Here is a 51,906-nt window from a genome sequence, read left to right as displayed (position 1 = left end):
CTCGACCCGCCAGCGCGAAGGAGACCGTCATGTCGACCTTCTCAGCCCGCATTGATGTCCATCACCACCTGATTCCGCCAGCCTTTGTCGCGGCGATGGCCGCACGCGGGCTGACCGAGGTCGCAGATGCTCCTGTCGATTTGCACTTCATGATGAGGCTCGGCGATTTGGACGGCAGTTTGTGCGCTTCATGTGAGACTGAGGAGGCTAGCAGCCCCACATTCGATCCCACATGAAGTGCAAACAAACGGTCGCGCCATCTCAGTGATCCGCCCAGGAGCGGCCTCCAGCCAAGGGAGGCTTCCGAGCCTGCCATGGGAGTTTCGTCATCCAGCGTGAACCGGTTGGCCAGTCTCAAATGAAATGTGAAAAGTCTCACCTGAAAGACAAGGACACGAGTGAAAAGTGGCTCCCTTAATGGCAGCAAGCTCAATGGGCCATCAGCACCGGGACCGTCATCGACTGGAGGATGGTACGGGTCGTGCCACCAAGCACAATCTCCCGTAGGCGCGAATGGCCATAGGCGCCCATCACGATCAGATCTGCGCTGACATCCGCGGCATACGAAACAAGGGTGTTGCCAATATCAACGGTCCCCCTGGCAAGGGTCTTCACATCGGCGTTGATCCCGTGCTGAGCCAGGTGCTGTGCCATCGTGTCGGCTGACGCATGCCTGACGCCCATCGGGTCGGTGTCTAATACGGTCACAACTTCCACCCGATCAGCCATCTGGAGGAGCGGCAAGGCGTCCGCGATGGCGCGGGCGGCCGGACGCCCCTCGTTCCATGCGACGAGCACTGTTCTGAGCTGTGGGGGAACATGGAGCATGTGGATATAGGGGACGATCAATACCGGCCGCCCTGACCCGAAGAGCACAGCTTCGATAACCTCAGACGTATCAGGGCCCTCAGGATTCGGTTGCTCGAGAACGACGGCATCGAAATACCGCGCGAGACGACCGACCTCTCTGCCCAGGTCTCCACTCGAGGCTTCGAGCGTCAGCGTTTCCACGGTGACATCCGTCTGCTTCGCCCTCTCCAAAAAAGCCTCAAGTGCACCGCGCGCATCCTTCTTAATCTCTTCCTGCATCCGGGAGAGGAGGTTACCTGGCATCTCCACCGAGACCATGGGAGGCAGAGCGGGACTGATCGCCGGCGAGGTCACGGTCAATCTCGCGCCACACATGTCCGCCAGCCACAGTGCATAGCGGTTGCCGGCTTCCGTGCCCTGGCGGGTCAGAAGCAACAAGTCTTTAAAGGCTGAGGCTTTGAAGGCCATACCCGCCTCCTCGATCCTAGGTGCAGCGTCGGGGCCTTTGCAGGTCCCGCTCGTACGGGATTATAGCAAGAACATTGAGGGAAGACCTATCCTCGGCTGCGGCCAAGCTAGAACTTTGACTCCGACGTGGAGTCTTGCTCGATACGATGACAGCATCGCACGTTCTCGGGCCTTGGGTCTTATATCTTTGCGAGAGCTGCACCACAGGTCTCCTTGACCGGCTCAACCTCGATCCCGTTCAGGCTGATCCCCAACGGGGCATTTCCGGGAGAGTTCATAAACCGACATGGAACGGTATTATGGGGGCAGGCAAAGGAATGGACATGACCCGTGACCCTACTGAACTCCTCTCGTCCCTGAACGCCTCAGTGCACCAATCCTTTGCGCACGAGGCGGAGTGCAATGCCAGGAATGAAAATCCAGCGGGCTGGGTATTCGTGCGCTTAGTGGACCAGATCAAAGCCTTTGAGGATCGACTGAATCCGAATGAGGAGATAGGCGGCTATCTCCCGACCGGGGTTGGAGCCGACGCCTTTCATATTCTCGCCGTGGCCTACTCGAACCCTGACCTTTTGATTTTCTCAGGCTTGAACCAGCATGGACGCCCCGTTCATCTGATCCAGCACTATACACAGTTGAGCCTTCTCCTCACGGCCCTTCCCAAGCTGAAGGAAGAGGATGAGCCGCGCCGCATCGGCTTCCTCTTGGAACAGAACCTGGGACAGGCGAAAAAATCACAGGCTCAAAGCGCATCCAAAGCCTGAAGCGTCGCGCCCATGCCGTCTCAACGGCCCGCGCTCCTGTGAGGGCACAATGAGTTCTGGCTGTTTCCCGGAGAGACAGGATCGTTCAAGACGCCGAGCATGTTCAGCGAGCAGATCACCAATGCTGTCGAGAAAGCGACGGGCCTGAGAATGCGCACTGACCAATTCCGCCATGCCGCCGCTGCCCTGATCCTGAAGCGCGAGACGGGCAATTATGAGTTCGTGCGCGGGATCCTTGGACACAAGAGCCTGAAGACCACCATGAACTTCTACATCGGCCTTGAGAGCTTCACGGCAACCCAGCGCTTTGGAGAGATCGTCGACTCCTATCTTAGTGACGAGGAGGAGAAGTGAGCATGATCACCTCCTTGCCCCTTGGCGGATGTCCCTGGACATACCTGAAAACGATCATGAAGGCCGCCGTCGCAGGCGTTGGCGAGACAGGATTGTGGATGGATCGCAATGGACGTGTCAAAGACAAACTAGGCCGTTCGGGCCGATCACCTCTCCTCGGGCGGTTTGATGGCCGAGAACTGCTGCAGCAGAGCCAGATCGTACGCCGCCTTCAGGACACCCGCGAGAACGAGCGGCCAGCCAAACGGTGATGCGGTCAGCAGCCAGCCGGATAGGAGTGGGGCAACGGCCGACGCCAAGCTCCGGGGCACGGCCGTCACGCTCGCGGCGGCCAAGCGCTCGTCCGGTCGGACCACCGCCATGACGTAGGAGGACCGGGTCGGCACGTCCATCTGAGACAGCAGGCCCCGGAGGATCAGGAGTCCGAACGCGATCCAGATCGTCGGGGCAAAGGCGGTCAGGACCAGGAACAGGCTCGACGGCAGGTGCGTGAACACCATCGTGTTGATCAGCCCAAACCGTTTGGCCAGCGGCACCGCCGCGAAGTACGAGACCGCCGAGCACAGGCTGGTCACGAAGAAGATCGCCCCGATGGTGGCGACGCCGATGCCGAACCGTTCGCTGAGCCAGATCGTCAGCAAGGAGTTGATGACGAGCCCGCCGCCAAAGGCGTCGACCGAGAACAGGGCAGCCAGACGGTAAACGATCCCGCGCGATGGTCCGAGTGGTGCGGGTGGGTTGTCAGTGCTAGCTTCCACCCGGGGCGACAGATGGCGGTAGAGAAAGATCGTAAGCAGCCCCATGCCGCCATACAGACCGAACAGGGCCGTCACTATGATCGATGGCGAAATGATCGGAGCCAGCCAATCCACCACGCCGACCGAGAGCGCTCCCAGAGCGCCAAAGAACGCTCCAACGAAGCTGTAGCGCGCGAACACCGCCGTTCGCTCCTCATCTGCCGCCACATGAGCCACCACGGTATGCTCGAGCGGCAGGAAGATGCTGACGTCGCCGCCGGAGGGGTTCAACGTCCCGACAAAGGCAATCAGAAGCAATGGCCAGAAGCCTTCAAGCCTAGCAAACCCCAGCCCCGTCATGGCCATCAAGAGGCCTGCGGCGAGCAAGCCACGGCGGCGGGGGATCCGGTAAGCAATAAGCCCGATGGCAAGAGTCAGCAGCGCGGAACCAAGCAGGGTCGCGGTCGAGATGACCCCGACGCCAAAGGCGTCGTAGCCGAGGCGCGCCAGATGGAGCGGCAGCAGGATCGCGACATAGCCATCTCCGAACGCCCGCAGGGAGCGCGCCCAGAGAACCCGCTTAATGTCCGGCGGCAGACCCTGGTTCGAATGGATTCGGACGCTCGCCTCGGAGCGGGGTTCGGCTTCGATGGTGCTGAATGATGGCATGCGGCGTCCCCTTCCGAAAACAGGACGCGATACTTAGGCATGCCGCCTCGTGGGGAGATCGCGATCCCCATGGGCTCAGTAAATGTCCGCTACCTATCCCTGTCAACCACGCGAGCATCCCTGCGTTCTTTGGGTCGCCTTCGGGTCAGATTTTCACGTTCCGATCGCTGAACAGACGTCCGCTCTTAAGCGCCGAAGCGGACCAAGCGCAGCGCTTCCACCCCCTCCCCTTGACGCTGCGCTGATCTGTTACTGAACAGAACAGAATACTTTGGTTCAGACGATATTCAGCGTGAAGGTGATGTAATCATTGCCAATTGGTGTGTTGCGTTCTCAGACTCGGAACTCTTCTGGAGACTTCAGATGCGTAAGGTCGCAATTCTTGCCGCAGCAGGCGTCCTGGCCCTTGGTAGCTTCTCGGCATCCGATGCCGAGGCTCGTTCCAGGCGTGGGGCTGGAGCTGCAGTCGCGGCCGGTGTCGTGGGTTTGGCCGCCGGCGCCATCATCGCTGGGGCTGCGTCGCAAGCCTATGCCGCTCCAGCTCCCTATTATGGGTACGCTGCGCCAGTCACGGCGTACCGCTATGGCTATGACGACGGATACTACGCCAGACCGGTTTATCGGGAGCGGCGTGTGGTGCGCTATTATGACGAGCCACGCCCGGTTTATCGCCCACGTCGGGTCGTCAGAACCTATGATTACGGCTATGATCGATCCTATTATGGGCCAGGCTATTACGGCGGCTGGTAATAGCTCCGTCAGCCATCAGGCAGAGTAAAAGGGCGGTCCTGTTGACCGCCCTTTTTGTCTTTTCCGCTGCTTCCGCGACGAGTGCCATCTCGATGGCGTTTTGTCGGAAGGCAGCCTGCTTTGCTCAGTCAGCCTCAGAGCAACCGTTCACTGACCAGCCTAAAACAAATAGTCGCACCAGAGGCATCAAAGCGCTTCCGTGCCCATGCAGTTTCATTGGCCGCAACGGGAACCAAGACCTCCCACCCAGCCTGAGGTTTGACGATCAGTGTCCAGTGCTCAAACCTTTCGAGGGTACTGCAGATGTCTAATGGACCCGCGTAATGTCGGCCGAATGAACTTTGCCTCCGGGAGGCTCGTGATTCCCTACCTTGCGCGGAAGCGCTGATAATTTCGGAAGAAACGGCATTCTGGTGACTATGAGAGGACCAACTATCCCGGCTAGGCTGGGGTTGGACCTCAGAACGGAGGGGCGGATGCTGGATCTGGTGATTGCCGCGAGGCGAAAGGATCTCGGCGGCTTCGAAGTTGGCCGAGTGCTGCCCTTCATGAGGCGGCGCATGGTCGGACCGTTCATCTTCGACCATATGGGACCGGTGGACCTGCCACCGCACATACCTCGAACAACCGACGTGCGCCCCCATCCTCACATCGGGCTCTCGACCGTCACCTACCTGTTCGCTGGCGCGATCACGCACCGGGACAGCACCGGGGCGCAGCAGGCTATCCGGCCTGGGGCGGTGAACTGGATGACCGCCGGCAGGGGCATCAGCCATTCCGAGCGGTTCGACGGCCCTATCCGGCAGAGCGGCGGGCGGGTGCATGGCATCCAAGCCTGGGTGGCTCTCCCGGAAGCCCAGGAGGAGATGGCGCCGAGCTTTGTCCATCATGCCGCTGAGGACCTGCCGGTGTTCGGGGAACCGGGTGTCTCGGCCCGACTCATTGCGGGACAAGCCTTCGGGCTGACCAATCCGGTCAGGACGCAATCACCCCTGTTCTACATCCATGCCGAGCTGCAGCCCGGCGGCCGGATCGGCCTGCCCAGCGAGTATCCGGAGCGGGCCGCTTAGTGGTGACGGGCCGGCTGGAGGCGGATAGTCAGGAATATGGCCCAGGGCAGATGCTGGTCTTCGCTGGCAGCTCGGATCCCGTCCTGACCGCCCTTGAAGCCTCGACGGTCATGCTGCTGGGCGGGGAACCTCTGGGGCCACGGCACATCTGGTGGAATTTCGTGTCATCGCGCAAGGAGAGAATCGAGCAGGCCAAAGCGGACTGGCAGAACGGGCGCATTCATCTGCCGCTGGGCGATGACCAGGAGTTCATCCCCCTGCCCGAAGACCCGAGACCTGCTCCAGAACCGATGTCCTGAGCCAGACCCGCTCTGTGATAGGCGACGTGAGAGCATGCCTCAAAGCGGTCGAGGAGGCGGCGGGCCGCCTCCTGCGCCATCACGTGCCAGTAGCGCTCGACATCCTGCTCGATGCGCGTGTCTCGCTCCGCACCGGAGAGGATGGGATACCAGCCAGAGCGCTCAATCGCTTCCTTGAGCAGCGCCCGCGCTTCCCGTTCCACCTGATCTGGTCCGATGCTCACCATTCAAGTCACGCCCTGATGCGGTGGACGGTAAAGAAAAGACCGCTGTTCCCAGCGGCCTTGAGTTGAGAGGGGCCGCCCTCTTTCCAGAGAACCGTTGCGTCCATCGTCGAGAACGCGCGAATGCGAAAGATAGTGACGTCAGGCCGGTTGATTGTGGACTCCCATGTCGTCAATGCACCCATGCGCGCAATTCAATGCACGTACCGCCTGCCAGTCGCCCATCAGGTTACAGCAGGCGCTTGTGACGAATCTCTGTCTCGACGATGAGCTTGTCGCCGAAGCGACGCTCGATATCGGATATGGCCTGAGGCGATGCCTCGACTGCGACGCGGCTTGGATTGCCTGCAGCCTTAACGAGCACGCCAGGCACTTGGCGGACCCAGTCCTCGGCCATCGCCCCTTCCGACCGGACCTCACGCCTGATGGCGACTACATAGGTGGCCAAGGCTAACCCTCCGCGTGTCGGGGCTCACTATAGACCAACTTGCACAGCAAATGGGATCCCGCAGCCGTGAGAAGGATAGAGTTTGACCTCACGCAGGATCGCCCGCAGGATCCCTCGAGCAGCCTGTGACCGGTCAATGTTTCGGAGATCCTTTTCGTGGATATCGCTCGCGGAAGACTCGGTGACGACGTCCGCCGGTCAGGCCGCTTTGGCTGCATTGTTGAGAGCCGTTGGCAATGTCCGTAACCCTACTTATCGGACATTGGTGTAGTGCTCTGCTGCATGGATCGGATTGTGCACGCATTGAATGCATCCGGAGCCCGACTTCAAGCGATGCGGACGGACTTCGGGCGACCAAGCTCAAGCATGCGGTTCAGCGCATGAATGGCGAGGGTAACTTCGGTGGGCGACGCCGATCCGCTCGCGAGCGCAGGGCAGCGCCGATCACTCGTTTGAAGCGAATGATGGGGTCTCCACCAGAGCCCGGCGAGTGTACCCAGACCTTTTCTGCCAGCGTACACGTCCATGCTCAGCGATGCTTTTGAGATGCCGAGCGCTGGGTCGGGATGCTCTCCGCCATGTCGCTCGGCACTGCTGTTGAGCGTGGAGGAACGATCACGTCAGCATCAGGATGGTGCTTGGCGACGGTGGCATAGATGCCGGCCTGATCGTAGACTCCGTCGCCGGTGAGAGACGCCAGAGGACTTGTATCTGGTCGAGCAAGGGCGCGACCTGCGAGCCATCGTCGACATCACTGGTCGTCAGCTCTGAGGCGAAGATCTTTCCGGTATCAGCATCGACGCCGATATGCAGCTTGCGCCAGGACCGACGTTTCTGGGTGCCGTGCTTCCCGACCAGCCACTCGCCGGATCCACCCATCTGCAGGCCTATGCTGTCCACCAGCAAATGAATGGGCCCGGTGCATGACTGTGGCCGTGGAACTTTCAGGGTTTCAGTTTCGGCACGCCGGCTCAGGGTCAAGTGGTCTGGGACAGCCAGATCCAAGCCAAGGAGCTGGAGAATAGAATCGGTCAAGCCCTCCGTCCGGTGCAGTGCCAACCGGAACCCCGCCCGCAGCGTCAGGGCTGTCTTGATTGCCAGAGCCGAGTAGCGTGGTTGACCACCCCGTTTCCTTCGGGGCTCAGCCCGCCAGACGGTGATCCCCTCGTCAGAGAACCAGACCGTGAGGCTGCCCCGCTGATGCAGGGCCGCGTCGTACTCCGCCCAATTCGTCATCCGATACCACTGCTTGGGTATACGGTGCCGACGAGTGGCATTGGCTTCGAACGGCACGAGAGACATCTGGCGGGAAGGGCACAGTCCTCCTATGTGATCCGGTTCCAGTTACCAACCCGCCTATTCGTGCAACAAAGCGGGCCCAACTCATAATTATACGGTACGCTGCCATCAAGCCTTTAGTCTCCTTTAGCAGGCGCCCTATGAGGTGCTATTTTTCAGCAGCCATCGTCTCTTATCTGGACTGGATCTCATGCCATATCGTCAAGCTCCACCGGGAGCGACTGCCGAAGAGCCGATCATATTTATCGTTGAAGACGATGAAGCTCTGCGCGAAGCGCTCAGAAGCCTGTTTCGGTCAGTGGGGCTCAGGACTGAGATGTTTGGTTCGGCAGCGGAATTGCTACAAAGCAACCTAGTCAATGTAGCCAGTTGCCTGGTGCTCGACGTCAGACTTCCGGGACTGAGCGGTCTCGACTTCCAGGCCGAATTAGCCAAGGCGAACATTCATATTCCTATCATTTTCATGACGGGCCATGGCGATATCCCAATGTCGGTGAAAGCTATGAAGGCTGGAGCCGTCGATTTCCTAGCTAAGCCGTTTCGCGACCAGGATATGCTGGATTCAGTTGCCATAGCGCTTGAGCGCGATCGTCAGCGGCGGCAGGTTCAAAAGCAATTGTCGGACGTGCGGGCGCGCTTTGACACCCTGACCCAGCGCGAACAAGAGGTGATGGGCTGGGTTACTACCGGAATGATGAACAAGCAAATTGCGAATGAATTGGGACTCAGCGAGATTACCGTCAAGATTCACCGCGGCCAAGTCATGCGGAAAATGGGCGCACGTTCGCTGGCCGATCTGGTGAGAATGGCCGAGTTGTTGGGAGTCCACTCGCCGGTCTCGCGGTAGTTCCCCGAGGCCTCTACCGCGGCGGCGGGATTCGACCTGCCGCCGCTTCCTGCCACATGGTGCGCCTTCTGCTGCAGGCTGATGAGAAATGAAAAGCGGTGGAAAGTGTCCTCCAGCCGTAGTGGGAAAAAGATACAGAATCAAATTGTAAGAGAGCTCGGTTATTTCGGTCAAAGGACCCACGCGCATTCTGAACGAGGCAGGTAAGATCTGCTGCTCGAGAGATGTTTGATCCCAGGATTTAATGGTGCATTCATGTCTTCTGAATGGAGGAATATGCTGAACATGTAAAGGATCGGAGTGCAATCGCCTGATGCTCAGAGCCACAGCGCCTAAAACCTAAGTATGGTTTCATCCGAAAATATTCTGATCATACTCGGTCCAGTTACGATGGTTTCCTAGTCGCAGGGCGTTCTATCCTCGAAGGTAGGAGGGCGGACCGTTGTCCAACGTTCCGGTCATTTCAGTCATTGACGATGATGAGTCCCTTCGCGCTGCGATGAAGAGCCTTGTGAGTTCGCTCGGATTGATTATTCACACGTTCCAATCCGCCGAAGAGTTTCTGCGTTCCTCCCACATCGACGAAACCTCCTGTCTGATTACAGACATTCAAATGCCGGGCATAAGTGGTATCGAGCTGCAAAGCCTCTTGAATGCCCAAGGCCAGCATACTCCGATTATCTTCATTACAGCTTTTCCTGAAGAGAGACTTCGGACGCGGTTGCTTGAGGCTGGAGCCATTTGCTTTCTGGGCAAGCCGTTTGACGAGCGGACCTTGATCCAATGCCTCAATATGGCTCTGAATCGGGATGGTGATGGCGGGATCATGTGACAGTTTCAGGCATAGTTCGCCTCCCGAGGGTTAACGCGAAGAGCTGGAAACACCATTGGGCCGATGGCTGACTCGTCATGGCACCAAGTAATGGAACCAGCACACGCAGCCCAGCTCCTACGCTCGTCATCCGTTTCCGTTCAGTCTCATCCGGTATACTATCCGGCTGAATCTAAGCTGCACATTCGGCTACGGTGGCAATGAGACCGAAAGCGTCTATGAAGGATTGTGCGCTCCTTCCAAACCAAAGTATAGTGTATCTAATCTCAATCGACTGTCATTCTTTCCGCAAGGACAATCGAGCTATGACAGTGGGACGTGCTACCTTCACATCATTCTTTACTTGAACTTCGTCGTCGTTGAGCGGCCGTTAGGCGAATTGGCAGAGACTTCTATAGGTGTGATCAAAGGGGAACTACACTGGCCACCGTACTAGAAACGGTGCCACACGGGATTGGCAGAGCATAGCCTGCCTAGCAGGGCGCTCATATCCGCATCGGGAAGCAGAGACGGGCTACGCAAAATGCGACTGTAGGGCGTCCATGGTTCTCAGGTAAGCAGTCGATACAAAGTGATTTCACACGGAGTACTGGGCGGTCTGCACACCGGCGCGATAACTGCTTGGTGCAGCGTCCAGTTATTGAGCGGTAATTTCATCCCAACGCGAAAAGCATTCATCAGTTTGGAGAACCGCATGTCCTGGCACAGTGCAACGCATCCAGTTGGCCTACTCTCATCTGATCTCTGCCCCGACGAAATTGAGCAAAAGATAATCCGTGCTTATGTTAAGCTTGTGTTTAGTGCCAGAGATGTGACTGGATCTCGAACGACTCTAGTTGCACGGTTCGGCTCTCTTGATGTACGCCTAACCGAGTTTCCTCAAGAAAATCTCTCAGATGGCCGGCCGCTGTTCTGGCTAGAGATCTACTCTCGTGCGACCCGCTCAACGGTCGACAGTTGTGGCTGCTCTGAATTTGATGAGTCCGAGTTAGCTACTGCCGTAAACCTTGTGTTGAAGGCAAAGCAACGTCACGAGGTCTATCATTAAGTGGTCGGGACGAACTCAACCTGTCAGTCAGGTATAGGGATTCAGTGTCGCACTACGTCGTCCGAAGAGGAAGTCGGGACGGTCCCACGACGCGCATTGGCGAATACATTTTGACTGTATATTTTGACGTGCGGAACGTTTTGGATGAGTTTGGGAAGACGTGCTTTCATCAGCGCATATGAGCGCCAAGCCGCCTCTCTCCGTGAAACGAGCCGGTTGCCGTGACTCCAAGTCAATACACTATCGACTGTGCTAGATCGGCGCCTGGCCGGGCGGACTGCCCAGCATCATTGCGTCACAGATTTCAATGCGATGGGTTCCGAGTTTGCCGGAAGTCAATGCCTGTATTTACGGTGTGTCGTGGACTATGAAACGGCTGTTTCGCTCCTCAATCCGCCAACACTTACTGGCATTCAACATTGCTCTCATACTCCCTGTTCTAGTGTTTGCAGCTGTGCTTGTCTGGTTCACCGAGGCCGAAAGCCGCTGCTATGAACGCGATGCGCCTGACGCAGCGCAGCGGATCATCATTGCCGTCGACCGTGAGCTTACGGAGGTGCCTGCGACGGCTCAAGCACTTGCTGCAGCAGCGTCCTTCGACAGCGAGTACGAAGCTTTCCATCGACGAACTCATACTATTTTGCGCTCAATGCTTCCTGAGGAATCCGGGATCTACGCTCTTGTCGTCAGAGACACCACCGGTCAACAAGCAGTGAATACCCGCCTTCCCTGGGATACATCTCTTCCGAAGGACGTGAATCTTCGGATCGACCAAGAGGTGATCAACACAAAGAGCCCCTTCATTCAGGACTTGTTCGTTAGTCAAATCTCTGGGGGCTTCGTTGTAGATGTTCGGGTGCCGGTGCTGAGGGACGGTCAGGGCACTCATGTCCTCTCCGTTGTCTTGGAACCGAAGCGCTTTGCCAAATTCCTTCAAACGCAAAGCATTCCAGCCGACTGTATGGTCGTCCTGGTCGATCGCGCTGATCGGATTATCGCCCACTCTTGGCAGTATGACGACTTTGTCGGCAGGCTTGCCACGGAAGACCTGCATAACAATGCGATTGCAGATGAAGGTGCCTGGGAAGGGGAGATTCAGGAGGGCTCCACAGTCTTGGCAGCCTATACTCGATCCAGACTGTCGGGCTGGAGAGCGGTCATCGGGGTAAGAAGCGAGGTTACCGAACAGCCGCTGAAGAGATCTTTGTGGGCCGCTGCGACACTAGGTCTAGCACTTACTGGCCTCTCCTGCCTGTTTGCGTTGGGATTCGGGCAGCGTATTACCGCTCCCATTCAAGTGCTCGCCGATCAGGCGCGGATGCTTGGAATAGGCGCCCCAGTGGTGCCGCTGGATACCGGCTTGTACGAGGTCGACAATGTTAGCCGTGCACTCTCGGCGGCATCCTCGAAGCTGCGACAGCGGGAGGCGTCTTTGCGCCAAAGCGAAGGTCGCCTATGGGCGACGCAAGAAAACGCAGCTGTCGGGATTGCCGAGGTGGATCGAGAGGGGCGCTTTGTCTACGTGAACGAGGCGCGGTGCAAATTGACCGGTCATACCCGGGAGGAGCTGCTGGGGTTGCACTTTACCCATGCGAATATTGGCGCTGAGCTGGAGGCCGATCGCGACTTATTCTTCCGACACATCGCGGGTAAGCTTGATGTCTATACCATCGAAAAACGGCACGTCCGCAAAGACGGAGCAAAGGGATGGACCCGCGTATCAAGCAGCGCGGTACGGGATGACTCAGGCCACTTTCTCTATGCGGTTCGGATCGTGGAGGACATCACCGAGCGTAAGCGAGCCGAGGAGCGACAAAAATTCCTTGTCGATGAACTGAACCACCGAGTAAAGAACACGCTCGCCACCGTCCAGTCGCTTGCCTGGCAATCGCTCCGCCAAGGGTTGCCTCCGGAAATCGCCCGTGATCGGTTTGAGGCTCGTCTACTGGCATTGTCCCGCGCTCATAACCTTCTCAATGAGACCGGTTGGGAGGCAGCCTCACTGTGCAAGATCCTCAATGCCGAGCTTGGAGCCTTTGGGATTCAACAGCAGTATACCTTAACTGGGTCGGACGTGGATTTGCCCCCGAGAGCGGCCGTCGCTCTCGCTATGACATTTCATGAACTTGCGACAAATGCTCTCAAGCATGGTGCTTTATCGGTGCCAACTGGGCGCATTTTGGTAGAGTGGAGGTCCGAGATTGACGACGGCGGAACGACACTTGACATTACTTGGCTGGAAGTGAGCGGCCCCAGAGTTGGAGAGCCGACCGTCGCTGGCTTTGGCACGCGCCTGCTTAAACGGACCGTCCAGCGGGAATTGGCGGGAAGCCTCGACATGCAGTATCGGCCTGAGGGTCTGGCCTGCCAAATGCGCCTCTTGCTCGGGGAGCTTACGAATGCTGCAGCTGAGGCGACAGGGCACAGCCAGCCTAACCCAGGAGCGACGGAGCACTCGCATAGCTGAGGGATGAACCCCTCCAATCACCCCACTGCTCCCATCGCCGCTTCCGGCTGAGGGAGCTATGCCGTCCAGTTGTAGACCTGCGTTCCCTTGAGCCTGCGGATGGCCGAGGAGATGCTTGCGGTCCGGGCATCCTGGTCAGCCACGAGACGGTCTGGCAATGCACGCTGAAGTTCGGCCAGAGTTTCGCCAATCAGATCCGGCATGTCTTCCAGCGGCCGGAGACAAGCGGCACCGGATGAGGTGGTAATCAGTATCTCTGGCCGGAGACCCAGAAACAGATTGGCACGGTCGTGGGGGAGGTCAAGGTGCGCCCAGACATTGCGGAACTGGCGAAAGCGATCGGATGCTCGATGGCGCAGACAAAGGCCAGCACAGAGGAAGCACCAATCCCGGCACGCTCATCAGAAGGTGGCATTCTGCATGCCGTGATGAACGGAGCCCCAGGGCGGCTCCCTTGGTTGCCATCATCTCCTCCCTCAACATTTATGCCAGGGTACCGTCTACTCAGAAAATCATATCTTGGCCCAGCGCCGAGCCCTCGGCTCTGACATTCGGGCTCAGGTTCTATCGAAGTCAGCTCAGGCCACCACCCTCAACCAAGAACCTAAGCGTCCATATATTTTCGCCTGCCTCATCAGTGACGTGCAACCGCCACTCCGTGCCGCTCCAGAACTTTTTACCAGCGTCCCTGAGGAGTTCGCCTGCAATGATAATTGCATGGGCGCGGGCTTCCTCTCGATTGGCAAGGACAGTGCCGTGCTCGTCGTTAAGTTCTTCGTTATCGAAGATGTGGAAGAAATATCGACGCATTCTACGGTTCCTTACATCGAGCTAGGAACGAGCCCACCTAATCTGATCAATCTCATTTCTGAAGCGGGACGCTGCGGAGCGATCAAGCTACAGCGCCAGTTCATCAGCGCCCTCTTTCTAAATCTTAGATTTGCCCGCGCGGGTGGAAATGGCTGTGCTTTGGAGTGGAGTATTCGTCGTTCTTGAATAATATCATTGCTCGCCTAACAGTGTTATATACGCATATGGCATATTTTGCATCTTTGTCCGCCCGAATCCTCAGATCATATCTAGAAAATGTTGCAATTAACATTGAAATTTCTTCGATGAATGTCTTTCTGTGATCTCAAGTTAGTATATCCCGATGACATACCTCAATTATCTTTGCGGAAACTGTAGTCAGAAGAAGGGATTAGGTATCTATACTTTGGTTTGTGTATATTGCATCGTTGCACGAACCTCGACGGTATAATCCAGAAGGTCCTGATAGGACTCCCCTACCCTTTAACAAGCCGGTTCTGAGCTCGAGTTTGGCCATTTCCGGCGGCTCTATAGGCCACCGGCAGGTCAGTCCGGATCGGCAAATCTTACAGGCTCATGAGCGCGTCCATCACGGCAATCCGATAGATTGCGGTAGCAAACCGGCGATCATTGGCAATCGCGTCGGCATCGCCATGCACGCGCTCCAGCATGGTGTCGAGTACCTCCTCCATCATCTCCACATCCACAGGCACGACAACCCCGCACGTCATCGCAAAAGCTTCCGGTGTGCTCAGCCGCATCGCGAGCGAGGTGCCAGGATGAGCCGTCTGCTCCAGATGCTCGTCGACCAGCCAAACCTCGTCCTGGCGCATGAGATCCAGCACCACCAAGCCGGCCGTCTCATGCCGGCGCTCAACCCGCCAGACTGAGAAGCGGGCCCGGAGCAGGGCCTGCAGCATCACGTCCTCATCCGAGCCGGGCGCCGCGGCAGCGTGGCGGACATAGCGGTCCATCCCGCGCGAGCGGCCCGGCGGCGCGGTGTAGAGGGCCAGGTCGTACGCCAACGTCACCTCGTCCAGGCTCTCGGCCACCAGCATCTTGCCGACCGTGAGCCCCAGCCGGCGCGCCTGCTCCATCAGAGCCGAATCCGGCACAAAGCGAAGAGCCTCGTTGTGATGGTGGGTGCTGATCGCGCGCAGATGACGGTAGCGCGTCAGGATCTCGGTCCGACCCATTTCGGCCATGGCGACCTCCCAGGCTCTTGAGCCTGATTGTGGGAGATCGTGGCCATGCCCGTCCAGCCCCATGTTCCTGACCTCCTGTCCACCTGGCTGGCTCCGTTCCGGTCCGGCCTGACCGGGCCAACCCTCCGCCATGCCCTCGTGCTCGTTCTGGGCGCCCTTCTCACTCCGGGGTGCCGCACTGTCACGGCCATGCTCACCGTTGTCGGCCTCGCCCGCACCCGCAGCTTCACGAACTATCACCGCGTGCTCAACCGCAACCAGTGCTCCAGCCGCGAGGTGGCGCGTCGCCTGCTCGGCCTGCGGGTGGCGAGCTTCGTGCCGGCCGGGCCCGTCATTATCGCGCTGGATGACACTCTCGAACGCCGCTGGGGTGGCCGGATCAAGGCGCGAGGCATTTACCGGGATCCGGTCCGCTCCTGTCAGTTGACATTTTGATGTGAGACGTCGGCGTGAGCGTTTCCAAGCACTTAGCTTTGAGCATCTAATTTGAGAATGTGCATTTAAATTGAGAATATGAGGTGCTTTGGACATTTCTTTTGAGACAATCGCCGCCCAACGTTGGCTGCCGATCTAAAAGGGGGCAGCTCGCGATACCAGAGTGCGCACCGCTTGGAACTGGCACGTAGAGTGAGATAATGGGCCGCCCATTTGTCTCACTATTGATGTCCAAACCCACCAGAAACCCGATTTTCTCATCCCAAGATGTCGGCTGACACCTTCCTGCTCTGCTCGCGCGGTCGGCTCCGCCAGTTGGCTGTCGATGGTGTGATGCTCAGCCTGCTGGTCGGAGGAGACCCGGGCGTAGAGGGCGACCTGCGGGGTCTGCGGGGCCGAGACGGCTCTCAGATGCTGAGTTCTCATGGCATGCTCCCTCGGAAATGGTTGTCAGCGGGCTTGATGGTCGGAGTTGGGTGCGCAGGGGCAGGAGACGCTCGAAGGCCCGTTCCAAGACGTCCCGACTGCCCCGTCTGACCTCGGAGCCGACCTCAAGGCGCAGGGGGTTGCGCCTTTTGCAAAGCTTGGCCATTGCGGTCCTTGTCCTTCGCCGTTCTGGTCCGTCCAGAACTAGCTGAAGGCGTTAACGTCAGTCCTGTCGTGCAATGGCGCAGCGTGGCGCGAGTAATCGTATGGACAAAGCTGATCGCAAACTTTGCACCATTGTCTAACACGTCACGGTGCCGCTGGGGGCCAAGATACTCAAAGTCACTCCTAAGGCGGTGGACGTGATGCTGCTGCAACTGGGGGGAGCGCTGCCGAGGGAATTGACCGGCCGGCGACGCTATCGGGCTTGGGGGATTGTGTAGAGTGGGCAGCTATTGGGCTCTTCAGATCGATGACTTTCAGCTCGCCTCAGGCAAAGGCGAGGCTCCCGATGATATCCTCTGCCTCTTCCAGGAGCGAGATCGGCGGGTCCGAAATAGTAACCGCCACGGATCGGAAGACGAAACCCGATATGAATATGCCGTGCCTGTAGGTGTCATGCGCGAGCGACTGGACGTGCTAGGCTTTACCGCCGAGCGCTCCGAGCGTGACTTCCATGAAGAGCTCACCATGCAAATCGAGCGCATGGCGGAAGAACCTGCTGTCTATGACAGCGATCTCCGCGTGTTGTGTGGACTTACCCTCGCAGGCTGGAAAGATGCCCTTTCGACCATGGCTCGGGCTGGGGTGAACTACTGGGACGATGCTGAGCCCTGGACGGACCATCCGATCATTCACCACATCCTTGACCAGGATGACTACACCCTGATGCACTTCAGGTCAGACAGACGGTTTTTTATCCGGGCAGCTCTCGATGCTCTCCCAGACGCAGGCGAGATCATTCTGGATCTCACCGACGTCACGCACGCTGGGTACTATGACGAGGATCAGCCGGTTGCAGCGGATGCGCATGAGGCCATGCTCGCCGCGCACCCTGTCGTTGAGCCGATCGTTATTCTGACCGAAGGAAGCAGCGATACACGGATCATCAAGTCCTCACTCGATGTGATGTACCCGCACCTGGCGGAGCCCTACACATTCCTCGACTTCGAGGAGGTTCGGGCGGAAGGAGGAGCCGAGCATCTCTGCAAGATTGTTCGGGCCTTCGCTGGGGCTCGCCTCCGCACACGGATGGTAGGCCTGTTTGACCATGATACGGCCGGGCACGCTGCTTTGGCCTCCCTCGGCAACATCACTTTGCCGTCGAATATCCGCTTGCTGACTTTGCCAGATGCCGAGGTAGCGCTGGACTACCCCACGGTCGGCCCACAGGGCCTGCAGAGGATGGACGTCAATGGAATGGCAGGCGGGATTGAGCTTTATCTCGGTCCCAGTGCTCTCCACGATGGATCGGGCGAATTCCGCCCCGTCCGATGGACCGGATACAACCGAAAACTCAGCCGCTATCAGGGTGAGGTCGAAGGCAAGCGGGAAATCGTTGAGACCTACATCGAGCATCTTGCCACGTGTGCTTCACCTGAAGACGCGAGGGCGCAGTTTCCGGATATGAATAAGTTGCTGCAGAAGATATTTGCGGTGTTCACTCGCGATTGAACGCAACTGCCGGGGACTCTGGCCGGTGGCGGTATCGGGCCTGGGGAATTGTCTGACCTCTTACTGCGGATTTCAGAGCGCGAGCATGGTGTTTGGCGTCAGCAACACAATCCGCCCGTCCTCCTTGGCGCGCTCTTGGACACCTGTCTTGAAATCGGTGCGCGCGTACAGGATGAAGTAGCGATCTTCTACGCCACGACCGTAGCCGGTTCGTCCAGCATGCTCGATCAGTGTTGCGAGCACATCCGCCCCAACCGCTCCGCGGCGCCACTTGCACTCGCCATATAGCATTGATCCGTCCAGCAAGCGTCCGGCCACGTCGATGTCGTAGTCGGCACCCCAGATTTGACCGATCTCTTGGGCCGGAGAAGGAAGGGACTCTTGCGCGTGGCGGCGGGCGTACCCTCGGCAGATTTCCTCGAACGCGCCGCCCATATACTCGTCCAGCCGCGGTGCCACCTGGTGCCGCCAGATCTCGGGGCCGAAGCCCTGCATCACACTAGACATGTTCGGTCGAACGAACCGGTGCCAAAAGGCAACAAGCGGATCGTCCACGAAGTAACGTGTGTCCCGTGACTTCGGGCTAGCATCGAGGGAGTGCACGGCCCGAACCAGGCGCATGCGCTCGAGCCGCTTCATATAAGGGCTAAGCGAAACGGAATCCTTGATGTCCCTGACACGGCCGCCGATTTCACCGAGTTTGGTGCAGCCGTCTGCAATGGCCGCGAGGATGCTGGCATAGCGTTGCGTCTCCCGAAGTTCCGATTGGAGCAGGACATTCGGTTCGTCTACCAACGCTCCGGCATCGGCGAGCAGTAAGTTGGTGACGTTCTCCTCGAGACTTGCGCTCGAATCGCACAGCCTTAGGTAGAAAGGGATCCCCCCGAAGATGGCATAGGCGAGGATACGATCCTCGGCAGGATAATCCGGGAAGAACCCTGCCGCATCCCGCAGCGGCAACGCCTTGACCTCCAGAGGTAGGGTTTGACGCCCATAGAGTGGGTTCCTCTCGGCCAACAGGTCCTCCATCTGAGCGATCATCGACCCGCAGAGTACCAAGTTCAGCTTGCCCTCGTTGGCGACGACCGCGTCCCAGAACTTTTGGATGATCGATGGCAACGCCTGGTCGCCCTCGACAAGGTAGGGGAATTCGTCCAGGACGACGATCAATCCGGGCATGTCCTCGGCCTTGCGCGCGAGATATGTCAGCATGCCCAGCCAATCGCCGAGACCGTCCAACAGGGGGTCGGCGCCAAGCGAGCGGGCGATTTCGGTCTTAAACCCCTCCAGATTCAGAGTGGGGGTGACCCGCGTCGCCTGATATAGAACGTGCGGACGGTCCGTGGCAGCTTCCTTGAGCAGCGCGGACTTCCCGATCCGGCGCCGTCCATAGACCACCACCAAAGAAGGCCTGGCGAGGGAAAATTCCTTGCGGAGACGGGTTAGCTCTTGGGCGCGACCCACGAACATTAGTGTAATCCAGATTACGGTAAACCAGATTACACTAACTCCGATTGACAAAGCAAGGGGGGACGGACTCAATCCGCGTCAATTCTGGTGGCGTTAGCCGACGGTGAGTATCGTATCACGGACGACGGCCTGAAACTGGTAAAGGGCTCGCCGCCCGGTGGAAGTAAGGAGGTAAGGTGAAGAGGAAAACCCTCAATATAGACGCCTTAGTCGCGGTCATGTTGAGGGTTTTCGCGGTAGGGCGTCAGTCAGCAACTATGCCGTAAGCCCCATTAAGGGGCAGCGATAGCCCGCACGGACGGTTGTCGTCTTGCTCACGACAAGATCGTGATTTCGGTTGACGACGATCTCAATCGGTTGGCCGTCATCGAGATTGCCCACCAGGCGCGTGCCCTGCCGATTCAACGTTCCCTTGATTTTGCAAAGCTGGGTGTTCGTGGACCAAGTCTCGGCCTCGAACTCAACAGAGTACGTCTTGCCGCCCTTGTTGGGCTCGATCAACCACGAGCAATTGACCTGCTTTGGGCAGGCCCCCAGTTTGCTGGCATAGTCGCCAACAAAATAATCTCGCGCTAGAGCCGGCGAGGCGGCAAGGGTGAAGGCGGCCAGAGCGAGGCCAATCTTCAATGTCATGTTCGGTGTATCCTTCGTGCGTTCTTGCTCGGCCACTTGGACTGCAAGGAGCCTGAGGCAGGACACCCCTTGAGCCTAAACTTGGCTTGATGTGAAGACGACAAAGACCGAAACTTGCAAGGGCTCCACAGCCTAGGAACCGGAGGCAGGAGGAGGGATGATGGTTGAGGACGTGATTATCTCGGACCCCGAAATCCTGTGGGGCATGCCGGTCATCAAGGGAACCCGCGTCCCGGTCTATGATCTGGCCGCGTCTGTGAAGGCAGGGATCCCGCGCGATCGCATATTGGCGGCTTACCCGACTATCCAGGAACACCATCTGGATCTGGCTGTCGCTTACGCAGAGGCCAATCCGCTGGAAAAAGCTGTGACTCGGGCGCCCCGAGGAGAGGATCCAAGGCGGGTACTGTCGACGGATGAGACGCCCGCCGATATCAGAGCCCTCCTTGGTGATGACATCGCAACTCTGGGGAAGTCCGGGCGTATTCCAAGGAAGACCAAATGACACCCGAAATACAGGAACTCATCGCGGCCGGCGATGTACGAGAGCAGGTGGTAGAGGAGCGTCACAAAGCCGGAACGATCATCGCAGTGCGGATCGGGGACGACTACGGGTACCCAGCCTGCCAGTTCGGGCCGGATGGAATGGTCCCGGGTCTTTCCAATGCCTTGGCCGCTATGCCGATGCGAGCCGACTGGATGCGGCTGGAGTGGCTTTTGGTGCCGGATGCCGCGTTGGATGGGAGTTCCCCACTTGAGGCCCTTAGGGCTGGACGCATCGACGAGGCATTGGATGTCGCTCGAGGGCAAGGCGCTGAGTGACCGAAAGTGCGATGCGGGCGCAGCACAGAAGCGTTGTCGAGGAAACTGACCGGCCGGCGCCGGTATCAAGCGTGGGGGATCCTTTGATCCTGACCTGTTTGGTCTAGCGGCCAAGCCTGCGTTGCGAGCCGTATCACTCACGTCCCGAGCTGGCTTTCAACCGCTCAACGGAGTCGTCGTCGGTAGAAGCCTTCAAGAGCGCATCCCAGTCGCTAGGAGGATTCCCGGCCCTGAGCATCTTCTTGAACACCTCGTAGGCATCCGTCTTCGAGCCGTAGGCCCGTTTGGTGTCCTCGTCGTTGACCCAGCCGAGAACGATCGTCTTCTTGTCCTCCGCATAGCGGAAGAACAGCCGGAACTGCTGGAGGAACTTCGCCCGGAACCAGTTTTTGTTGTCATCGCCAAGGGTCGATCCCTGCCGAAAATCCGGGTTCGTCGGATCGGCTGGGATCACCTCAAAGGCTGTCTTGAGGAGGGCCGCGTAGAGCTTAGTCGCCTTCTTCGTTTTGTAGTCCTTCGGGTGTTTCTCGCGGACCGCTCGATAGGCGGCCTGGTAAGTCTCAAGCTGGGCGAGGAAGACCGGATGAGCGTAGATCTTCCACCCGGCGATGACGATCGTAGGCTCGCTCACTCGTCATCACCCGCCAGAGGGCCGTCAAGGTCGAGTTCCACATCCGAGAGCTCGCGCAGATCATCGAGGTAGGAGTTCGGCACCGGCCGGATCGCGGCGGTCTTCCGTTCCGTCATATCCTGCTCGATGAAGTCGAGGAACTGCGAAATCACCGGGTCCGTGTGGACCTTGCTCTCTTCCTTCCGGGCGACCTCGATCGTCCCGTCAGACATCCCGCGAAAAACCAAGCGTCCTGTCTTCTTGAGGGCCAGCATCTTCCGAACCTGGGCCGGAACCGTGGTCTGGCCGCGCTCCGTCACGGTCGCTTCGATCTCGAAAACGGCAGACTTGCCCATCTCGACCTCCAAAGCCCCTGAAGTGGGGCCACAATGCATCTGCATTGTACGATGTAATGCATTTGCATTATACGTCAAGAGCCCGTTCTCAGCGGAATGTCAGGCCACAGCCTGATATATGCGACACAAATGTCAGGCTACAGCCTGCTGGTGACGATCAGTCATCGGGCAAATGCTTCGCCATGGCGGGATTCATCACCTCCCGATAATTCCGGAGGGCATGGGCCTCGAGTGTGCTCCATTCCGCCTGCGAAAGCGGCCGACCGAGCATGCTCTCGAATTCCTTCCGGATCAGGTCGACGGTGTCGTCTGGATCGAGGCCCTGTCAGAAAATAGTGCTTGGCTGCTGATGCTGGCCCAAAGACGATGCCAGGTGCCACGCAGCCCGCCGAGGAGGCCTGCGAGATCGTATTGCAGATCTTGGACACCCTCACTGAGCCCGAGAACCTCCTCCATCTTAGGCGGCCGACGGAGACGGCTTTGGAGCAGATCCTGAGCCTTCTCACGGAAATCGTCGATGAAGGGGTCGGCTGGTTGATCCGTGACCGCCTGGTACTGGATTATTGCTGCCGCCACCGCAACGTCAGCTTCCGGTCCCGGCTGCTCAATTTGGAGAGCAAGGGCCTCGATCAGCGCGGCGATCGCCTCTTCCGAGGGCCTGAGCATCCTTTCGAGGCTGGCTTGGACGGCGAGCGAAGTCGGGCTCTCTGGGCGCTCGATGAGATCCCGCACAAGACGCAGTAAATTTTCGTCCATAGCTCTGCCCCTGCATGGTCTGGGTCGCGGAGAGTAGCTCACAAGTCTCATGAATAGTCGACGTCCCGACCGAAATCAGGAGGACGATCGAGTTCGAGATCCTGCAGGGGAGCTGACGCCAAGAGAGCCTTCAACCCTTGTCCTGGGGAGAGGATCTCCGGCTCTATCAGAAGCACGCTACCAAACCGACGCTCAATCTCAGCAGCCGCGAGCTCTGACGCCTCAACAGTTATGCGGTTAGGATCAGTCCCGCCTCTGATCCAGACGCCTGGCACCTCCCGAACGTAGTCCTCTGCTGTGAATGGGCTCGCCTGAGCTTCCCGCCGCGTGGCGACAACGTAGGTGGCCATTGGCGAACCTCCTTATTCTCAAAAAGGAACATATATGGAACACGAAATTTGAGCGCTAGGTCAAGCATCGACTCACAAAAGAGGACTTGATTGTTGAAAAAGGAAGGGCGCTCGATAATTCAGACTCAAAACCTCACGCGCGTTGATACGACGTTGCTACCACAGTAGGAACTCTTATGCGTCTCGTCGTTGCCTTGGATCTTGAGGGAACACTGATCTCAAACGCTGTCAGCGCCTTCCCGCGCCCCGGCTTGAAGCGGTTTGTTGAGAATACCCTCAAGGTGGCGGACCGGGTGGTGATGTTCACAACCGTTCGTGAGGAGCGGGCCCGTGAGCTGCTGCAGCTGATCGAGAATGAAGGCTACCTGCCCGCAGGCTTCGCCGCTGCCGTGGAATTCGTGCCGGGCCGGTTGAGGGGCTTGATCGAGTAATCGCGTTCTTTCCCTCGCCGGACGAGGCGTGGGAGTGGCTCGTCACGCCTTATCGATACACCAAAGACAGATGCCGATTGGGCCTTCTCGCCAAATCGAGCCGTTCCGGGTGCGGGTTGGCCTCAGGATCGAAATTGGCAGCGGCCAGCATGGCCATGATCCGTTCCCCCTTCCTCAGCCTGATCCCGCCGAGTTCGACGTCCCGTCGGACGAACCGGGGCTTCGTGAACTGCACAGGCGAGACGAAGCGCAGGAACTCCTCGATGGCCAGACCCGCACGGCTCCAATCCTCCTCGATCCAATCGCGCAATCCGGGAGTCCTGAGGAGTTCATGGACCGTTCCGCTGACCAGATGCGTGGTGGTTTCCGATCCGACCCCCAACAGCAGGAAGACCATCGCTACCATTTCTTGGTCACTGATCTGGCCGCCTTCCGTTTCGACACGGAGAGCATGAGGTTTTGTGGGGCAACTCTGAGCCTTGAGGGCAGCCGTCATTGATGGGCAGGCAAGCGCGTTGAGATGGCGGGCTCCTAAAACTGATTCACAAGTCGGTGCCCCACAGATGCTTATGCTCCCCAAGCAGACGAAGGGCTCCTGCGATCAAGACAATGGCAGTCGGTTTCACGAGCATCTCCCAGGTAATGCGCGTCCCGACCTTCACTACGTCGGTTACGAAATCCACCACCAAGTAGACCAGGACCATCTGGATCAAGGTGATCTTGATTTCTCCGAGACCCTCAATGTGCATCCACAGCGGTGCCTTGGCTCGAACGCTATTGGGAAGGTTAAAGGCAAAGCCGAAGGTGATCGCATAGGCGAACACAATCAGGACGAGGCCAAACAGGAACGCATCCGTGGCTTGCATCACTGTGGCAATGACCGATGTTTCGGTGGCGGCGCTCGGCTCAACAACCATCTCCAGGGCATATACCAATTTCAGGCAGCCCTCGAAAAACATCAGCATGGCCCCGAGTGCAGCCCCGAGAGCAGCGACGAGGGTGACCCAGCGCAGGGACAGGATGAAGTGGAGCATCTGATGAGAGAGCCCTCAGCCAGTATCGTGGTCTCGGTACAGTTTTAACATATTAGCCAGAAACCACGCGCCACCTTAGTCGAGACGATTGCAGCAGCCGCTCGACCTTGTGCTCCTGCCGATCCATCGGACCCTCGGTGCCGCTCTGGAGTGGATTGTGCTGCGGGTTGGATGAGGTGTCCAGCCTGCGTCCACTGATAGACAGCTTCAGACTGTCAAGCTTAGTACAGGATGAGGCGGGTGCGGACGGTCGCGGGAGAGACAGCCTTGGTGGTATAACACAATTCCACGCTCGTTTCGGCTTTCGGCTTGCGAAGGAGCAATCGGCCATGCCTCTCCAGACCCGCCTGACCATTGCACTTGGGATCGAGCACCCAATCTTGCTCGCCCCAATGGACCTTGCGGCCTCTGGTCAACTTGCTGCTGCGGTCAGTCACGCCGGCGGGCTCGGTCTGATTGGTGGCGGCTATGGCAATGCCGAGTGGCTGGAGCAGGAGTTTGCAGCAGCGGGCAACGTCAAGGTCGGCTGCGGATTCATCACCTGGAGTTTGGCGAGCAAGCCCGAACTACTCGACTTGGTTCTCCGACACCATCCTGTTGCTGTCATGCTCTCCTTTGGTGATCCAGGCCCAGTCGCGCCCAGGATCAAGGATTCGGGGGCTAAGCTCATCTGTCAGGTTCAATCCCTCGCCCAAGCGAGGGAGGCTGCCGCCGCAGGGGCTGACATCCTCGTAACCCAAGGCACTGAAGCTGGGGGACATGGAGTGACCCGCACGACCCTGACCTTGATTCCCGAGATCGTCGATGCGGTCCCTGATGTTCTAGTAGTGGCCGCAGGCGGAATTGCCGATGGTCGTGGGCTCGCGGCTGCGCTGATGCTGGGGGCTGACGGGGTGCTGATGGGCACCCGCTTCTATGCCTCACAGGAGGCCCATGGGCATCCCGAGGCCAAGCAACGGATCATCAAGGCCGGTGGGGACGACACGCTCCGCAGCGTCGTGTTTGACATCTCCCGGCGTAACATCTGGCCTCAGCCCTATACGGGCCGGGTGATCCGCAATGCTCATGCCGAGCGATGGTATGGCCGCGAGACGGAACTACTGGAACACCAAGAGGAGGCCAACCGCTACACTGAGGCCCGCGAGCGGGGTGACTTTGACGTGGCGGCGGTGATTGCCGGGGAGGCAGTTGCCCTGATCCATGACGCGCCGCCTGCCACCGAGATCGTGGACCGGATCATTCTTGAGGCCGAAGCTCGGCTCGCGCGAGGAACACGCTTGATCGTAAGCTGATGCCACAGGCGAATCCGTTTATGTCACCTGTGTGGGGCAGGCAGTGCAGAGGGACACTATGCAGATAGGCGAGTCCTTCACCGTGCGAACGAGCAACCCGGCTCATTCATATTGCTCGTTGGCCAGAACTTCCCGAACTGCTTGCTCAATCTGGTTGACCCAAGCTGGATTCGAGACAGGAAGTAGGCGGGCGAGGTCGCCTCCCGAGGCACTGGCGGACCGTACCTGTGACGCCGCAGAGCGTGCCTGTGGTATGTCGCCGAGCAGCGTGCAGCACAGAACAACGATTTTGAGGGCAGGAACCCAGTGCGGGCGCAGGGACAGGGCTCGGCGTGCGGTGCTCAGTCCAGCTTCAGGATTCCCAGAAAAGACGTAGGCCACGGACAACAGAAACAGCCACGTGAAGTTCTGCGGATCAAAGGGGGAGAGCCGTAGCCCATGCTCCAGGGGTTCAATCGCGTCTTGTGAGCGACCAGCATGGAGGTAGGCTGCTCCGAGGATCAGGTGCCCAAGGGCGAAACTGGGACTAAGGCTGAGAGCCCGTCGCGCAGCTTGGAGGGCAGTCTCGCACTCGCCGCCAAACAGATGGGTGACCGCGACGGCATAGTGCGAGTACGGGTTCTTCTCATCAAGTTGCACAGCCTTCAAACCGGCTTCCATCCCGCTTTGCAGACTGGCCTCCGGATCAGTTCCCCAGCCGTAAGCGGCAAGACCAGCCTCGACCCGCGCCAACCAGATGTATCCATTTGCGGAGTTAGGCTCGATCTCAATCGCTTTCAGGAAAAGCTCGCGAGCGCGGCGGTGCGACTCGGGCCTGATCTTGTGGAACTCCCACATGCCCCGGCGGACGAGATCCCAGACGGTGAGGCTCTGCGGGCGCTCCGCGCCATGCTGTCCTTCCTTCTTGAGGAGTTCGGGTTCAATGGCTCCCGCGACCTCCTCAGCGATTTCGTCCTGGAGTACAAGGATATCGCCAACATCGCGGTCATACCGCTCTGTCCAAATGGAGCCGCCGGTTTCCGCCTCCGTGAGTTGGGCCGAGATGCGGACATGAGAGCCGCTTCGGCGCACACTGCCGCTGAGGATGTAACGGACGCCCAATCGTCGAGCGACTTGCTCCGTCTCGATGGCTTTGCCCTTAAAGACGAAGGATGAACTGCGAGCGGTGACGAAGAGCCAGCGGGCTTTGGCGAGGGCCGTGATGATGTCGTCCGTGATCCCGTCAGCGAAATACTCTTGTTCCGGATCGCCACTCAGGTTTGTAAATGAAAGAACGGCAATAGACGGCTTGTCGGTATGATTGACATTAGGTCGGGCGGCATTTGGTTCGTGTGGGGAGAGGTCTCTAGTCCTGAGAGCATAGACGTGGACTGGCCGGGCAATATTCTTGAGGCGCTGCTCGCCCCGATCCTCGAACGGCAATGACAGCTTGCCTTCAAGCTCGTCGAACACCTTGCCCGAAATGCAGAGACCTCCAGGGTCAGCGATGCTCTCCAGGCGAGCAGCGACGTTCACGCTGTCTCCAAGGATGTCGCCATCCTTGGTAATGACAACATCGCCCAGGTTGATGCCCATCCGCAGTTGGATACCGTCCTCTTCGGGCTGGTGCTCGGCCCACTCGGCGATACGAGCTTGAGCCTCCACTGCACATAGAACAGCTTCGACTGGGCTGGCGAACTCCAAGAGCGCGCCGTCGCCCATGGTCTTCACAATGCGCCCTCGATGCCGCGAGGCGGCGGGTTCGATTATCTCCGACATCGTTGTTCGGATAGCGGAGAGTGTCCCTGCCTCATCCGCCTCCATCCGCCCCGACGCACCCACCACGTCAGCCGCCAGAATGGCTGCCAGCCGCCGCTCGACCTTGTGCTCCTGCCGATCCATGGGACCCTCGGTGCAGTTCTAGCGGAGATTCTGAAGCGGGCGGGGCAGGGTGTCCAGTCTCGACTGATTAACTACCAAGCGTTGCCGAGACCATCATGCGGTAGAGGAACAGGTCAAGCTCACCAGCGTTGCCTTTGATCTTGTCGAAGGCGCTCCTCATGCGTGACCATTCTCTCACACCGCCGTGTCCCTTTTCTTATTGGTCCTTACCTTAGGAGCTTGCCAGACGGACACCGGGACCGGGTTCGCCACCGGAGCGGCAGGCGGTGCCGTCGTCGGGGCAGTCGTGGGCGGTCCCGTTGGCGCGGCTGTCGGCGGCATCGCTGGTGCGGCGGTTGGTGGCATCCTGACTGCTGAGGAGACGAGGCGGGTACGCACCTATGTGGCCACGCAACGGAGCCCCTCGATCCGGGTCGCCGAACCGGTGACAGTGGGGCAGCCCGCGCCACCGAGCGCACGACTTTCTCCGCTTCCAGCCAGCGTTAGCCTTCGAAATCGACGTTGGTGCGTAATTCGGCCTGAGGTGTCGCGCGAAGATCGGGGTGAGGTATAGAGGCGGTCGTCGGAATCCGAGAGCTGCATGCCCTACAAGGTCAATCAAGAGCGCCGCCACAGAATCCCAAAGGCCCGCTACCGCGTGAAGAATTGGCGCGACTACGATGCGGCCCTGCGTCGGCGCGGCGACCTGACGGTGTGGGTGACGGCTGAAGCAATTGAGGCATGGACGCCGGCAAACACGGGCCGGCGTGGTCGACCCCAGCGATACTCTGAGATGGTCGTCGAAACGGGTCTAATGATGCGGCTGGCGTTTGGCCGGCCCTGGCGCCAGACCGAAGGCATGCTGGCCTCGATCCTGCGTCTGCTCGGCTTGGACCTCCCGGTTCCGGATCACACCACCTTCTCGCGCCGCAGCGTCGACCTGACTGTCGCCAAGGCGGTGAGAACAGCAACCGGTCCAGTGAATGTGGTGATCGACTCCACCGGCCTGAAGGTATTTGGTGCCGGCGAATGGCAGCGCGAGAAGCATGGCGGTAAAGGACACCGGACCTGGCGCAAGTTGCACCTTGCTGTTGATCCCGACACCGGCGAGATCCTTGCCTCAGAGCTGACCACCACGGAAGACGGCGATGCCTCACAGGTCGGTCCACTGCTCAATCAGATCTCAGGCCCGATCGCTTCGGTCACAGCCGACGGCGCGTACGATGGCGATCCCGTCTACCGCACCATCGCCGAGCGGGAGCCTGCCGCTGCGGTGATCATTCCACCGCGATCAACAGCAGTGCCGAGCGACACGGCCGAGACGGCGCCTACGCCGCGGGATCGGCACCTCCGGATGATCCAAGTGCGTGGTCGGCGCGGCTGGCAAAAGGCGATTAACTACGGCCGTCGGTCCTTGGGCGAGGTGGCGATGATGCGCTACAAGACCGTGATCGGGCGCCGCCTCCACGCCCGAACTCTGCCAATGCAAAGGGCCGAAGCCGCGGCCGGCTGCAAGGTCATCAACATCATGACCCGCCTTGGCATGCCGGTATCACAGCGCATCACCTGAGCCCCGCCGCAGGCACGGGAGCGGTCTACCTCTGAATTACGCACCAAAGTCCATCGCCACATGCACCGTCTCGTCCGGCGTCACACCCATCGTGCGATAGGCGTAATCGAAGAGTTGCCGCGACGGCTTGTAGGCTCGAGCCTGTTCGGCGGTGATGACGTAGTCGAAGGGCACCCCGATGCGCGCCACGGTCGGCGTGATCAGATCATCGTCGGAGTTTGTGACGATCGCGAGCTTGTAACGCTCGCGCAGTCGCCGCAGGACATCCGGAACCTCGGGATGCGGGCCCATTGTCATGGGTGAGGATGCAATACGCTCGATCTCATCTACGCTCGGGGCCAAGCCATGTTCGCCGAAGGCAGCAGCAAAGCCGATGCGCAGGATGTCCTTGTAGAGGCGGTGCGGCCTCTCCGCCGTGAGGCGTCGCCCCTGCGCGGAGAAGCTGTCGAGGATCGCGGATGCGCTCCCGCCGGTCGCATCGTGTGCCGTCAGGGTCGCGCCGATCTCGCACAGAAGAACCTCGTACCACTGCACGAGCGTACCATAGCAGTCGAAGGTGATGACCTTCGGCGCAGGATCGAGCTTGAACATCGAGGTATTGGATTCGGGCATCACGAGTGCCTCGGGCGAGTGGATCGTGGGAAAGGCTGCTTCGCCGGCATGAACGGCTCGATCACCACCCACTGTGCGTCTGAAAGCCAAAACACATCCACCATCGCCACCTCCAAGGTACCAGCCACGGCAGCGGATCACGAAGCCGCAGCCGCGGCAATGCTTTGGTTCGATTCAGACCCTAGCTCCTCTTGGGGATGAGCCTCGATGCGAGTCATGCAACCTTGCCTCAGGTTGCCACTGGACATGCCCCTACCATAGAACGGGGTGCCGGGATCCATGGTGAAAAAGACGACGTCCGTCGGTGCCAGCCCCGACAGGCGGCACTGTCTTCACGCGGACGCCGCAGGTGGCTGGTGCGCGCGCCCACTGCCACTGCCGTTGCCGGCGCGATTCCGTGGTAACCGTACCCATCTTGTATAGCCCGGCGAGGCTAATTCGCCTCTGCGGGCGCTGATGGATCTGCTGCCGAGGCCGCACAAGGTCGGCATCATGCCTTGACGCCTCGGGCTTCGGCCTTGCGCGTGCCGGCGTGCAGTTGCCGATTGCCCCAACTCTGGAGCGCCTGTTGCCTGATGCTGGTGATCCTTCATGCGCCTTCAGCCCTGCCGAACAGGAACTCGTAGGATCCACACGAGTGATAGAAGTCCTCACCCTCGCCCATGAACGCACGGTCGAACCTGAGGATCAGGTAGTTGCAGCGCCCTTGCACACCATCCGCCCCGGTCGACAACAGCAGGTTGGAGAAACTGTGATGTTTGGCCAGGGTATCGACTGCATCCTGCCGGCGCTTGACGAACTCGGTGCTACTCATGACGCTGGGCTGCTCGCGACCGGACGAGGAATAGTCAATAAACACTTCAGTCGGGAGACAGTCTTCCATGGCTGTCCAATCCCGCTCGTCGAAGGCGCGGAAGAAACGGCAGAGGACATCGTTGATGGCGATGTGGTCGAGAGCGTCCAAGGATTCCATGCCAGTCATCCTCTATGGCGAAATGAGAGCGATCGGTGCTGGCGTCAGCAACGCAGGCTGAGGTCGCTACTGCCATAGAAGCTCAATCCGGGAAAGTAGCACCCGGAAAGTCCGCAACTGCCGTTTCCAAGTGGTCAGCATACAGGATGACGACCCTGAATATATGGGGCAAAGCCACCAGCACGCGGAGGACACCAGCCATAAGGGAATGAGGCCAGCAAGTGGCCTCAAACCGAGGGCGCATCGTTCGGGCTGACTGATTCATCAATCCGACGAGTTGGCTTCAACCCGATTACTACCCGAGGCCAAGCTCTTTCAGGATTGATGTAATACGAGCCTGCTCCTCCTTGATGAACGTCCCGAACTGGGCGGAGGGCATGTAGAGATCGACCCATTCCCGTTCCTGGAGCAGCTTCTTCCAGGACGCGCTTTGCACCAGCTTGGCGACCGCCGCCTCGAGCGCTTGCTTGTCCTCCGCACTGACATTGGGAGGAGCCATCAGGCCGCGCCAGTTGACGAGCGTTGCATCCACACCCTGTTCCCGGAAGGTCGGAATGTCGATGCCGGGCAGGCGCTCCGGCGATGAGATGCCAATGGGCCTGAGCTTGCCTACCTTGAACTGGCTCGCGACCTCGTTGAGGCCACCGGTTGCAACGGTGATCTTGCCGTTCATCACTAGCGGAAGCATCTCGCCGCCGGTCCCGACGGGAATGTAGTTCATCTTCTTGACGTCACCACCGCCCGCCTTGGCGACCAGGCCGCACAGTACGTGGTCGGGCGAGCCATGCGCAAAGCCACCCCAGGTGACCGATCCGGGGTCCTGCTTGAACTTGTTGACCAGATCCGTGACGGTCTTGATGGGCGATTCAGCGGCCACGAACAGCGGCTGGTACTCGCCCTGGAGGCGGGCGAGCGGCGTCGTCTGCTCAAGGGTCACCGGTGACTTGTTGATGACCGGCGCGCCCACGAGACCGAAGCCGGCCACCATCAACGACGGGTCACGATCCTTCGAGTTGATGAACTGGGCCAGGCCGATGGTGCCGCCGGCGCCGGGCACGTTCTGGACCTGCACGCTGGTCGCGATTTTTTCCTTCATCAGCACATCCTGCACCGCTCGGGCGAGCTGATCGTATCCGCCTCCGGGACCGGCAGGAGCGATGATCTTGAGGCTCTTGAGCTCTTGCGCCCATGCCGGCAACGCCGGCAGGAAACTGGCTGAGGCTGCGGCAAGCAGGGCTTTGCTGAAACTGCGGCGATCCAACGTCATTTTCTGTCTCCCATGGTTCTTCTTCTACATGTCAAGTTGGTTGGTCACGGGTCGCACCTGAGGCTCAATCGGTCACTGACACCTGACGAAACGCTTCGCGGTGGCAGCCTCGGAGCTTGTCCCGGACCTGCCGTTCGGAGAACGGCAGGCCGCGAACCGAAAGATCACGGGTGATCTTTCCGACGATGTCCTCATCGCCGTCGACCTCGAAGTCGGCCCGGTGGACCTCAGTGGCATAGGAGGAAAGGTCGGCGTTCGACAAGCCAAGGAGGCGCCCGGCCCAAAGGCCGGCGAGAACGTTCCGACGCGCGATCACGCTGTCACGGGTGTCATTGTCGAGACACCAGGATGACGAGCTCTCATTGGAAGTCTTTGTGCCTCTCACATTCATCGAAGCTCTCCGTCAAAGGTTCGGCAGCCGGCCTGTGGGATCTGGCGACCGTCATTGTCATGACACGAGCCTGTAGACTCCTCACCTGACATGAACCTGACAAAAGCAACGGGATCTTGCAGGTGAGCCATGCATGGACGCAGTCTTTCCAGGCTTGCTTCCAGCGACAGGGCACATATGTCGTAGCTTCAGGACAGGCGACGGTCCGGTCTGATCATGGGCCTTCGATGACCGCTTGGAGCTCGTGATCCAGCAAGAGAACCCGAAAACCGGGTCATACGTTCAAGGAAGCGCTCGGGCACCCATCCAGATCCAGGATCGTCAGGGGAACCGATGAAACAGACCGACGACGAGGCAGACGAGGCTCTTGCGCATATCAGGCGAACCACGGCCGCCCCAATCCAACGCTTCCTTGACTCGATCGCCGCTGCAAGGTTCGAGGAGACGACAAGCCGTCAGAACGGGTTGGCAAACGGTCCATCAAGGCCCGGCCGCTCGGGCATGGCCAAGGGACCGCACAGGTTCCTGGAAGGCCTTGGCTTTTTCCTGAAGAGAGCCCTCGGCATGAAGTCCCTCGCCCGTATCATCGGCCGCATCCACCTGCGCGGATAGATCCGTGCAGGGATCAGGGCGCAGTGGACGGCTTCACCGCTTGATCGCGCCTCCTTCGAAGACGGATCCGGCTCAACCATCGGAAGGGTCCTGCCAATCCTGCTTGATACCGGCATCCTTCCTGCCAAGGCCGCCGGGAAGTTAGTCAGGTTGCTGTCAGTTTCATCCCATAGGTCGTTCCCTGCGACTGCATAAGGCAGCCGGAGAGAACCTTAGCCATCCTGGGAGGATAACCCATGATCCACTTCAGCCCGAGACTGTCACAGGCATCGAACGTTGCCGCGACGGCCCTGTTCGCCACCTCGACCTCTGCCCAATCCGAGCCGGAACTCCTGGCCCTGGCAGCGCCGGGCGACGGACCCGCAGCCTTTCCGAAGGCAGAGAAGGCCTGGGTCCGCGGGGTTCTCTTCCTTTCCATCGGCTTGGCGCGGTCCTGATTGCCAGCAATCTACGCGCGTACTCGCGCCTGTGCTGGTCTCATGATGCCAGGGAGATCCCCATGTCAGACGTACAACAGATAACAATGCCCAGAGCACGGCCCCGCATGCACATCGACATCGCGGGCCTCGCCATCGCTCTTATCCTGCTAGCCCTGGCCGGCCTGGTCTGGTGGGACATGACCAAGCTCCAGCTTCTGTCCCCCTATGACGTCGGCCCGAAAGCCATGCCCGTGATCGTCTCGGCCGGTCTCGCCCTTCTGGCGATCGGCAACGGGATCAGTGCCTTCCGGGGTGACCTCCCCGCCCGCGAGAGCCTCGATTGGAGACCGATCATCCTGATCCTCGGTGGCCTCGCCTGCCTGATCGCACTCATCGCCCTCGGAGGCGGCTTCATGATCGGGACCGCCATCCTGTTCGCGACGACGTCGGCAGCCTTCGGACGCCGCGCATTCCTGGTGGACCTCCTGATCGGCGCCGTGATCGCCGTCTTCATCTATGTGCTCTTCGCCAAGCTCCTGACCCTGTCCCTGCCGGCCGGGCCGCTTGAACTTCTGTTGTGAGGCCTGCCATGGAAGCCTTCATGTCCCTTGCCCACGGTCTGTCCGTGGCGATCCAGCCGATGAGCCTGCTCTTCGCCCTCATCGGCGTCCTTCTCGGCACCGCCGTCGGCGTTCTCCCGGGCATCGGCCCGGCGCTCACCGTGGCGCTGCTTCTGCCGGTCACCTTCAAGCTCGATCCCACGGGCTCGATCATCATGTTCGCCGGCATCTATTATGGCGGCATGTATGGCGGCTCGACCACCGCCATCCTGATCAACACGCCGGGCGAGAGCGCCTCCATGGCGACCGCGCTCGAAGGCAATCTGATGGCCAAGGCGGGCCGTGGCGGCCCGGCGCTTGCGACCTCCGCCATCGGCTCCTTCGTCGCCGGCACCATCGCGACATTGGGCCTGACCTTCCTGGCGCCCTACCTCGTCGACATCGCCGTGAGCTTCGGCCCCGAGGATTACTTCGCCCTCATGTGCGTGGCTTTCGTCACGGTTTCGGCCACCTTCGGCGATTCACCGGTGCGCGGCCTCACCAGCCTGTTCATCGGTTTGCTGCTCGGCCTCGTCGGCATCGACATTCTCTCCGGCCAGTCGCGCCTGAGCTTCGGCATTCCGGAACTCTACGACAACGTCGAGGTCACAACCCTGGCCGTCGGTCTCTTCGCGGTCGGCGAGGCGCTCTACGTCGCCTCGCGTCGGCACATCCACGAGGAGAAGCTCGAGCCTGTCCGCGGTTCACTCTGGATGACCAAGGAAGACTGGAAGCGGTCGTGGAAGCCCTGGCTGCGTGGCACCGCTTTCGGTTTCCCCATCGGTGCCCTTCCGGCGGGCGGCGCCGAGATTCCGACCTTCCTGTCCTACGCCACCGAGAAGCGGCTGACGAAGCATCCGGAGGAGTTCGGCAAGGGCGCCATCGAGGGCGTCGCCGGTCCGGAAGCCGCCAACAACGCCTCGGCGGCCGGCACCCTCGTGCCCCTGCTGACGCTCGGCCTGCCGACCTCCGCCACCGCTGCCATGATGCTGGCCGGCTTCCAGCAGTACGGCCTCAACCCAGGTCCGCTGCTGTTCGCCGAAAAGCCGGACCTGGTGTGGGGCCTGATCGCCAGCCTGTTCATCGCCAATGTCATGCTACTGGTGCTGAACCTGCCGCTGGTCGGCCTATGGGTCCGCCTCCTGAAGATCCCGCAGCCCTGGCTCTATGCCGGCATCCTGGTCTTCGCCACCATGGGAACAATCGCGGCCAATCCCTCTCCGGTGGAGCTCGTCATGCTCACGATCTTCGGCGTGCTCGGCTTCCTGATGCGCCGCTTCGACTTCCCCATCGCTCCGGTGGTGGTCGGCCTCATCCTGGGTCCCGTGGCCGAGAGCCAACTCAGGCGTGCGCTGTCGATCAGCCTCGGCGACCCCGCGGTGCTCTTCCAGAGCCCGATTTCGGCAACGCTCCTCGTCATCGCGCTGATCGCCCTCGTGGCTCCCTTCGTCCTCAAGGGACTCGGGCGCTTCAAGGCGGTCGAGGATTGATGTGAAAGTCGCCCCGGCCCCGCTACGGAGCCGGGGATGCCACGTCGGCCGTGTCACGATCGGAGCCATCCGCCGCTCCAACGAGATGCGGAGGGCCTCTCCGTCGAGGATATGATGCCAACGGTCCGTGAATGGGGCCGCTCCCGCGACAGCGGCGAGCCGGTGACGGTCACAGAAGCTGGTCTCGCCTTCGCAACGATCGACAGCGGTACCTGACCACGTCCCGTTTCGTCGATTTGGTGAGACCTCCCGGAAGCAATTTACGGCACGTTGCCTGCGCTCTGGGTCGAACGGCGCCATTCACCCAGGAGACGCTGGCGCTTGGCGCGGTCCTGGACAGCCAGCAGTTCCGGCCCGACGGTGATCGGCCGCAGAAGCCCGGATGTGCTCAACCAAAGCGGTCCGTCCACCTCCTCGGGAAGCGTTCCCTCGAAGCTGAAGAAGAACGAGGCTTCACGGCTCTTCTTCTGGCCCCGCTCGGAGAGCAGGTAATCCAGGAACCGAAAGGCAGTGGCCGTGTTCCGCGACGAGCGCGGGATGAAGGCCGCTCGGCTGAGGACGACGGTGTAGTCCCGGGGGATGACGATCCCTATGCGCGCTCCGCGTCGTTGGGCGCCAACGGCATAGGATCCGATCAGGTTGTAACCGATGGCCAGGCGCCCGCTGGAAAGTTCAGCCAGGAGATCGCCGCTGCAACACCTCACGACCAGGCCGGCCCGTCCGAATGCCTCGAGTAGGCGCCCGAATATGGCCGTTCCTCGCGCGTCATAGGAGGCAAAGAGGTAGCCGATCCCCGACTGGGCAATATCGTAGGATCCGATCCTGCCGTCGTATTTTTCCGGCTTGGACCGCAGGAGGTCGAGAAGTTCCGCCCGTGTGCGCGGGACGTCCTCCGGAGGAACGAGATCACGGTTGAACACGATGACGGCCGGTTCGAACGTGAAGCCGAAGATCTCGTCGCGCCAGCGTGTCCAGGATGGGAGCTGAAGGGTCAAGGGGGACCGATAGCTCGTGCCGCAGCCGTCATTGACCAGTTTGACCAGTTGGTCGACTGACGACGAGAGGACCAGATCCATAGTCCCTTTCTTCTCATTGCATTCCCTTGCCGCCCCGTCGAACAGATCGTTGGTCACGTACTCACTGTATTCGATCGTCACATTCGGTGCGAGAACCTGGAAGTCCCGGATCAAGGGTTCCATGGCGGCAATGTCGGTCGCGCCATGAACGGACAGGACTGTCACCTGAACACCTGAAGCAGGGAATACGATCTTCTCGGCTGCCTTCACCGTGTGGACGGTAAACCCGGCCACAAAACCGGCGATGGCCATCACCGCCTTGAATGCCCTGATCACGATGCATCTCCGCCATCGATCGGCACGGGCGCCTCATGGTGTCTCTTGAAGCGCATGATGACCGCGAACCCATCATCGGAACGCTCGCGGAAGCGGAACTCGCCTCCATGCGCCCGAACGACATCACCTGCGATCGAGAGGCCCAAGCCGGAGCCGCCCGCACTTTCCGTGTGGAATGGTTCCCGCACCCGCTGCCATTCCGAGACCGGGATCCCCGGCCCGTCGTCGACGACTTCGATGACGGCGGCATCCCCATCCGCAAGAACCCGGACTTCCAGACGCGACTCGGCGCCGTGCTTCAGGGCATTGTGGATCAGGTTCGACAACGCTTCACGCAAGCTGACCGCGTCCCCCTTGATGTACACCGGTTGCTGCGGATCGCTGAAGGAGATGTCCACGTCGCGGTCGAGCGAGAGCGGCACGGCGCTGATCAGGGTCTGTCGGACCAGGGCAACCAGGTCGACGGTGTCGAACTCCGCGACCTCAGCCCGATGAATGATCATGGCGTGGTTGAGAAGCTGGTTCGTCAGGCGTCCCAGTTCGGCAGTTCGTTCCCTGACCCGGGTTAGTTGCTGCTCCCGCCGCTCCGGCCTGGACTCCTCGGTGAGAAGATCGACTTGGGATGCCAGTCCTGCCAGAGGCGTTCGGATCTGGTGAGCGGCATCGGCAATGAACCGCTGCATCAGGGCGATGCGCCCGGAGAGGCGATCCATGAAGCGGTTGATCGTGGAGACAAGGGTCTGGATCTCACGCGGGATCTCGAGATCGAGCGGTGTCAGATCCTTGGGATCCCGCGACCGCAGTTCGCGCTCCACGCGCGTCAGGGGCGCCAGGGCCCGCCGCACCGCGAACAGGACGGCCATGAAGGCAAGGCCGGTCATGGCAAAAACCAGCAACAGGGCCTTGAGCGTCAGATCCCGTGCCAGACCGATGCGGGCCTCACGGGTTTGCGCAACCACGACCTGCGCCCACCCGGATGTCGCGGGGTCCGAGACGAGACGGCCGACGGTGGCGACCCTGACGGGAAAGCCCCGGTATTCGCCGTCGGAGATCACCGGTTCCCGCGTTTCGGAAAAAGACCGTGCAGGGGTCAGATCGTCGTATCCCGTGAGGACGGCGCCACGTGGGGCGACAACCTTGTAGAAGATGCGATCATCGGCTGACAGGGAGAGTGTCTCGAACGCGGAGAACGGGGGATCGACCGAAACCGTACCCTCTTGGACGTAAATGCTCTCCGCAATCTGGAGGGCGGCTCCGACCAGGAGGCGGTCGTAGGCATCGTCAGCCGCGAGGCGGGCATAGAACCATGCGGCAGTTCCCATTACGACCGATCCGGCCCCGAAGATGATCGCAATGACCAGGATAATGCGGGAGTGGAGGGAGGGGCCCGGTCTGATCATTGGCAGACGATCTGGTATCCAAGCCCCCGCAGCGTCCGGATTTCCGCACCGGACCCCGCGAGTTTCTTTCGCAGGCGGGCGACATACTGTTCCACGGCATTCGGGCTGGGCTCGTCATCGAAGCCGAACAGTTGGTCGACCAACTCGTCCTTGCCGAAGATCCGGCCCGGCCTGGCCGCCAGGATCTCGAGCAGCGTCAGTTCCCGGCGGGTCAGATCGACGGGCGTGTCATTGATCATCACGGCCCGTGAGCCCCGGTCAATCGTCATCTGCCCGCACACCAGTTGATTGGTGGACTCACCGGCACTGCGCCGGAGAAGGGCCCGCGCCCGCGCCTCCAGCTCGCGGTAGTCGAAAGGCTTTACCAGGTAATCGTCCGCCCCGAGATCCAGGGCGTCGACACGGTCGTCGACCTGTGATCGTGCCGTCAGCACGAGGACCGGCGTCTTCGTCTTGCGTTGCCTGAGGCGCTTCAGGATCGTGAAGCCATCAAGGACCGGAAGGTTCACGTCGAGGATCAGCAGGTCGTAGGCCTGGACCTCCAGGACCTCGTCAGCCATGCTCCCGTCCTTCTCCCAGTCGACCGTGTGGCCGATCCGCTCGAACCGGGCAACGATTGCCTCCCCGACGTCCAAGGTATCCTCGACGAGCAGGATGCGCATCCTAGCCTCTTATGAGCATGCAACTGTCAGGTTGGTGACAGGTTCACAGGGTACGCAACTCCCGTGAGGCCGCCAAGAGGCATCCGACTTCGATGCCTCGGGCCTCCGAAAATGCTCTCAGAACGAAGTGTCATGTGCAGGTGTAACAGCGTGACGGGGAATGCAGCCAGTCACGGTTCAACACACCCTTGAGCATGGCGGTCGAGTTGGAGCGGACGCGGTTCAAAGGCGGGCGGCCTGAAGCGACGCCGGAAGGGCCAACACCCTCGGGTGAGGAAACAGACATGTCGAATGCAAGAGCGCTTCGTTCCATTCCGGCGACCTTGATCGCGGGCGACGGTATCGGTCCCGAAATCACGGAAGCCGTCGTCAGCATCCTCGATGCCCTCGGCGCCCCTTTCGAGTGGGATCGGCAGCATGGTGGGATGGCGGCGATCAAGGAAGGCGGTGACCCGCTGCCACCGTCATTGCTCGACAGCATCCGCCGAACCAAGCTGGCGCTCAAGGGTCCGCTGACGACGCCAGTTGGGGGCGGGTTCCGCTCCGTCAATGTCCGCCTGAGGGAGGAGTTCGGCCTCTATGCCAATCTGCGCCCGGCCAAGACCATGGTGCAGGGCGGCCGGTACGAGAACATCGATCTCGTGCTCGTCCGCGAGAACCTCGAAGGACTTTATGTCGGCTTCGAACATTACATCGCCGTCGGCGACGATCCAAAGGCGGTCGCCATCTCGTCCGGGGTCAACACCCGCGCGGAGTCGCGTCGCATCGTAAGGTTCGCGTTCGAATATGCTCTCCGCCACGGACGCAGGAAAGTCACGGTGGTCCACAAGGCCAATGTCCTGAAGGCGCTGACCGGCCTCTTCCTGGAGGCTGGGCGGGAGGTCGCCAAGGAGTATGAGGGGCGCGTGGAGATGGACGAGCGGATCGTCGATGCCTGCGCCATGCAACTCGTCCTCGATCCCTGGCAGTTCGACGTCATCGTCACGACGAACCTGTTCGGTGACATCCTGTCTGATCAGATCGCAGGCCTGATCGGAGGTCTCGGAATGGCTCCCGGCGCGAACATCGGGGAGAACGCCGCGATATTCGAAGCCGTTCACGGATCGGCACCGGACATAGCGGGCCAGGGAGTTGCTAATCCTCTTGCCCTGCTGCTTGCAGCAGCCCTGATGCTGGATCACGTCGCGTTGGCCGACGAAGCCACCCGTCTCCGCGCCGCCGTGTCACGGACGCTCCAGGATAATGTGCGTACGCGAGACCTTGGCGGCGTGGCCTCAACAAAGGACTTCACCTCGGCCATCGTCGCCAGGCTTGGCGACCAAAGAACGTAATCACCCGGATCGGCTCAGCCTATCGTGAGTCCGGCCCATCCAAACAGCACAAGGAGAGTTGCTTACCATGACCAAGGGATCGGACCTTCTGGTTGCGGCGCTGGAGAACGAGGGTGTCGACCGCATCTTCGGCATCCCAGGAGAGGAGAACCTCGACGTGGTCGAGTCGCTCCGCGGGTCCTCCATCCAGCTTGTTCTCACGCGGCACGAGCAGGCGGCCGCGTTCATGGCCGCGACCCACGGACGGCTGACGGGCCGTCCCGGCGTCTGCATCTCGACCCTCGGGCCCGGCGCCCTGAACTTCTCGACGGGCGCGGCCTATGCGCATCTCGGCGCCATGCCGATGGTGATGATCACGGGACAGAAGGCGATCAAGACGGCCCGCCAGGCCCGGTTCCAGATCGTCGACGTCATCGCCTCGATGAAGCCGCTCACCAAGATGACGCGGCAGATCGTCAGCGCGGCCAGCATCCCCACCATCGTCCGCGACGCTTTCCGTGTCGCAATGGAGGAACGGCCAGGTCCCGTGCATATCGAGCTGCCGGAGGACGTGGCAGCCGATGAGGTCGAACCTGCCAGCGCGCCGATCGTGCCGGTTCATCCGATCGAGCGTCCGGTGGCCCATCCGGCAGCGCTGGACCGGGCCGCCGAGATGATCGTGGCAGCCAAGCGCCCGCTGATCATGATCGGCGCCGGCGGCAACCGTCCTCAGCTCGTCGATCCCTTGTCCAGCTTCGTACGCCGTACCCGCCTGCCGTTCTTCAACACGCAGATGGGCAAGGGCGCCGTCACCGGTGGCTCGAACCTTTACGTCGGCACGGCCGCACTCTCGGAGCGGGACTACGTCCACCGCGCGATCGACCGGGCCGACCTGATCATCGCGATTGGGCACGACACGGTGGAGAAGCCGCCGTTCATCATGGGATCGGGCGGACCCAAGGTCATCCACATTGGCTTCACCTCGGCCAACGTCGAGCAGGTGTTCTTCCCCCATGCGGAGGTGGTGGGCGACATCGGCGCGAGCCTTGCGCTGCTGGCCGACCGTCTCGGGGGCAAGCTCGACCCTGATGCCGAACTCCTCAACCTGCGGCAGGAGATTCTGGCTCGCATCAACGATCGTGCCGACGAGGAGCGCTTCCCGGTCACGCCGCAGCGGATCGTGCACGACGTGCGCAAGGTCATGCCCGACGACGGCATCGTGTGCCTCGACAACGGCATGTACAAGATCTGGTTCGCCCGCAACTACCGCACCCACGTAGCGAACACGCTGCTGCTCGACAACGCGCTCGCCACCATGGGAGCAGGACTTCCGTCGGCCATGATGGCGGCAATCCTGCATCCGGAGCGGCGGGTGCTCGCGGTGTGCGGCGACGGCGGCTTCATGATGAACTCGCAGGAACTCGAGACCGCCATCCGGCTCAAGTTGAACCTCGTCGTGCTGATCCTGGACGACTCCGCCTACGGCATGATTCGCTGGAAGCAGGCAGTCGACGATTTCCCCGACTTCGGCCTGACCTTCGGCAACCCCGACTTCGTGCAGTATGCGCAGGCCTATGGCGCTACCGGATGGCAGGTAAAGGCGACCGAGGAGCTGGCAATCACGCTGGAGCAGGCGTTCAACGCCGGCGGCGTGCATGTGGTCGCGGTTCCGGTCGACTACGCCGAGAACACGCGCGTCCTCGTCGACGAGCTGCGCGGCAGCGTCCCCGACATCGAACCGGCCTGATCCAGAGGAACCCCACATGAATCCGTTCACCTTCCAGGTACCGTCGAACATCCTCTTCGAGAACGGAGCCTCGAAGAAGGTCGCCGAGCTTGCCGCCGGGTTCGGCGCACAGCGGATCCTGCTCGTGACAGACCGGGGCGTGCGCGACGCCGGCCTGACCAAGGCTGCCGAGGACGCTCTCAGGGCCGCTGGCCTTGACCGCGTCGTGTTCGAGGACGTGGTGGCCGATCCGCCGTCGGAGGTGATCGAGCGCGCCGTTGCCCTGTGCCGTGACGAGCGGATCGACCTCGTGCTCTCCATCGGCGGCGGTTCCGCGCTCGATACGGCCAAACTCGTGGCCTACCTGGCCAAATCCGGTGACCGGCTCGATGACATCTACGGCGTCGGCCTCGCCAAGGGCCAGCGTCTGCCGCTGCTGCTCGTGCCGACGACGGCCGGCACCGGATCCGAGGTTACGCCGATTGCGATCGTGACGACGCCGACGACCGAGAAGAAGGGTGTGGTATCGCCGCGGCTGCTGCCGGACTGGGCGATCCTCGATCCCGAATTGACGCTGGGCCTGCCATCCCACGTGACGGCTGCCACCGGCATCGACGCCATGGTGCATGCCATCGAGGCCTATACGAGCCGGCACAAGAAGAACCCGATGTCGGACCAGCTCGCGCGGCAGGCGCTCGCACTGCTGTCGCAGAACATCCGCGAGGTCTGCCGCAACGGCAGGAACCTCGAGGCACGCTCGCAGATGCTGCTCGGATCGATGCTGGCGGGCATGGCGTTTGCCAACGCGCCGGTGGCGGCCGTGCACGCACTCGCCTATCCAATTGGGGCGATCTTCCACGTCCCGCACGGGCTGTCGAATGCCCTCGTGCTGATGGGGGTGCTGCGCTTCAACCTGCCGGCCGCCGAAGCGCTCTATGCGGAACTGGCCCCTATCATCGACCCGGAGGCAGCCGGTCTTCCTGTCGCCGAGGCGGCATCCCGGTTCGTGGACGGCCTCGCCGCCATCTGCCGCGACTGCAAGGTGCCGGCATCCCTGGCGGAGGTCGGCGTGCGCGTGAGCGACCTGCCACGGCTTGCGGAGGACGCGATGAAGCAGACGCGCCTGCTCGTCAACAACCCACGCGAGGTGACCTACGCCGATGCGTTCGCGATCTACGGCGAGGCCTTCGACAGCAGGCAGCGACAGGCGACGGCATAACGACAGGTGCTGCGCGAGGCACTCAGAAGGAAGTGGTCCATGAATCCGTTCGAGAGCATGCAGGCGCTGGCCGATCTCTGGGGCAAGGGCGCCCAGGCGATGGCACCCGCCTACCCGCCGGACATGAAGGCGATGGCCGACGGAATGAGCGAGGCCTTTAGCGCCTGGTCGGCACCCGACAGCAAGGGATTGGAAGAGGCACGGCGTGCGTTCGAGCAGTCCTGGTCCGCGGCGCAGGACCTCTCGTCCTCCCTGACCAGAGGAATGCAGGGCAGTAATGGGTCGGGCTCCTCAGATCCGATCGTTGCGGCCATGCTGGCGCGGATCCTCGATCCGCGCGGCTGGATGTCGGCGACGAACGAGGTCGACGAGGCGCTCCAGCGGATGGCGGAAGGGCCGCGCCTCGCCGATCTGTGGAACGTCGAACGTCAGTTCGCGGAGGTGTTTAGGGCCTGGGCCGGGCTGCGACAGCGCAGCCTCGAGCACAACAAGGTCATGCTCGATGCCTGGACGCGCGCGGCCGGGGCCTTCGCCAAGCAACTGAACGGACGGGTCGAAAAGGGTGAACCCCCGCTCGAGTCAATGCGCGCGTTCCTGACGCTTTGGGGTGAGACGGCCAACGAGATCCTGCTGGAGACGCAAAGGTCCGACGCCTTCCTGGAAACGCAGCGTGAGGTGCTCAAGGCCTCGACCGATCTCAGGCTCGCCCAGCGCAAGGTGGCCGAGTTCTACAGCGAGATGTACGGCTATCCGACACGCGCCGAACTCGACGACGTCCACAAGGCCGTGACCGAGCTGCGGCGTGAGCTTCGCGCGCTCAAGCGCTCCGTACCCCGTGTGACTTCTCCATCGCAGGTCCAGGAGAAGCATCCCAAACCGAAGGCGCCACGCCGGCAGGCATCGTCCGCCACGAAGACTGCACAAACATCAAAGCGCAAAGGTTCACGCTCATGAGCAAGTCGATGAGCCCTGTCGACATCAGGCCGGAACAGGTGGCCGTCGAGATCGCCGCCCTCGGCGAGAGGATCGCCCGTGGGACGAAGCTCTTCCAGGCGGTGCGCGACGAGGACGTGGCGATCGCCACCACGCCCAAGGACGAGATCTGGCGGCAGGACAAGGTCACGCTCCACCACTACCGGCCCACGACCGACACGAAGGTGAAGACGCCCGTCCTGATCGTCTATGGCCTCATCGGGCGCTACACCATGGCGGACCTCCAGGAGGACCGCTCCCTCGTCCGCAACCTGCTCGATCAGGGCGTCGACCTCTACGTGGTCGATTGGGGCAATCCCTCCCGGGCCGACCGCTGGGTGACCATCGACGATTACGTCGATGGCTATCTGGCCGAGTGCGTGGAGGTGATCTGCGAGCGCCACGGCCTCGAGCGGATCAACCTGCTCGGCATCTGCGAGGGCGGCGTGTTCACGACCTGCTATGCCGCCCTGTATCCGGAGACGGTCGAGGGCATGGTGCTGACGATCACGCCGATCGACTTCCACGGCGACAAGGTCGAGAACCGACTCGGGCACGGCTTCATCAATCTCTGGACCCGCAGCCTCGCGCCCGAGGACATCGACCGCCTCATCGAGGCCCATGGAACCCTGCCGGGCGAATTCATGGGCTCGATCTTCTCGATGATGACGCCGATGCGCACCATGCTCAAATACAACCTCGACCTGCTCGAGGTGGTGGACGACGAGAAGAAGCTCTTGAACTTCCTGCGCATGGAGAAGTGGATCGCCGACCGGCCGCACCACCCGGGCGAGGCCGCCAAGCAGTGGCTCAAGGACCTGTACCAGGACAACAAGCTCGTGAGGAACGAGCTGGAGCTCGGCGGCCGCCGGGTCGACCTCGGGAACATCACCTGCCCGGTGCTGAACGTGTTCGCCAAGGACGACCACATCATCCCGCCGGCGACCTCGCAGGCCCTCGGCGCCAAGGTCGGCACGTCCGACTACACCGAGCTGCCGCTCCCGGGAGGGCATGTCGGCGTCTTCGTCGGCGGCAAGTCGCAAGGATTGCTGGGGCCCGGCATCGCGAACTGGCTCCTGGACCATCAGACGGACTGAACGGGGACGATCATGGCCTACGGCAGCAAGGTTGTTCCGGTCGAGGATGCGGTCGCCGTCATCCGGCCCGGCGATACGGTGGCGACCTCGGGCTTCGTCGGGGTCGGCACGCCGGATGCCGTGATCGCGGCGCTCGAAGCTCGCTTCGTCGAGTCCAAGACACCCCGTGATCTGACGCTCGTGTTCGCGGCCGCCCCCGGCGACGGGCGCGACAAGGGCCTGAACCGCCTTGCGAAGGAAGGGCTCGTGCGCCGTGTGATCGGCGGGCATTTCGGCCTCGTGCCGAAGATCTCGCAGATGGTCACGGACGGCGTCATCGAGGGCTACAACCTGCCGCTCGGCTGCATCTCGCAGCTCTTCCGCGAGATCGCCGGCCGCAAGGCGGGCCTGATCTCGAAGGTCGGCCTGCAAACCTTCGTCGATCCGCGCGAAGGCGGCGGCAAGCTCAACGACCGCACGACCGAGGATCTCGTCGAATTGCTGACGATCGCGGGCGAGCCGTGGATGTTCTACAAGGCCTTCCCGATCCAGGTCGCGATCCTGCGCGGCACGACGGCCGATCCCGAGGGCAACATCACCATGGAGCGCGAGGCCCTGACCCTCGACAACCTGGCGATCGCCATGGCGGCCAAGAATTCCAAGGGACTCGTGATCGTGCAGGTCGAGCGGCTCGCGGCCGCCGGATCCCTCAATCCGCGGCACGTCAAGATCCCGGGCACCCTCGTCGATTGCGTCGTCCTGGCGGCGCCCGAGGATCACGCCCAGACCTACGCCACTGCCTACAACCCTGCCTTCTCGGGCGAGATGCGTGTCCCTGTGGACCGCATTGCGCCGCTGCCGCTCGACGAGCGCAAGGTGATCGCGCGGCGCTGCGCGTTCGAACTGCCGCTCGGCGGCGTGGTCAATCTCGGCATCGGCATGCCGGAGGGCGTGGCGGCCGTGGCCGCCGAGGAGAAGCTGCTCGATCTCCTGACGCTGACGGCCGAGCCCGGCATCGTCGGCGGCCTGCCGCAGGGCGGGCTCGACTTCGGGGCGGCGGTCAATCCCGGCGCGATCATCGACCAGAACCAGCAGTTCGATTTCTACGATGGCGGCGGCCTGGACCTGGCCTGTCTCGGGCTGGCGCAGGCGGACCGTCACGGCAACGTCAATGTCAGCCGCTTCGGCGACCGCCTCGCCGGAGCCGGAGGCTTCATCAACATCTCGCAGAATGCCCGCAAGCTGATCTTCGTCGGAACGTTCACGGCCGGAGGGCTGAAGGTCAGGGTCGGGCAAGGCCATTTGGCCATCGCGCAGGAAGGACGCAGCGCGAAGTTCCTCGACACGGTGGAACAGGTGACCTTCAGTGGCCGGTTCGCGGCGGAGGGCGGGCAGCCGGTGCTGTTCATCACCGAGCGCTGCGTGTTCCGCCTCGGCGAGAACGGGCTCGAGCTGATCGAGATCGCGCCGGGGATCGACCTTGAGAGGGACGTGCTCGCCCACATGGCGTTCGAGCCGCTCGTCGGGGAGCCGAAGCTCATGGACGCGCGCCTCTTCCGGGCCGAGCCGATGGGTCTCGACGAGGTCCTGCTCGAGCGCCCCCTGTCGCAACGGCTCACCCTCGACGAGCAGGCGGGCGTGCTGTTCATCGATCTCGACGGCTATCGTGTCCGGACGCTGCGCGACGTCGAGGATGTGCGGGAGGGCGTGGCGAGCCGCGTCGGTCCGCTCGGCCGCAAGGTGGCGGCGATCATCAGCTACGATGCTTTCGCGGCCGCTCCTGAGTTCAACGATGCCTGGTTCGCCATGGCGGCTGACGTCGAGAGCCTCTACTACAACCATGTGTCGCGCTACACCACGAGCGCCTTCATGCGCCTCAAGCTTGGTGAAGCCCTCAGCCGCCGGGACGTCGCGCCGCACATCTTCGAGACGCCACGTGAGGCCCAGGCATCCATTGCATTACGTGCGGGGACTGCGTGATGGGAAAAGCGACAGTGGCCAGGAATGGTGGAACCCAGTCGGTATCACGTCTCGAGCCAGATAGGACCGGGCACATCCTCGGGCTTTCCAGGTCGGGCTTCCACGAGGTGGCCTATGTCGAATGGGGTCCGACTGAGGCCGATGACGTCGTCATCTGCGTTCATGGCCTGACGCGGCAGGGCCGCGACTTCGACTACCTGGCGAGCGAGCTGGCATCGCGGGGGCGACGAGTGATCTGCCCGGACCTGGTCGGCCGGGGACGGAGCGGGTGGCTCAGGGATCCTGCCGATTACACCGTCCTGCAATACTGCGCCGACATGAATGCCCTCATCGCCCACACGGGGGCATCGCGCGTCTATTGGGTCGGAACCTCCCTCGGCGGCCTGATCGGCATCGTGCTGGCGGGCCTTCCTGGCACTCCGATCGAACGCCTCGTCATCAACGACATCGGCCCGGTGGTGCCGCCAGGGGGCCTCTACCGGATCAGCCAGTACGTGGCCGACATGCCGGGAGCGTTCGTTTCCCTGGACGATGCCGAGCGGTACATGCGCGAGGTCCTGGCACCCTTTGGGGACGTCTCGGACGAGCATTGGCGCCACCTCACCACGCACAGCGTGCGACGGGATCCGGAGCAGGGCGTCTGCCTGACCCTATGCGACCCCGCGATCCTCCAGGCGCTGAAGGCTCCGGCCAATCCGGGGGCCCATCTCTGGGCCTACTGGGACGCCATCGACCATCCCATCCTGGTGGTGCGTGGCCGCGACTCCGACTTCCTGCCATCTTATCTCTCGAAGGAGATGGCCCGTCGCAACCTGCACGCGACCGTCCATGACGTGCCGGGCTGCGGGCACGCGCCGACGCTGATGCCGCGCGACCAGGTCGACGCCGTCGTGTCTTTCCTGGTGACCGATCGGGACAAGCCGCCAGCCGGAATCAGATCCAAGTCATGATGCAACGACGCGGTTCCACCACGAGCCGCGAAGAGACGGAGTGCGACTATGGGAGAACTGCTCACGACCGAGGCCCTGTCGGCCTTCCTTCAGGTGATCATGATCGACCTGGTCCTGGCCGGCGACAACGCCGTGGTCATCGGCCTCGCCGCGGCAGGCCTGCCGAAGGACCAGCGCAACAAGGCGATCCTGGTCGGCATCATTGCCGCTACGGTGCTGCGCATCATCTTCGCGCTCCTCACCACCCAGCTTCTCCAGATCGTTGGGCTGCTCCTCGCAGGCGGCATCCTGCTGCTCTGGGTGTGCTGGAAGATGTGGCGCGAACTGCGCGCAGGGCATGCGGAAAGGGATCTCGAGGCCGAGGAGGCCCTCGAGGACCGCGACCTCGACGGTGACGGGCAGATCGCCGAACATGCCCCGCGCAAGAAGTTCCGACAGACGGCGTGGCAGATCGTGGTTGCCGACGTGTCGATGTCGCTCGACAACGTGCTCGCCGTGGCGGGCGCCGCGCAGGAGCACCCGGTGATCCTGGTTTTCGGCCTCGGACTGTCGATCGCCCTGATGGGGGTTGCCGCGAGCTTCATCGCCCGCCTGCTCCAGAAGCACCACTGGATCGCCTATGTCGGCCTTGCCGTCATCCTCTACGTGGCCGTCGAGATGGTCTATCGTGGTGCCCTCGAGGTCTGGCCGCGATTGGCGATGCCGTGACCGTGGCGGCGATGACAGACCGGAGTCTGTCGGTTTTTGGGAACCGTGCGCACCGGCCTGCATGGGGACGCCCGGCCTCGCGACCGGACGTCCTGATCATCGGGAGAAGAGGCGTCGCCTTACTTGGCGCGGGGCGCCTTTACCGGGGTGACCGCAGCCTCCACAGCCGGGCGCAGGACGCCGAACGGCGCGAAGGTGTCCTGGGCGAGCTTCGTGTAGAGCTCGCGGGTCTTCGTGGTCTGGGCGACTAGGTCCTTGTAGGCGTCCTGGACATACGCGGTCTGGATCTCAATCGCCTTGTCGAGCGACTTCGCGCCCACGAGCCTCTCGAACGTGGCGGCACCCTGCTCGAACGACTTTTTCGCGTAGTCGGTGTTGTCGACGACGATTGCCTGCGTGCCAGCGGAGGCGACGCCGAAGGCCTTGATGGCCGCGTCGAAGCTGTCCTTGCCGAGCTTCTGAACGTTTTCGATCTGCTGGTTCATGGTAGTCCTCCGGTGGGGAGGCCTGACGCCTCCGTGCATGACTTGGCCGCGTGAAGCGCTGGCTGTCCCTTTATTGTGCAGTGCACAATTTATGTCAAGTCGAATTGTGCACTGCACAATCGCCGCCTATTCAACCGTTCATGCCCAGAACAGGACGATACCTGCGGCCCCCCGGCACCAAGGAGCTGGTTCGAAAAGGGACACGTCGATCTCCACGGGCCGTGAGCGGTGCGCTGCCATCCGTACTTGCTTGGAGGGTCGGTATGCCTTCGTGTTTCCGGATCGGACCCGACGGGCTCGAGCCCGCATTTCCCTGCCGATCGTGAACCAAGGCACCTGGGTTCACGCTGCCGTTGGAAGGGAGATGATCATGAGAACCGCATATTTCGTTTTCCAATCGGCCAGCGCCCTTGACCTGCGCTGCATCATCGGGGCTTCCGACGGCTCCATGCTTCCCGCGGAATACGGTCCTTGGTCGCTTCAGCGGCAGATCGCTCCGGATGTGCCCTGGACCGAGGACGTCGACCTGTCGGTCGTGGATTTCGGCATCGAGGAGAATGGCGGTTCTGTCGCAAACTCGCTTTTTACGTGCCTATACTGGAGGACCCGTAGTGACCGGCTGCTGTAGAATCAACGGCTTAGCGCCGCTGCCTTGACGCCAAAATGGGGCTGAAAGTGCCTATACTTCGAGTTTGCGACAGAACCGGATCGTGCGGTCGCCGCCTACCCCTCAGGCATCTTGACGTATTGTGCTGGGATTAGGCGCACAGGCTGACTGAGCGCTTGGAGCTACCGGACCGTGTGGTGGAGGCCGGCGCTGCCTTCCATCCCGATTCAATATGGGGAATGTTCGCAAGATGCGAGGCGAGCCGAGCCCGGTCGCGATTGATCTACGACTCAATAGGGCCTCGCTCATGCGGGCCAACGAGATGAAAAGTGTTCTTGGCCAGGGCAATGCGCAGGGTCGCAATCGAAGCAGGCACAGAAGCCCGTAACCTGTGACGTGCTCCTTGCGTGGCTCGAAGTCTCGCAGCTTACGAGCAAGCGGGGCAGGAGCACGGCCAGCCTATCCCATGAGCTGCCAGGAAATTGGGACGTACTGCTACCATGGCCGCCCTAAAAGTACTGGTTGCCGATGTGAAAGTCGTTGAAATTGCTCTTGATGAAGTTTCTGCGACGAGGTCCGAAGCCGATACCAACGATTGGAGGTTGTCATGCGCCTAGAGCTTAGGCACCCTGCCTTCCATAAGGTGCTGATCTGTTTTCTGGTTCTCCTTAGCCTGCTCTCAGATGCCAACGGGCAAACTCGGGAAAAGATCAGCGTCGGAGCTCTTCGCTTCAGCTCCTCGGGTCCGCTCTTCCTCGCAAAGGAGCGCCAATACTTCGCCGACGAAAATCTTGACATCGAAATCGTATTCTTCGAAGCGGCCCCAACGATTGCAACCGCCGTTGCTTCCGGCGATCTCACATTTGGTGTCACAGCGCTTAGCGCCGCGCTGTTCAATCTAGCCACGTCCGGGCAGCTAAAGATCATCGCCGGACAGGCGCGAGAAGAGAGAGGCCATCCCGGAAATATGATCCTTGTCACGAAAGCGGAGTTCGAGGCTGGCGTGAACCGAATCGAGCTGCTTTTCAATAAACCGTTCGGCCTCACGCAGATTGGTTCACCTTCCCATTATCAACTTGGTCAGCTCGCCCGCATGCACGGTGTACCTCTTCGTTCTATTCCTATTCAACCCTTCCAAGCCTTGCCAAACTTGGTGGCCGCCCTCAAAGGAAATAGAGTAACGTGGGCGATCATCGCTCCGCCCATCGCAACAAATCTTCTCGAATCGGGAGATGTCGTTCGGCTTGCGAATTACGCCGATTTCGGAACCTTCCAGTTCGGCGGCGTCTTCGCGACCGAGAGCACCCTCCAGCACCGGAGTGATGCCGTCCGTCGATTCCTGCGGGCGTATAAACGAGGATTGCAGGACTACGCCCACCTCAATGCGCAGGATCCTAGGTCCGATACCCAACTGGCAGCACAAGTCGACGATACCGCTTCCGTGATCGCGAAATATCTCTATCCGAATGAAAACCCCGAGGCGGCGAAAAGGAAGGTTCGGGACGCGGCATTCTATGTTGATCCTAGTGGGCGCATAGATGCTCACGACATCGCGGAACAAATCCGGTGGTACTTCGAGAACGGATTTATCCGTCAAGAAATCGAGGTCTCTAAGATTATGCGTCTTGAATTCCTCGACTAATTGATCCTTCGAGCAAATGAGGCGCTAATGCCTGCTGGGGACAAGCTATCTGAAAGATAGGAGCGATTGACCAACTCTGGCGCCATCTTGTTCTCTTTACCGGCGGTACGAGCACCGTCTCGTACAACGTGCGGGGGGCAGGATGTCTTCCAACGCCAGGGCTGCGCCCCTAAAGCCCTCACTGGAGAGCGTGTTGCGCTGGACCAACGCCCATCGGGCGTTGCCGACGGACCTCTCTCCCTCTACTGCCGGAGTTCTTCTCAATTGCGCAGTCTGACCCCTCCGTGGCTTACTTAGGGTCGGAAACCATCTCATACTGCTGCATAACGAGCTCTCTCACTCGTGACGAGCTTGCGGCCAAGCTAGGAGCGCTCGAGGGCCATGGAGATTCTGATTGATAACGTGTGGCATGCCTATGAAGGTTTGCCCGTTCTCCATGGTGTGTCGCTCGAAATCCAGAGCGGCGAAATCGTATGCATCCTTGGCCCTTCCGGTTGCGGCAAATCGACACTCCTTCGTTTGATTGCAGGACTTGAGGTACCCGGCGCGGGTCAGATCCTGACCCGCGGGACGCCCTTACCTCGAACTCTGCACCCAATAGCCTTCGTCTTCCAGGACTTCGCCTTAGTTCCCT

54 protein-coding genes and 5 pseudogenes (1 of these 59 cut by a window edge) are annotated in these 51,906 nt (G+C 61.0%); 35 read left to right on the top strand and 24 right to left on the bottom strand.

Features of this window, described 5'->3' with window-relative positions; genetic code table 11:
- On the top strand, positions 1-236 hold a 236-nt coding region (locus tag ACS5Q1_RS08875; protein WP_473097804.1), incomplete at its 5' end, for a hypothetical protein.
- Positions 237-429: 193 nt separating this feature from the next.
- Here ACS5Q1_RS08875 and ACS5Q1_RS08870 read toward each other — a convergent pair.
- Entirely contained in the window at positions 430-1,278 is an 849-nt protein-coding gene (locus ACS5Q1_RS08870; protein ID WP_473097803.1) for a universal stress protein, read from the bottom strand.
- Between the two features lie 134 nt (positions 1,279-1,412).
- Between ACS5Q1_RS08870 and ACS5Q1_RS08865 the strand changes: the two genes are divergently transcribed.
- Positions 1,413-2,042 (top strand): DUF6173 family protein, encoded by a 630-nt coding sequence (locus ACS5Q1_RS08865; protein WP_473097802.1) that lies wholly within the window; start codon positions 1,413-1,415, stop codon positions 2,040-2,042.
- Between the two features lie 60 nt (positions 2,043-2,102).
- Positions 2,103-2,396, top strand: a complete 294-nt coding sequence (locus ACS5Q1_RS08860) for a site-specific integrase (protein ID WP_473097810.1) — start codon at positions 2,103-2,105, stop codon at positions 2,394-2,396.
- Positions 2,397-2,542: 146 nt separating this feature from the next.
- Here ACS5Q1_RS08860 and ACS5Q1_RS08855 read toward each other — a convergent pair whose 3' ends face one another.
- Positions 2,543-3,802 carry an MFS transporter gene (locus tag ACS5Q1_RS08855; protein ID WP_473097801.1) on the bottom strand — a complete coding sequence of 420 codons (1,260 nt, stop codon included), beginning with the start codon at positions 3,800-3,802 and terminating at the stop codon, positions 2,543-2,545.
- A gap of 363 nt (positions 3,803-4,165) precedes the next feature.
- Here ACS5Q1_RS08855 and ACS5Q1_RS08850 point away from each other — a divergent pair, with 363 nt between their 5' ends.
- From ACS5Q1_RS08850 to ACS5Q1_RS08840, 3 genes and pseudogenes are all read left to right on the top strand, one after another.
- Positions 4,166-4,552 carry a hypothetical protein gene (locus tag ACS5Q1_RS08850; protein WP_473097800.1) on the top strand — a complete coding sequence of 129 codons (387 nt, stop codon included), beginning with the start codon at positions 4,166-4,168 and terminating at the stop codon, positions 4,550-4,552.
- A gap of 476 nt (positions 4,553-5,028) precedes the next feature.
- Positions 5,029-5,921, top strand: a pseudogene (locus ACS5Q1_RS08845) (pirin family protein).
- Between the two features lie 26 nt (positions 5,922-5,947).
- Positions 5,948-6,214, top strand: coding sequence for a hypothetical protein (locus tag ACS5Q1_RS08840; protein WP_473097799.1), 267 nt, complete (start codon positions 5,948-5,950; stop codon positions 6,212-6,214).
- A gap of 160 nt (positions 6,215-6,374) precedes the next feature.
- Here ACS5Q1_RS08840 and ACS5Q1_RS08835 read toward each other — a convergent pair whose 3' ends face one another.
- Together ACS5Q1_RS08835 and ACS5Q1_RS08830 are read right to left on the bottom strand one after the other, a co-directional pair.
- Positions 6,375-6,593 carry a hypothetical protein gene (locus ACS5Q1_RS08835; RefSeq protein WP_473097798.1) on the bottom strand — a complete coding sequence of 73 codons (219 nt, stop codon included), beginning with the start codon at positions 6,591-6,593 and terminating at the stop codon, positions 6,375-6,377.
- A 326-nt stretch (positions 6,594-6,919) separates the two neighbouring features.
- Positions 6,920-7,886 (bottom strand): annotated as a pseudogene (locus tag ACS5Q1_RS08830) (IS5 family transposase).
- 196 nt (positions 7,887-8,082) lie between these two features.
- On the opposite strand from ACS5Q1_RS08830, the gene ACS5Q1_RS08825 reads away from it, so the two are divergent.
- From ACS5Q1_RS08825 to ACS5Q1_RS08805, 5 genes and pseudogenes are all read left to right on the top strand, one after another.
- Positions 8,083-8,739: a response regulator transcription factor gene (locus tag ACS5Q1_RS08825; protein ID WP_473097797.1), complete on the top strand. Its 657-nt coding sequence runs from the start codon at positions 8,083-8,085 to the stop codon at positions 8,737-8,739.
- Positions 8,740-9,181: 442 nt separating this feature from the next.
- Positions 9,182-9,571: a response regulator transcription factor gene (locus tag ACS5Q1_RS08820; protein WP_473097796.1), complete on the top strand. Its 390-nt coding sequence runs from the start codon at positions 9,182-9,184 to the stop codon at positions 9,569-9,571.
- A gap of 1,415 nt (positions 9,572-10,986) precedes the next feature.
- Positions 10,987-13,086, top strand: a complete 2,100-nt coding sequence (locus ACS5Q1_RS08815) for a PAS domain S-box protein (RefSeq protein WP_473097795.1) — start codon at positions 10,987-10,989, stop codon at positions 13,084-13,086.
- Positions 13,087-13,170: 84 nt separating this feature from the next.
- Positions 13,171-13,353: pseudogene (locus tag ACS5Q1_RS08810) on the top strand (IS6 family transposase); the annotation flags it as partial.
- 252 nt (positions 13,354-13,605) lie between these two features.
- Positions 13,606-14,082, top strand: coding sequence for a hypothetical protein (locus ACS5Q1_RS08805; protein WP_473097794.1), 477 nt, complete (start codon positions 13,606-13,608; stop codon positions 14,080-14,082).
- Positions 14,083-14,462: 380 nt separating this feature from the next.
- Here the strand turns inward: ACS5Q1_RS08805 and ACS5Q1_RS08800 are convergent, their stop codons facing one another.
- Positions 14,463-15,101, bottom strand: coding sequence for a DUF7986 domain-containing protein (locus tag ACS5Q1_RS08800; protein ID WP_473097793.1), 639 nt, complete (start codon positions 15,099-15,101; stop codon positions 14,463-14,465).
- A 45-nt stretch (positions 15,102-15,146) separates the two neighbouring features.
- Here ACS5Q1_RS08800 and ACS5Q1_RS08795 point away from each other — a divergent pair, with 45 nt between their 5' ends.
- The 3 genes from ACS5Q1_RS08795 to ACS5Q1_RS08785 all read left to right on the top strand — a co-directional run bounded on the left by ACS5Q1_RS08795 (position 15,147) and on the right by ACS5Q1_RS08785 (position 17,636).
- A complete protein-coding gene (locus tag ACS5Q1_RS08795) occupies positions 15,147-15,536 on the top strand; it encodes a transposase (protein ID WP_473097792.1) in 390 nt (129 codons plus the stop codon).
- A 740-nt stretch (positions 15,537-16,276) separates the two neighbouring features.
- Complete coding sequence (locus tag ACS5Q1_RS08790; protein ID WP_473097791.1) at positions 16,277-16,405, top strand: helix-turn-helix domain-containing protein; 129 nt, start codon at positions 16,277-16,279, stop codon at positions 16,403-16,405.
- Between the two features lies 1 nt (position 16,406).
- Positions 16,407-17,636, top strand: a complete 1,230-nt coding sequence (locus tag ACS5Q1_RS08785; protein WP_473097790.1) for a HEPN/Toprim-associated domain-containing protein — start codon at positions 16,407-16,409, stop codon at positions 17,634-17,636.
- Between the two features lie 72 nt (positions 17,637-17,708).
- Here the strand turns inward: ACS5Q1_RS08785 and ACS5Q1_RS08780 are convergent, their stop codons facing one another.
- Complete coding sequence (locus ACS5Q1_RS08780) at positions 17,709-19,106, bottom strand: ATP-binding protein (RefSeq protein ID WP_473097789.1); 1,398 nt, start codon at positions 19,104-19,106, stop codon at positions 17,709-17,711.
- A 255-nt stretch (positions 19,107-19,361) separates the two neighbouring features.
- Positions 19,362-19,739, bottom strand: coding sequence for a hypothetical protein (locus ACS5Q1_RS08775; protein ID WP_473097788.1), 378 nt, complete (start codon positions 19,737-19,739; stop codon positions 19,362-19,364).
- A 157-nt stretch (positions 19,740-19,896) separates the two neighbouring features.
- Between ACS5Q1_RS08775 and ACS5Q1_RS08770 the strand changes: the two genes are divergently transcribed.
- Together ACS5Q1_RS08770 and ACS5Q1_RS08765 are read left to right on the top strand one after the other, a co-directional pair.
- Complete coding sequence (locus ACS5Q1_RS08770; protein ID WP_473097787.1) at positions 19,897-20,244, top strand: DUF433 domain-containing protein; 348 nt, start codon at positions 19,897-19,899, stop codon at positions 20,242-20,244.
- On the top strand, positions 20,241-20,561 hold the full coding sequence (locus ACS5Q1_RS08765; protein ID WP_473097786.1) for a hypothetical protein: 321 nt from the start codon (positions 20,241-20,243) through the stop codon (positions 20,559-20,561). Before ACS5Q1_RS08770 ends, ACS5Q1_RS08765 begins: the two co-directional genes overlap by 4 nt.
- Before the next feature lie 133 nt (positions 20,562-20,694).
- Here the strand turns inward: ACS5Q1_RS08765 and ACS5Q1_RS08760 are convergent, their stop codons facing one another.
- The 4 genes from ACS5Q1_RS08760 to ACS5Q1_RS08745 all read right to left on the bottom strand — a co-directional run bounded on the left by ACS5Q1_RS08760 (position 20,695) and on the right by ACS5Q1_RS08745 (position 22,633).
- Entirely contained in the window at positions 20,695-21,192 is a 498-nt protein-coding gene (locus ACS5Q1_RS08760; RefSeq protein ID WP_473097785.1) for a type II toxin-antitoxin system YhaV family toxin, read from the bottom strand.
- Positions 21,189-21,527 (bottom strand): type II toxin-antitoxin system PrlF family antitoxin, encoded by a 339-nt coding sequence (locus ACS5Q1_RS08755; RefSeq protein ID WP_473097784.1) that lies wholly within the window; start codon positions 21,525-21,527, stop codon positions 21,189-21,191. Before ACS5Q1_RS08755 ends, ACS5Q1_RS08760 begins: the two co-directional genes overlap by 4 nt.
- 291 nt (positions 21,528-21,818) lie before the next feature.
- The gene (locus ACS5Q1_RS08750) at positions 21,819-22,283 is read right to left on the bottom strand and encodes a hypothetical protein (RefSeq protein ID WP_473097783.1); all 465 of its coding nucleotides are present in this window, start codon (positions 22,281-22,283) and stop codon (positions 21,819-21,821) included.
- A gap of 47 nt (positions 22,284-22,330) precedes the next feature.
- On the bottom strand, positions 22,331-22,633 hold the full coding sequence (locus ACS5Q1_RS08745) for a hypothetical protein (protein WP_473097782.1): 303 nt from the start codon (positions 22,631-22,633) through the stop codon (positions 22,331-22,333).
- Between the two features lie 176 nt (positions 22,634-22,809).
- On the opposite strand from ACS5Q1_RS08745, the gene ACS5Q1_RS08740 reads away from it, so the two are divergent.
- Positions 22,810-23,064 (top strand): hypothetical protein, encoded by a 255-nt coding sequence (locus tag ACS5Q1_RS08740; RefSeq protein WP_473097781.1) that lies wholly within the window; start codon positions 22,810-22,812, stop codon positions 23,062-23,064.
- Positions 23,065-23,128: 64 nt separating this feature from the next.
- Here ACS5Q1_RS08740 and ACS5Q1_RS08735 read toward each other — a convergent pair.
- Positions 23,129-23,512, bottom strand: a pseudogene (locus tag ACS5Q1_RS08735) (cytochrome P450); the annotation flags it as partial.
- Between the two features lie 94 nt (positions 23,513-23,606).
- The gene (locus ACS5Q1_RS08730) at positions 23,607-24,098 is read right to left on the bottom strand and encodes a YqhA family protein (protein ID WP_473097780.1); all 492 of its coding nucleotides are present in this window, start codon (positions 24,096-24,098) and stop codon (positions 23,607-23,609) included.
- 329 nt (positions 24,099-24,427) lie between these two features.
- Between ACS5Q1_RS08730 and ACS5Q1_RS08725 the strand changes: the two genes are divergently transcribed.
- Entirely contained in the window at positions 24,428-25,390 is a 963-nt protein-coding gene (locus ACS5Q1_RS08725; RefSeq protein ID WP_473097779.1) for an NAD(P)H-dependent flavin oxidoreductase, read from the top strand.
- A gap of 102 nt (positions 25,391-25,492) precedes the next feature.
- Here the strand turns inward: ACS5Q1_RS08725 and ACS5Q1_RS08720 are convergent, their stop codons facing one another.
- Positions 25,493-27,271: an adenylate/guanylate cyclase domain-containing protein gene (locus tag ACS5Q1_RS08720; RefSeq protein ID WP_473097778.1), complete on the bottom strand. Its 1,779-nt coding sequence runs from the start codon at positions 27,269-27,271 to the stop codon at positions 25,493-25,495.
- 211 nt (positions 27,272-27,482) lie between these two features.
- Positions 27,483-27,665, bottom strand: coding sequence for a hypothetical protein (locus ACS5Q1_RS08715; protein WP_473097777.1), 183 nt, complete (start codon positions 27,663-27,665; stop codon positions 27,483-27,485).
- Between the two features lie 186 nt (positions 27,666-27,851).
- Here ACS5Q1_RS08715 and ACS5Q1_RS08710 point away from each other — a divergent pair, with 186 nt between their 5' ends.
- Entirely contained in the window at positions 27,852-28,820 is a 969-nt protein-coding gene (locus ACS5Q1_RS08710; protein WP_473097776.1) for an IS5 family transposase, read from the top strand.
- A 36-nt stretch (positions 28,821-28,856) separates the two neighbouring features.
- Here ACS5Q1_RS08710 and ACS5Q1_RS08705 read toward each other — a convergent pair whose 3' ends face one another.
- From ACS5Q1_RS08705 to ACS5Q1_RS08685, 5 genes and pseudogenes are all read right to left on the bottom strand, one after another.
- A complete protein-coding gene (locus ACS5Q1_RS08705; protein WP_473097809.1) occupies positions 28,857-29,411 on the bottom strand; it encodes an HAD-IA family hydrolase in 555 nt (184 codons plus the stop codon).
- Positions 29,412-29,440: 29 nt separating this feature from the next.
- A pseudogene (locus ACS5Q1_RS08700) lies at positions 29,441-29,536 on the bottom strand (IS5/IS1182 family transposase); the annotation flags it as partial.
- Positions 29,537-30,021: 485 nt separating this feature from the next.
- Entirely contained in the window at positions 30,022-30,405 is a 384-nt protein-coding gene (locus tag ACS5Q1_RS08695) for a nuclear transport factor 2 family protein (RefSeq protein ID WP_473097775.1), read from the bottom strand.
- A 295-nt stretch (positions 30,406-30,700) separates the two neighbouring features.
- On the bottom strand, positions 30,701-31,672 hold the full coding sequence (locus ACS5Q1_RS08690; RefSeq protein ID WP_473097774.1) for a Bug family tripartite tricarboxylate transporter substrate binding protein: 972 nt from the start codon (positions 31,670-31,672) through the stop codon (positions 30,701-30,703).
- Positions 31,673-31,736: 64 nt separating this feature from the next.
- Complete coding sequence (locus ACS5Q1_RS08685; protein WP_473097773.1) at positions 31,737-32,063, bottom strand: DUF1476 domain-containing protein; 327 nt, start codon at positions 32,061-32,063, stop codon at positions 31,737-31,739.
- Between the two features lie 333 nt (positions 32,064-32,396).
- On the opposite strand from ACS5Q1_RS08685, the gene ACS5Q1_RS08680 reads away from it, so the two are divergent.
- The 5 genes from ACS5Q1_RS08680 (at position 32,397) to ACS5Q1_RS08660 (ending at position 35,399) form a co-directional block, all read left to right on the top strand.
- Positions 32,397-32,675, top strand: coding sequence for a hypothetical protein (locus tag ACS5Q1_RS08680; protein ID WP_473097772.1), 279 nt, complete (start codon positions 32,397-32,399; stop codon positions 32,673-32,675).
- 236 nt (positions 32,676-32,911) lie between these two features.
- The gene (locus tag ACS5Q1_RS08675; RefSeq protein ID WP_473097771.1) at positions 32,912-33,112 is read left to right on the top strand and encodes a hypothetical protein; all 201 of its coding nucleotides are present in this window, start codon (positions 32,912-32,914) and stop codon (positions 33,110-33,112) included.
- 62 nt (positions 33,113-33,174) lie between these two features.
- Complete coding sequence (locus ACS5Q1_RS08670; RefSeq protein ID WP_473097770.1) at positions 33,175-33,675, top strand: tripartite tricarboxylate transporter TctB family protein; 501 nt, start codon at positions 33,175-33,177, stop codon at positions 33,673-33,675.
- A gap of 8 nt (positions 33,676-33,683) precedes the next feature.
- The gene (locus ACS5Q1_RS08665; protein WP_473097769.1) at positions 33,684-35,183 is read left to right on the top strand and encodes a tripartite tricarboxylate transporter permease; all 1,500 of its coding nucleotides are present in this window, start codon (positions 33,684-33,686) and stop codon (positions 35,181-35,183) included.
- A 36-nt stretch (positions 35,184-35,219) separates the two neighbouring features.
- The gene (locus ACS5Q1_RS08660) at positions 35,220-35,399 is read left to right on the top strand and encodes a hypothetical protein (protein WP_473097768.1); all 180 of its coding nucleotides are present in this window, start codon (positions 35,220-35,222) and stop codon (positions 35,397-35,399) included.
- A 44-nt stretch (positions 35,400-35,443) separates the two neighbouring features.
- On the opposite strand, the gene ACS5Q1_RS08655 is transcribed toward ACS5Q1_RS08660, so the two are convergent.
- From ACS5Q1_RS08655 to ACS5Q1_RS08645, 3 genes are read right to left on the bottom strand one after another with little or no spacing between them, the layout of a single operon-like run.
- Positions 35,444-36,535 (bottom strand): ABC transporter substrate-binding protein, encoded by a 1,092-nt coding sequence (locus ACS5Q1_RS08655; protein WP_473097767.1) that lies wholly within the window; start codon positions 36,533-36,535, stop codon positions 35,444-35,446.
- Positions 36,532-37,935 (bottom strand): sensor histidine kinase, encoded by a 1,404-nt coding sequence (locus ACS5Q1_RS08650; protein WP_473097766.1) that lies wholly within the window; start codon positions 37,933-37,935, stop codon positions 36,532-36,534. Before ACS5Q1_RS08650 ends, ACS5Q1_RS08655 begins: the two co-directional genes overlap by 4 nt.
- Entirely contained in the window at positions 37,932-38,597 is a 666-nt protein-coding gene (locus ACS5Q1_RS08645; RefSeq protein WP_473097765.1) for a response regulator, read from the bottom strand. The genes ACS5Q1_RS08650 and ACS5Q1_RS08645 overlap by 4 nt, the downstream gene beginning before the upstream one ends.
- 284 nt (positions 38,598-38,881) lie before the next feature.
- On the opposite strand from ACS5Q1_RS08645, the gene ACS5Q1_RS08640 reads away from it, so the two are divergent.
- The 8 genes from ACS5Q1_RS08640 (at position 38,882) to ACS5Q1_RS08605 (ending at position 48,538) form a co-directional block, all read left to right on the top strand.
- A complete protein-coding gene (locus tag ACS5Q1_RS08640; protein ID WP_473097764.1) occupies positions 38,882-39,928 on the top strand; it encodes an isocitrate/isopropylmalate dehydrogenase family protein in 1,047 nt (348 codons plus the stop codon).
- Between the two features lie 67 nt (positions 39,929-39,995).
- Complete coding sequence (locus tag ACS5Q1_RS08635) at positions 39,996-41,654, top strand: acetolactate synthase large subunit (RefSeq protein WP_473097763.1); 1,659 nt, start codon at positions 39,996-39,998, stop codon at positions 41,652-41,654.
- A 16-nt stretch (positions 41,655-41,670) separates the two neighbouring features.
- Positions 41,671-42,852: an iron-containing alcohol dehydrogenase gene (locus tag ACS5Q1_RS08630; RefSeq protein WP_473097762.1), complete on the top strand. Its 1,182-nt coding sequence runs from the start codon at positions 41,671-41,673 to the stop codon at positions 42,850-42,852.
- 39 nt (positions 42,853-42,891) lie between these two features.
- Positions 42,892-43,806, top strand: a complete 915-nt coding sequence (locus ACS5Q1_RS08625; RefSeq protein WP_473097761.1) for a poly(R)-hydroxyalkanoic acid synthase subunit PhaE — start codon at positions 42,892-42,894, stop codon at positions 43,804-43,806.
- Between the two features lie 8 nt (positions 43,807-43,814).
- Positions 43,815-44,921 carry a class III poly(R)-hydroxyalkanoic acid synthase subunit PhaC gene (gene phaC, locus ACS5Q1_RS08620; protein ID WP_473097760.1) on the top strand — a complete coding sequence of 369 codons (1,107 nt, stop codon included), beginning with the start codon at positions 43,815-43,817 and terminating at the stop codon, positions 44,919-44,921.
- Between the two features lie 12 nt (positions 44,922-44,933).
- Complete coding sequence (locus ACS5Q1_RS08615; protein ID WP_473097759.1) at positions 44,934-46,880, top strand: acyl CoA:acetate/3-ketoacid CoA transferase; 1,947 nt, start codon at positions 44,934-44,936, stop codon at positions 46,878-46,880.
- Positions 46,880-47,830 carry an alpha/beta fold hydrolase gene (locus tag ACS5Q1_RS08610; RefSeq protein WP_473097758.1) on the top strand — a complete coding sequence of 317 codons (951 nt, stop codon included), beginning with the start codon at positions 46,880-46,882 and terminating at the stop codon, positions 47,828-47,830. Before ACS5Q1_RS08615 ends, ACS5Q1_RS08610 begins: the two co-directional genes overlap by 1 nt.
- 48 nt (positions 47,831-47,878) lie before the next feature.
- Entirely contained in the window at positions 47,879-48,538 is a 660-nt protein-coding gene (locus ACS5Q1_RS08605) for a TerC family protein (protein ID WP_473097757.1), read from the top strand.
- Positions 48,539-48,657: 119 nt separating this feature from the next.
- Here the strand turns inward: ACS5Q1_RS08605 and ACS5Q1_RS08600 are convergent, their stop codons facing one another.
- On the bottom strand, positions 48,658-49,023 hold the full coding sequence (locus tag ACS5Q1_RS08600; RefSeq protein ID WP_473097756.1) for a phasin family protein: 366 nt from the start codon (positions 49,021-49,023) through the stop codon (positions 48,658-48,660).
- A gap of 370 nt (positions 49,024-49,393) precedes the next feature.
- Here ACS5Q1_RS08600 and ACS5Q1_RS08595 point away from each other — a divergent pair, with 370 nt between their 5' ends.
- From ACS5Q1_RS08595 to ACS5Q1_RS08585, 3 genes are all read left to right on the top strand, one after another.
- Positions 49,394-49,651, top strand: coding sequence for a hypothetical protein (locus ACS5Q1_RS08595; RefSeq protein ID WP_473097755.1), 258 nt, complete (start codon positions 49,394-49,396; stop codon positions 49,649-49,651).
- Positions 49,652-50,237: 586 nt separating this feature from the next.
- Complete coding sequence (locus ACS5Q1_RS08590) at positions 50,238-51,272, top strand: ABC transporter substrate-binding protein (protein WP_473097754.1); 1,035 nt, start codon at positions 50,238-50,240, stop codon at positions 51,270-51,272.
- Positions 51,273-51,653: 381 nt separating this feature from the next.
- Positions 51,654-51,906 carry the start of an ABC transporter ATP-binding protein gene (locus ACS5Q1_RS08585; RefSeq protein WP_473097753.1) on the top strand. Its footprint extends 518 nt past the window's final position, so 253 of the gene's 771 nt are visible here — the first part of the coding sequence; the start codon lies at positions 51,654-51,656; its stop codon lies beyond the right edge, outside the window.

It is taken from the genome of Microvirga sp. GN3, from assembly GCF_055792825.1.
Note: the sequence above shows the minus strand (reverse complement) of the source record. Positions and strands in the feature narration are given on the sequence as shown.

Excerpts from the sequence above, each read along its gene's own strand:
- ACS5Q1_RS08660 (WP_473097768.1), top strand. The coding sequence starts at position 35,220 with ATGCCACGTCGGCCGTGTCACGATCGGAGCCATCCGCCGCTCCAACGA.
- ACS5Q1_RS08850 (WP_473097800.1), top strand. The coding sequence starts at position 4,166 with ATGCGTAAGGTCGCAATTCTTGCCGCAGCAGGCGTCCTGGCCCTTGGT.
- ACS5Q1_RS08650 (WP_473097766.1), bottom strand. The coding sequence starts at position 37,935 with ATGATCAGACCGGGCCCCTCCCTCCACTCCCGCATTATCCTGGTCATT.
- ACS5Q1_RS08615 (WP_473097759.1), top strand. The coding sequence starts at position 44,934 with ATGGCCTACGGCAGCAAGGTTGTTCCGGTCGAGGATGCGGTCGCCGTC.
- ACS5Q1_RS08870 (WP_473097803.1), bottom strand. The coding sequence starts at position 1,278 with ATGGCCTTCAAAGCCTCAGCCTTTAAAGACTTGTTGCTTCTGACCCGC.
- ACS5Q1_RS08695 (WP_473097775.1), bottom strand. The coding sequence starts at position 30,405 with ATGGAATCCTTGGACGCTCTCGACCACATCGCCATCAACGATGTCCTC.
- ACS5Q1_RS08730 (WP_473097780.1), bottom strand. The coding sequence starts at position 24,098 with ATGCTCCACTTCATCCTGTCCCTGCGCTGGGTCACCCTCGTCGCTGCT.
- ACS5Q1_RS08635 (WP_473097763.1), top strand. The coding sequence starts at position 39,996 with ATGACCAAGGGATCGGACCTTCTGGTTGCGGCGCTGGAGAACGAGGGT.
- ACS5Q1_RS08665 (WP_473097769.1), top strand. The coding sequence starts at position 33,684 with ATGGAAGCCTTCATGTCCCTTGCCCACGGTCTGTCCGTGGCGATCCAG.
- ACS5Q1_RS08675 (WP_473097771.1), top strand. The coding sequence starts at position 32,912 with ATGATCCACTTCAGCCCGAGACTGTCACAGGCATCGAACGTTGCCGCG.
- ACS5Q1_RS08765 (WP_473097786.1), top strand. The coding sequence starts at position 20,241 with ATGACACCCGAAATACAGGAACTCATCGCGGCCGGCGATGTACGAGAG.
- ACS5Q1_RS08640 (WP_473097764.1), top strand. The coding sequence starts at position 38,882 with ATGTCGAATGCAAGAGCGCTTCGTTCCATTCCGGCGACCTTGATCGCG.
- ACS5Q1_RS08795 (WP_473097792.1), top strand. The coding sequence starts at position 15,147 with ATGCCCGTCCAGCCCCATGTTCCTGACCTCCTGTCCACCTGGCTGGCT.
- ACS5Q1_RS08825 (WP_473097797.1), top strand. The coding sequence starts at position 8,083 with ATGCCATATCGTCAAGCTCCACCGGGAGCGACTGCCGAAGAGCCGATC.
- ACS5Q1_RS08600 (WP_473097756.1), bottom strand. The coding sequence starts at position 49,023 with ATGAACCAGCAGATCGAAAACGTTCAGAAGCTCGGCAAGGACAGCTTC.
- phaC (WP_473097760.1), top strand. The coding sequence starts at position 43,815 with ATGAGCCCTGTCGACATCAGGCCGGAACAGGTGGCCGTCGAGATCGCC.
- ACS5Q1_RS08780 (WP_473097789.1), bottom strand. The coding sequence starts at position 19,106 with ATGTTCGTGGGTCGCGCCCAAGAGCTAACCCGTCTCCGCAAGGAATTT.
- ACS5Q1_RS08815 (WP_473097795.1), top strand. The coding sequence starts at position 10,987 with ATGAAACGGCTGTTTCGCTCCTCAATCCGCCAACACTTACTGGCATTC.
- ACS5Q1_RS08775 (WP_473097788.1), bottom strand. The coding sequence starts at position 19,739 with ATGACATTGAAGATTGGCCTCGCTCTGGCCGCCTTCACCCTTGCCGCC.
- ACS5Q1_RS08800 (WP_473097793.1), bottom strand. The coding sequence starts at position 15,101 with ATGGCCGAAATGGGTCGGACCGAGATCCTGACGCGCTACCGTCATCTG.
- ACS5Q1_RS08680 (WP_473097772.1), top strand. The coding sequence starts at position 32,397 with ATGAAACAGACCGACGACGAGGCAGACGAGGCTCTTGCGCATATCAGG.
- ACS5Q1_RS08610 (WP_473097758.1), top strand. The coding sequence starts at position 46,880 with ATGGGAAAAGCGACAGTGGCCAGGAATGGTGGAACCCAGTCGGTATCA.
- ACS5Q1_RS08755 (WP_473097784.1), bottom strand. The coding sequence starts at position 21,527 with ATGGGCAAGTCTGCCGTTTTCGAGATCGAAGCGACCGTGACGGAGCGC.
- ACS5Q1_RS08750 (WP_473097783.1), bottom strand. The coding sequence starts at position 22,283 with ATGGACGAAAATTTACTGCGTCTTGTGCGGGATCTCATCGAGCGCCCA.
- ACS5Q1_RS08745 (WP_473097782.1), bottom strand. The coding sequence starts at position 22,633 with ATGGCCACCTACGTTGTCGCCACGCGGCGGGAAGCTCAGGCGAGCCCA.
- ACS5Q1_RS08685 (WP_473097773.1), bottom strand. The coding sequence starts at position 32,063 with ATGAATGTGAGAGGCACAAAGACTTCCAATGAGAGCTCGTCATCCTGG.
- ACS5Q1_RS08625 (WP_473097761.1), top strand. The coding sequence starts at position 42,892 with ATGAATCCGTTCGAGAGCATGCAGGCGCTGGCCGATCTCTGGGGCAAG.
- ACS5Q1_RS08740 (WP_473097781.1), top strand. The coding sequence starts at position 22,810 with ATGCGTCTCGTCGTTGCCTTGGATCTTGAGGGAACACTGATCTCAAAC.
- ACS5Q1_RS08725 (WP_473097779.1), top strand. The coding sequence starts at position 24,428 with ATGCCTCTCCAGACCCGCCTGACCATTGCACTTGGGATCGAGCACCCA.
- ACS5Q1_RS08705 (WP_473097809.1), bottom strand. The coding sequence starts at position 29,411 with ATGTTCAAGCTCGATCCTGCGCCGAAGGTCATCACCTTCGACTGCTAT.
- ACS5Q1_RS08645 (WP_473097765.1), bottom strand. The coding sequence starts at position 38,597 with ATGCGCATCCTGCTCGTCGAGGATACCTTGGACGTCGGGGAGGCAATC.
- ACS5Q1_RS08690 (WP_473097774.1), bottom strand. The coding sequence starts at position 31,672 with ATGACGTTGGATCGCCGCAGTTTCAGCAAAGCCCTGCTTGCCGCAGCC.
- ACS5Q1_RS08595 (WP_473097755.1), top strand. The coding sequence starts at position 49,394 with ATGAGAACCGCATATTTCGTTTTCCAATCGGCCAGCGCCCTTGACCTG.
- ACS5Q1_RS08710 (WP_473097776.1), top strand. The coding sequence starts at position 27,852 with ATGCCCTACAAGGTCAATCAAGAGCGCCGCCACAGAATCCCAAAGGCC.
- ACS5Q1_RS08670 (WP_473097770.1), top strand. The coding sequence starts at position 33,175 with ATGTCAGACGTACAACAGATAACAATGCCCAGAGCACGGCCCCGCATG.
- ACS5Q1_RS08855 (WP_473097801.1), bottom strand. The coding sequence starts at position 3,802 with ATGCCATCATTCAGCACCATCGAAGCCGAACCCCGCTCCGAGGCGAGC.
- ACS5Q1_RS08770 (WP_473097787.1), top strand. The coding sequence starts at position 19,897 with ATGATGGTTGAGGACGTGATTATCTCGGACCCCGAAATCCTGTGGGGC.
- ACS5Q1_RS08590 (WP_473097754.1), top strand. The coding sequence starts at position 50,238 with ATGCGCCTAGAGCTTAGGCACCCTGCCTTCCATAAGGTGCTGATCTGT.
- ACS5Q1_RS08630 (WP_473097762.1), top strand. The coding sequence starts at position 41,671 with ATGAATCCGTTCACCTTCCAGGTACCGTCGAACATCCTCTTCGAGAAC.
- ACS5Q1_RS08605 (WP_473097757.1), top strand. The coding sequence starts at position 47,879 with ATGGGAGAACTGCTCACGACCGAGGCCCTGTCGGCCTTCCTTCAGGTG.
- ACS5Q1_RS08720 (WP_473097778.1), bottom strand. The coding sequence starts at position 27,271 with ATGGATCGGCAGGAGCACAAGGTCGAGCGGCGGCTGGCAGCCATTCTG.